At 62.4% G+C, this 57,671-nt stretch carries 43 protein-coding genes (1 of these 43 running past the window's edge); 22 read left to right on the forward strand and 21 right to left on the reverse strand.

Annotation, left to right across the window (positions count from 1 at the left end; translation table 11 throughout):
• Positions 1–81: 81 nt before the first annotated feature.
• Positions 82–1,032 carry a DUF1853 family protein gene (locus tag JMN22_RS24080; RefSeq protein WP_202335011.1) on the reverse strand — a complete coding sequence of 317 codons (951 nt, stop codon included), beginning with the start codon at positions 1,030–1,032 and terminating at the stop codon, positions 82–84.
• 105 nt (positions 1,033–1,137) lie between these two features.
• On the opposite strand from JMN22_RS24080, the gene JMN22_RS24085 reads away from it, so the two are divergent.
• From JMN22_RS24085 to JMN22_RS24120, 8 genes are all read left to right on the forward strand, one after another.
• On the forward strand, positions 1,138–2,028 hold the full coding sequence (locus tag JMN22_RS24085) for an NAD(+) kinase (protein WP_030142621.1): 891 nt from the start codon (positions 1,138–1,140) through the stop codon (positions 2,026–2,028).
• Positions 2,025–2,999, forward strand: coding sequence for a metallophosphoesterase (locus tag JMN22_RS24090; protein ID WP_187293369.1), 975 nt, complete (start codon positions 2,025–2,027; stop codon positions 2,997–2,999). The genes JMN22_RS24085 and JMN22_RS24090 overlap by 4 nt, the downstream gene beginning before the upstream one ends.
• Positions 2,996–3,868: a rhomboid family intramembrane serine protease gene (locus JMN22_RS24095; RefSeq protein ID WP_202335012.1), complete on the forward strand. Its 873-nt coding sequence runs from the start codon at positions 2,996–2,998 to the stop codon at positions 3,866–3,868. The genes JMN22_RS24090 and JMN22_RS24095 overlap by 4 nt, the downstream gene beginning before the upstream one ends.
• Positions 3,869–3,914: 46 nt before the next feature.
• Complete coding sequence (locus tag JMN22_RS24100) at positions 3,915–4,175, forward strand: YeaC family protein (RefSeq protein ID WP_030142618.1); 261 nt, start codon at positions 3,915–3,917, stop codon at positions 4,173–4,175.
• Positions 4,172–5,002: a DUF2797 domain-containing protein gene (locus JMN22_RS24105; protein ID WP_202335013.1), complete on the forward strand. Its 831-nt coding sequence runs from the start codon at positions 4,172–4,174 to the stop codon at positions 5,000–5,002. Before JMN22_RS24100 ends, JMN22_RS24105 begins: the two co-directional genes overlap by 4 nt.
• A 13-nt stretch (positions 5,003–5,015) precedes the next feature.
• On the forward strand, positions 5,016–7,673 hold the full coding sequence (pepN, locus tag JMN22_RS24110) for an aminopeptidase N (protein ID WP_202335014.1): 2,658 nt from the start codon (positions 5,016–5,018) through the stop codon (positions 7,671–7,673).
• 361 nt (positions 7,674–8,034) lie between these two features.
• Positions 8,035–9,087 carry a YCF48-related protein gene (locus tag JMN22_RS24115; RefSeq protein ID WP_202335015.1) on the forward strand — a complete coding sequence of 351 codons (1,053 nt, stop codon included), beginning with the start codon at positions 8,035–8,037 and terminating at the stop codon, positions 9,085–9,087.
• 43 nt (positions 9,088–9,130) lie between these two features.
• On the forward strand, positions 9,131–11,506 hold the full coding sequence (locus tag JMN22_RS24120; RefSeq protein WP_030142614.1) for an efflux RND transporter permease subunit: 2,376 nt from the start codon (positions 9,131–9,133) through the stop codon (positions 11,504–11,506).
• Positions 11,507–11,657: 151 nt separating this feature from the next.
• Here JMN22_RS24120 and JMN22_RS24125 read toward each other — a convergent pair whose 3' ends face one another.
• The 3 genes from JMN22_RS24125 to JMN22_RS24135 form a co-directional block, all read right to left on the reverse strand.
• Positions 11,658–16,343, reverse strand: coding sequence for a dermonecrotic toxin domain-containing protein (locus JMN22_RS24125; protein WP_202335016.1), 4,686 nt, complete (start codon positions 16,341–16,343; stop codon positions 11,658–11,660).
• A gap of 110 nt (positions 16,344–16,453) precedes the next feature.
• Positions 16,454–17,179 carry a FadR/GntR family transcriptional regulator gene (locus JMN22_RS24130; RefSeq protein ID WP_202335017.1) on the reverse strand — a complete coding sequence of 242 codons (726 nt, stop codon included), beginning with the start codon at positions 17,177–17,179 and terminating at the stop codon, positions 16,454–16,456.
• 205 nt (positions 17,180–17,384) lie between these two features.
• Positions 17,385–19,121, reverse strand: coding sequence for an IlvD/Edd family dehydratase (locus JMN22_RS24135; RefSeq protein ID WP_181290491.1), 1,737 nt, complete (start codon positions 19,119–19,121; stop codon positions 17,385–17,387).
• Positions 19,122–19,314: 193 nt separating this feature from the next.
• Here JMN22_RS24135 and JMN22_RS24140 point away from each other — a divergent pair, with 193 nt between their 5' ends.
• The 9 genes from JMN22_RS24140 (at position 19,315) to JMN22_RS24175 (ending at position 26,309) form a co-directional block, all read left to right on the forward strand.
• Entirely contained in the window at positions 19,315–20,637 is a 1,323-nt protein-coding gene (locus JMN22_RS24140; protein ID WP_030142610.1) for an MFS transporter, read from the forward strand.
• A 206-nt stretch (positions 20,638–20,843) separates the two neighbouring features.
• A complete protein-coding gene (gene araD1 / locus JMN22_RS24145; protein ID WP_030142609.1) occupies positions 20,844–21,836 on the forward strand; it encodes an AraD1 family protein in 993 nt (330 codons plus the stop codon).
• Between the two features lie 13 nt (positions 21,837–21,849).
• Entirely contained in the window at positions 21,850–23,430 is a 1,581-nt protein-coding gene (locus JMN22_RS24150) for an aldehyde dehydrogenase (NADP(+)) (RefSeq protein ID WP_198798277.1), read from the forward strand.
• Positions 23,431–23,644: 214 nt separating this feature from the next.
• Complete coding sequence (locus tag JMN22_RS24155) at positions 23,645–23,941, forward strand: DUF5629 family protein (protein ID WP_198798278.1); 297 nt, start codon at positions 23,645–23,647, stop codon at positions 23,939–23,941.
• Complete coding sequence (locus JMN22_RS24160; protein WP_198798279.1) at positions 23,928–25,103, forward strand: lactonase family protein; 1,176 nt, start codon at positions 23,928–23,930, stop codon at positions 25,101–25,103. Before JMN22_RS24155 ends, JMN22_RS24160 begins: the two co-directional genes overlap by 14 nt.
• A 156-nt stretch (positions 25,104–25,259) precedes the next feature.
• The gene (locus JMN22_RS24165; protein ID WP_030142605.1) at positions 25,260–25,439 is read left to right on the forward strand and encodes a hypothetical protein; all 180 of its coding nucleotides are present in this window, start codon (positions 25,260–25,262) and stop codon (positions 25,437–25,439) included.
• Between the two features lie 172 nt (positions 25,440–25,611).
• Positions 25,612–25,737 carry a hypothetical protein gene (locus JMN22_RS26690; RefSeq protein ID WP_256207078.1) on the forward strand — a complete coding sequence of 42 codons (126 nt, stop codon included), beginning with the start codon at positions 25,612–25,614 and terminating at the stop codon, positions 25,735–25,737.
• 114 nt (positions 25,738–25,851) lie between these two features.
• Positions 25,852–26,055 carry a hypothetical protein gene (locus tag JMN22_RS24170; RefSeq protein WP_030142604.1) on the forward strand — a complete coding sequence of 68 codons (204 nt, stop codon included), beginning with the start codon at positions 25,852–25,854 and terminating at the stop codon, positions 26,053–26,055.
• Positions 26,052–26,309, forward strand: coding sequence for a hypothetical protein (locus JMN22_RS24175; protein ID WP_181290498.1), 258 nt, complete (start codon positions 26,052–26,054; stop codon positions 26,307–26,309). The genes JMN22_RS24170 and JMN22_RS24175 overlap by 4 nt, the downstream gene beginning before the upstream one ends.
• A gap of 202 nt (positions 26,310–26,511) precedes the next feature.
• Here the strand turns inward: JMN22_RS24175 and JMN22_RS24180 are convergent, their stop codons facing one another.
• From JMN22_RS24180 to JMN22_RS24245, 14 genes are all read right to left on the reverse strand, one after another.
• The gene (locus JMN22_RS24180; protein WP_030142602.1) at positions 26,512–27,114 is read right to left on the reverse strand and encodes a glutathione S-transferase; all 603 of its coding nucleotides are present in this window, start codon (positions 27,112–27,114) and stop codon (positions 26,512–26,514) included.
• Positions 27,111–30,752 (reverse strand): AAA family ATPase, encoded by a 3,642-nt coding sequence (locus tag JMN22_RS24185; protein WP_198798280.1) that lies wholly within the window; start codon positions 30,750–30,752, stop codon positions 27,111–27,113. Before JMN22_RS24185 ends, JMN22_RS24180 begins: the two co-directional genes overlap by 4 nt.
• Positions 30,749–31,993, reverse strand: a complete 1,245-nt coding sequence (locus JMN22_RS24190; protein ID WP_198798281.1) for an exonuclease SbcCD subunit D C-terminal domain-containing protein — start codon at positions 31,991–31,993, stop codon at positions 30,749–30,751. Before JMN22_RS24190 ends, JMN22_RS24185 begins: the two co-directional genes overlap by 4 nt.
• Before the next feature lie 266 nt (positions 31,994–32,259).
• Positions 32,260–33,897, reverse strand: coding sequence for a BatD family protein (locus tag JMN22_RS24195; RefSeq protein WP_198798282.1), 1,638 nt, complete (start codon positions 33,895–33,897; stop codon positions 32,260–32,262).
• Positions 33,894–35,627, reverse strand: a complete 1,734-nt coding sequence (locus JMN22_RS24200) for a vWA domain-containing protein (protein ID WP_198798283.1) — start codon at positions 35,625–35,627, stop codon at positions 33,894–33,896. Before JMN22_RS24200 ends, JMN22_RS24195 begins: the two co-directional genes overlap by 4 nt.
• Positions 35,624–36,703, reverse strand: a complete 1,080-nt coding sequence (locus JMN22_RS24205; RefSeq protein ID WP_198798284.1) for a vWA domain-containing protein — start codon at positions 36,701–36,703, stop codon at positions 35,624–35,626. The genes JMN22_RS24200 and JMN22_RS24205 overlap by 4 nt, the downstream gene beginning before the upstream one ends.
• Positions 36,696–37,190, reverse strand: coding sequence for a DUF4381 domain-containing protein (locus JMN22_RS24210; RefSeq protein ID WP_030142596.1), 495 nt, complete (start codon positions 37,188–37,190; stop codon positions 36,696–36,698). Before JMN22_RS24210 ends, JMN22_RS24205 begins: the two co-directional genes overlap by 8 nt.
• The gene (locus tag JMN22_RS24215) at positions 37,187–38,131 is read right to left on the reverse strand and encodes a DUF58 domain-containing protein (protein WP_030142595.1); all 945 of its coding nucleotides are present in this window, start codon (positions 38,129–38,131) and stop codon (positions 37,187–37,189) included. The genes JMN22_RS24210 and JMN22_RS24215 overlap by 4 nt, the downstream gene beginning before the upstream one ends.
• 9 nt (positions 38,132–38,140) lie before the next feature.
• Complete coding sequence (locus JMN22_RS24220) at positions 38,141–39,100, reverse strand: AAA family ATPase (RefSeq protein WP_030142594.1); 960 nt, start codon at positions 39,098–39,100, stop codon at positions 38,141–38,143.
• A 317-nt stretch (positions 39,101–39,417) separates the two neighbouring features.
• Positions 39,418–40,395, reverse strand: a complete 978-nt coding sequence (locus JMN22_RS24225; RefSeq protein ID WP_030142593.1) for a 2-hydroxyacid dehydrogenase — start codon at positions 40,393–40,395, stop codon at positions 39,418–39,420.
• Between the two features lie 13 nt (positions 40,396–40,408).
• Positions 40,409–41,707, reverse strand: a complete 1,299-nt coding sequence (locus JMN22_RS24230) for an MFS transporter (protein WP_030142592.1) — start codon at positions 41,705–41,707, stop codon at positions 40,409–40,411.
• 86 nt (positions 41,708–41,793) lie between these two features.
• On the reverse strand, positions 41,794–42,774 hold the full coding sequence (locus tag JMN22_RS24235; RefSeq protein ID WP_198798285.1) for a sugar kinase: 981 nt from the start codon (positions 42,772–42,774) through the stop codon (positions 41,794–41,796).
• Positions 42,767–43,549 carry a sugar phosphate isomerase/epimerase family protein gene (locus JMN22_RS24240; RefSeq protein WP_198798286.1) on the reverse strand — a complete coding sequence of 261 codons (783 nt, stop codon included), beginning with the start codon at positions 43,547–43,549 and terminating at the stop codon, positions 42,767–42,769. Before JMN22_RS24240 ends, JMN22_RS24235 begins: the two co-directional genes overlap by 8 nt.
• Before the next feature lie 156 nt (positions 43,550–43,705).
• Complete coding sequence (locus JMN22_RS24245; protein WP_309475717.1) at positions 43,706–44,731, reverse strand: LacI family DNA-binding transcriptional regulator; 1,026 nt, start codon at positions 44,729–44,731, stop codon at positions 43,706–43,708.
• Positions 44,732–44,974: 243 nt separating this feature from the next.
• On the opposite strand from JMN22_RS24245, the gene JMN22_RS24250 reads away from it, so the two are divergent.
• Positions 44,975–47,125 (forward strand): WG repeat-containing protein, encoded by a 2,151-nt coding sequence (locus JMN22_RS24250; RefSeq protein WP_198798287.1) that lies wholly within the window; start codon positions 44,975–44,977, stop codon positions 47,123–47,125.
• A 205-nt stretch (positions 47,126–47,330) separates the two neighbouring features.
• Here JMN22_RS24250 and JMN22_RS24255 read toward each other — a convergent pair whose 3' ends face one another.
• The gene (locus JMN22_RS24255) at positions 47,331–47,684 is read right to left on the reverse strand and encodes a hypothetical protein (protein ID WP_198798288.1); all 354 of its coding nucleotides are present in this window, start codon (positions 47,682–47,684) and stop codon (positions 47,331–47,333) included.
• Between the two features lie 430 nt (positions 47,685–48,114).
• On the opposite strand from JMN22_RS24255, the gene JMN22_RS24260 reads away from it, so the two are divergent.
• Positions 48,115–52,983 (forward strand): NAD-glutamate dehydrogenase, encoded by a 4,869-nt coding sequence (locus JMN22_RS24260; RefSeq protein WP_198798289.1) that lies wholly within the window; start codon positions 48,115–48,117, stop codon positions 52,981–52,983.
• 128 nt (positions 52,984–53,111) lie between these two features.
• Here the strand turns inward: JMN22_RS24260 and JMN22_RS24265 are convergent, their stop codons facing one another.
• Positions 53,112–53,525, reverse strand: a complete 414-nt coding sequence (locus tag JMN22_RS24265; RefSeq protein ID WP_206768700.1) for a hypothetical protein — start codon at positions 53,523–53,525, stop codon at positions 53,112–53,114.
• Positions 53,526–54,029: 504 nt separating this feature from the next.
• Here JMN22_RS24265 and JMN22_RS24270 point away from each other — a divergent pair.
• From JMN22_RS24270 to JMN22_RS24280, 3 genes are read left to right on the forward strand one after another with little or no spacing between them, the layout of a single operon-like run.
• Positions 54,030–54,575 (forward strand): TRAP transporter small permease, encoded by a 546-nt coding sequence (locus tag JMN22_RS24270; protein ID WP_198798290.1) that lies wholly within the window; start codon positions 54,030–54,032, stop codon positions 54,573–54,575.
• The gene (locus JMN22_RS24275; RefSeq protein ID WP_030142584.1) at positions 54,572–55,852 is read left to right on the forward strand and encodes a TRAP transporter large permease subunit; all 1,281 of its coding nucleotides are present in this window, start codon (positions 54,572–54,574) and stop codon (positions 55,850–55,852) included. The genes JMN22_RS24270 and JMN22_RS24275 overlap by 4 nt, the downstream gene beginning before the upstream one ends.
• Before the next feature lie 52 nt (positions 55,853–55,904).
• The gene (locus tag JMN22_RS24280) at positions 55,905–56,924 is read left to right on the forward strand and encodes a TRAP transporter substrate-binding protein (RefSeq protein WP_198798291.1); all 1,020 of its coding nucleotides are present in this window, start codon (positions 55,905–55,907) and stop codon (positions 56,922–56,924) included.
• 147 nt (positions 56,925–57,071) lie between these two features.
• Here the strand turns inward: JMN22_RS24280 and JMN22_RS24285 are convergent, their stop codons facing one another.
• Positions 57,072–57,671 carry the 3' portion of a transporter substrate-binding domain-containing protein gene (locus tag JMN22_RS24285; protein WP_198798292.1) on the reverse strand. It continues 192 nt past the right edge of the window, so only the last 600 of its 792 coding nucleotides appear in the window; the start codon falls outside the window, past its right edge; it ends in the stop codon at positions 57,072–57,074.

The following is a 57,671-nucleotide window of genomic DNA, read 5'->3' on the forward strand; positions in this document are numbered from 1 at the left end:
AAGCCCGCTCCCACAGGGAAATGCATTCCCCTGTGGGAGCGGGCTTGCTCGCGAAGGCGGCCGTCCATGCGCCGCAAAAAATTAGCCATTACCCGGCACATCCGGCCAAAGGTCCGCCACCAGGAATGCCCGCTCGGCTTCTTCCCATTCGCCCTCGGCATTCTCGGTCAGACGCACCATCAATTGCGCCGGTGCCATCGGGTCGAGGGCGGTTCGCCAGGCGTCCAGTTGCGCCTCGGTCCACACCTGCTCCGCAGGGTAACGGGCCGGCGCGAGCCAGGCGGCGCGGGGCAGGGGTTGCCAGTGCCCAGGCGGTCGCTGGGCGACGAATCCGGACCAGTCGCGCTGGTGCAGCCAACGGCCGCGCAAATGCCTGGGGTGCGCGCCGCTCGGTGGTTCGGCCTCGCCCGGCCACGGGTAAAGCAGGTATCCACCGAGCCAAAGGTGCGAGCGAAACGATTCGATGCCCAGCGCCGCCAAGGCCTCGCGGCTCTCTGGGCGTGCGGAAATCGGCAATTGGTGCTCATGCAGGTGCGCCAATTTACGGTCCAGGCGATCATGGCAGCCGGGGCCGAGCCATTGCGCAGTGTCGAGCCCGTTGCCTTGCTGCGGGCCCAGGTACAGCTTGATCGCCAGCTCCAGGTGATGAACACCTTCGCCGTCACGCAGCAGCAAATCCAACTCCCCCAGCGTATGACCCTCGCGACGAATCGGCAGGTTCGCCGCGATCCACTCGATGCCCGGTGCGTGCTGCACGGCAAATTGCCACAACCTTTCGTAATACAGGCCCAGGCGCCGTGTCCGGCCCTGGGACAGGCATTGCAGCAGCGGGTAGCTGTCGCGGTCCAGTTGGCGCAGCCAGTGTTCCAGCCGGTGCGGCTGCTGCACCCAGTCGCTGCCCGCCAGGGGATGACGCTGGGGCCAAGGGGTGTCGATGAGCATCGGCGGCGCGATGATCACCCACGCCAAGTCCCGCACTTCGGGATGGCGCAGGCGGCGGGGCAGGTCGAGTAATTCAGGGAACAGGATCATCTTGCGAGCATAGCCGTTGCGCTGGAGGCTTAAAGAATTTTGTCTATAGAGCGCTTTCGCCCATAATCGGGTTTTTCGCCCGTCGCAGACCCTCGCAGGAGCCCCATGGAGCAATTTCGCAATATCGGCATCATCGGTCGCTTGGGCAGTTCACAGGTGCTGGACACCGTTCGCCGTCTCAAGCGCTTCCTCCTGGAGCGGCATCTGCATGTGATCCTCGAAGACACCATCGCCGAAGTGCTGCCCGGTCACGGCCTGCAAACGTCTTCGCGCAAGATGCTCGGCGAAGTCTGTGACATGGTCATCGTCGTCGGTGGCGACGGCAGCCTGCTGGGCGCCGCCCGGGCGCTGGCGCGGCACAATATCCCGGTGCTGGGGATCAACCGCGGCAGCCTGGGGTTCCTCACCGATATCCGCCCTGATGAGCTGGAGGTCAAGGTCGCCGAAGTGCTGGACGGCCACTACCTGGTGGAAAACCGCTTCCTGCTGCAAGCCGAGGTCCGTCGTCACGCCGAGGCCATCGGCCAGGGCGATGCCCTCAACGACGTAGTGCTGCACCCTGGCAAGTCCACGCGGATGATCGAATTCGAGTTGTACATCGACGGCCAGTTCGTCTGCAGCCAGAAGGCCGACGGCCTTATCGTCGCCACACCGACCGGTTCCACCGCATACGCGCTGTCGGCCGGCGGCCCGATCATGCATCCCAAGCTCGACGCTATTGTGATTGTGCCCATGTACCCCCATACCTTGTCTGGGCGACCCATCGTGGTCGATGGCAACAGCGAGCTGAAAATCGTCGTGTCCAAGGATATGCAGATCTACCCGCAAGTGTCGTGTGACGGCCAGAACCATTTCACCTGCGCGCCGGGTGACACCATCACCGTCAGCAAGAAAGCCCAGAAGCTGCGCCTGATCCATCCGCTGGATCACAACTACTACGAAGTCTGCCGGACCAAGCTCGGCTGGGGCAGTCGTCTGGGGGGTGGAGGCGACTGATGCTCGATCCCGCGCGCAGTTACGACCTGATCGGCGACGTGCACGGATGCGCCTTGACCCTGGAACACCTGCTGGACCGACTCGGTTACCACAAGCAGGGTGGGGTCTGGCGGCATCCGTCGCGCATGGCCGTGTTCCTGGGAGATATCATCGACCGTGGCCCGCGGATTCGCGAGGCGCTGCACATCGTCCATGACATGGTCGAGGCGGGCCAGGCGCTGTGCATCATGGGCAACCACGAATTCAACGCCCTGGGTTGGAGCACGCCGGCATTGCCGGGCAGTGGCCAGCGCTACGTGCGCGAACACACGCCGCGCCATGCCCGCCTGCTTAACGAGACCCTGACCCAGTTCGAACAGCACCCTGGCGACTGGCAGGATTTCCTCAAGTGGTTCTATGAGCTGCCGTTGTTTGTCGATGCCGGCCGTTTCCGCGTGGTTCACGCCTGCTGGGACGCGGGCCTGATCGAGCCCTTGCGCGGCCTGTTCCCGGATGGCTGCATCGACGAGCATTTCCTCCAGGCGTCGGCCGAGTCGGGCAGTTTCGCCTGTACCGTGTTCGACCGTCTGTTGCGTGGCACCGACATGCGTCTGCCCCACGGCATGACCCTGACGGGCGGCGACGGCCTGACGCGGGCGTTCTTCCGCACCAAGTTCTGGGAAGACAACCCGCAGACCTACGGCGACATCGTCTTCCAACCCGATGCGTTGCCAGAGCCGGTGGCGCGCACGCCATTGACCCCGGACGAGAAAAACAACCTGCTGCGCTACGGCGTCGATGAGCCGATGCTGTTCGTCGGGCATTACTGGCGCAGCGGCAAGCCCGCGCCGATCCGCCCGAACCTGGCGTGCCTGGACTACAGCGCGGTGCTCTACGGCAAATTGGTCGCCTATCGCCTCGACCAGGAAACCCGCCTCGACCCGCACAAGTTCGTCTGGGTCAACGTCGAGCGACCGGAGGTGGTGCGATGAGCGCCGTCGCCGTCCTGCGCTTGCCCCTGGGCGTGGACCTGAGTGGTTTCGTCAAGTTGCTGCAACGCATGCAAGTGCCCCATCGGGTCAGCGAAGAGGCCGGTGAGCAGGTGCTGTGGGTCCCGGATGAAATCAGCGAGGACGTGCGTTCGTTGTACGAGCGTTTTCCCGCTGGCGACCCCGACCAACAGCTGGAACTTCCGGACCTGGGTGGCACGTCCCGGCGCCCCGGGTTCGTCGCGCAGCTGACCCGCAGCCCGGTGACGGCCCTGGTGCTGTTGCTGAGCCTGATCGTCAGCGCCGTCACGCTGCTGGGGGAGAATCTCGAAACCTTGCGCTGGTTGACCTTCCTGGAGTTTCGCGTGGTTGGCGACTACATCCAGTTCACGCCGTTGGCCGATAGCCTGGCGGCGGGGCAGTGGTGGCGCCTGGTGACGCCGATGCTGATTCACTTCGGCTTCCTGCACATCGCCATGAACGGCATGTGGTATTGGGAGCTGGGGCGGCGGATCGAAGCGCGCCAGGGTGGCATCAACCTGTTGGGGCTGACGCTGCTGTTCAGCCTGGTCTCCAATTTCAGCCAGTATTTTTTCAGCGGTGCCACGCTGTTCGGCGGCTTGTCGGGTGTCTTGTACGGCCTGCTGGGGCATTGCTGGATCTACCAACTGCTCGCGCCGAACCCGGCGTATCGCTTGCCCCGTGGGGTGTTAGTGATGATGCTGGTGTGGTTGCTGCTGTGCCTGTCCGGCCTGGTCTCGTTGATCGGTTTTGGTGAGATCGCCAACGCGGCCCACGTCGGCGGGCTGCTCGTCGGCTGCTTCACCGGGCTGTTGGGCGGGCTCTTCGCTCGCCGTAAAATGGCCCTCTGACTGGCGCCTGTGTCTATTTGAGAATGCGCGATTGCGCGGAGAACCCATGTCTTCCTTCAATGAAATGATCCAGAACATCACCCCCGACATCTACCGCAGCCTGAAGCTGGCCGTGGAAATCGGTAAATGGGCCGATGGCAATAAGCTCACCGCCGAGCAGCGCGAGCTATCCCTGCAGGCGATGATCGCCTGGGAAATCCAGAACTTGCCCGAAGAAGAGCGCACCGGTTACATGGGGCCCCAGGAATGCCAGTCGAAAGCCACCGAAGTGCCGAATATCCTGTTCAAGTCGGACGCCATCCATTGATCGAGATCGGCCGCGGTGCAATCAGCAAGATGTCGGCACGCCTGGACGGGCCGACCGTTCAATACGCCTTTCGCCTGGGCGATGTCGAGGTGCCGGTCAATCCGTTGATCGGCAGCACGATTCGCCTGGAATACCTCGGTGCGATCCATTGCACCCATTGCGGGCGCCGGACCAAGACCAGCTTCAGCCAGGGTTATTGCTACCCGTGCATGACCAAGCTGGCCCAGTGTGACCTGTGCATCATGAGCCCCGAACGTTGCCATTTCGACGCCGGTACTTGTCGAGATCCGGCCTGGGGCGAGCAGTTCTGCATGACCGACCACGTGGTCTACCTGGCCAATTCGTCGGGCGTGAAGGTCGGCATCACCCGCGCCACGCAACTGCCGACCCGCTGGCTCGACCAGGGCGCGAGCCAGGCCCTGCCGATCCTGCGGGTTGCGACCCGCCAGCAGTCGGGCTTCGTCGAAGACCTGTTTCGCTGCCAGGTGGCCGACAAGACCAACTGGCGAGCCTTGCTCAAGGGCGACGCGGCGGCGGTGGACCTGCCCGCCATCCGCAATTCACTTTTTGAAAGCTGCGCCCAGGGCTTGCAGGGGCTTCAGGAACGATTCGGCTTGCAGGCGATCCAGACCATAGCGGACGTCGAACCGATCGAGATCCGTTATCCGGTGCAGCAATATCCGGCCAAGATCGTCAGCTTCAACCTGGACAAGAACCCGATCGCCGAAGGCACGCTGCTGGGAGTCAAGGGCCAGTACCTGATTTTCGACACTGGCGTGATCAATATTCGTAAATACACGGCTTACCAGCTCGCCGTGCATCAGTAGAAGGATTCGACCCATGCGCACCGAACAACCGAAGATGATCTACCTGAAGGACTATCAGGCCCCCGAGTACCTGATCGACGAGACGCACCTGACCTTCGAGTTGTTCGAGGACCACAGCCTGGTCCATGCGCAACTGGTGATGCGCCGCAACCCCGAGCGCGGTGCCGGTTTGCCGCCGCTGGTGCTCGACGGCCAACACCTGGAGTTGCTGTCGATCAAGCTCGACGACGCCGACCTGGGGCAGGGTGACTATCAACTGGATGACAGCCACCTGAGCTTGCAGCCCAAGACCCAGGCTTTCACCGTCGACACCACCGTGCGCATTCATCCGGAAACCAACACCGCCCTGGAAGGCCTGTACAAGTCCGGCAGCATGTTCTGCACCCAGTGCGAGGCCGAAGGTTTTCGCAAGATCACCTATTACCTCGACCGTCCGGACGTGATGAGCAAGTTCACCACCACCTTGGTGGCCGAGCAGCACAGCTATCCGGTGCTCCTGTCCAACGGCAACCCGATTGCCAGCGGCCCCGGCGAAGACGGTCGGCACTGGGCGACCTGGGAAGACCCGTTCAAGAAACCCGCCTACCTGTTTGCGCTAGTGGCCGGTGACCTGTGGTGCGTCGAAGACACCTTCACCACCATGACCGAACGCACCGTGGCGCTGCGCATCTACGTCGAGCCGGAAAATATCGACAAGTGCCAGCACGCCATGACCAGCCTGAAGAAGTCGATGCGCTGGGACGAAGAGGTGTACGGGCGCGAGTACGACCTGGACATCTTCATGATCGTCGCGGTCAACGACTTCAACATGGGCGCCATGGAGAACAAGGGCCTCAATATCTTCAACTCCAGCGCCGTGCTGGCCCGCGCCGAGACCGCCACCGACGCCGCGCACCAGCGGGTCGAGGCGATCGTTGCCCACGAATACTTCCATAACTGGTCCGGCAACCGCGTGACCTGCCGCGACTGGTTCCAGTTGTCGCTCAAGGAAGGTTTCACGGTGTTCCGCGACGCCGGTTTCTCGGCGGACATGAACTCGGCCACCGTCAAGCGCATCCAGGATGTGGCGTACCTGCGCACCCACCAGTTTGCCGAAGACGCCGGCCCGATGGCCCACCCGGTGCGCCCGGACAGCTTCATCGAGATCTCCAACTTCTACACCCTGACCGTGTACGAAAAGGGCTCGGAAGTGGTCGGCATGATCCACACCCTGTTGGGCGCCGATGGCTTCCGCAAGGGCAGCGACCTGTACTTCGAGCGCCACGACGGCCAGGCCGTGACCTGCGACGATTTCATCAGGGCCATGGAAGACGCCAACGGGGTCGACCTGAGCCAATTCAAGCGCTGGTACAGCCAGGCCGGTACGCCACGGCTGGCGGTCAGCGAGACTTACGACGCCGCAGCCAAGACCTACAGCCTGACCTTCCGCCAGAGCTGCCCGCCAACGCCGGACAAGGCGGAAAAACTGCCGTTCGTGATTCCGGTCGAGTTGGGCTTGCTGGCCAGCAATGGCGCCGAGATGCCCCTGCGCCTGAGCGGCGAAGCGGCGGCCAGCGGCACAACCCGCGTGATCTCGGTGACCGAAGCCGAGCAGACCTTCACCTTCGTCGATGTCGCTGAAAAGCCTCTGCCTTCCTTGCTGCGTGGTTTCTCGGCGCCGGTGAAGCTGAGCTTCCCGTACGACCGCGACCAACTGATGTTCCTGATGCAGCACGACAGCGACGGCTTCAACCGCTGGGATGCCGGCCAGCAATTGTCGGTGCAGGTGTTGCAGGAACTGATCGGCCAGCATCAGCAGGGCGAGAGCCTGGTGCTCGACCCGCGACTGGTCAGCGCGTTGCGCACGGTGTTGTCGGACGATTCCCTGGATCAGGCGATGGTCGCCGAAATGCTCTCGCTGCCAAGCGAAGCCTACCTCACCGAAATCAGCGAAGTGGCGGATGTCGAGGCGATCCACACCGCCCGCGAATTCGCTCGCCAGCAACTGGCCGACAGCCTGTTCGAAGCCTTGTGGTTGCGCTACGAAGCCAATCGCGACCTGTCCCGGCGCACGCCATACGTGGCCGAGGCCGAGCATTTCGCCCGTCGCGCGTTGCAGAACATCGCGCTGTCGTACCTGATGCTGACCGACAAGCCGGAAGTGCTGAGCGCGACGCTTGAGCAGTTCGACACCGCCGACAACATGACCGAGCGCCTCACGGCGCTGGCGGTGCTGGTCAACTCGCCGTTCGAGACCGAGAAGGCCAAGGCGCTGGAAGTGTTTGCGGAAAACTTCAAGGGCAGCCCGCTGGTCATGGACCAGTGGTTCAGCGTCCAGGCGGGCAGCCCGTTACCGGGTGGGCTGGCGCGGGTCAAGGCCTTGATGGAACACCCAGCGTTCAATATCAAGAACCCGAACAAGGTGCGGGCGCTGATCGGCGCGTTTGCCGGGCAGAACCTGATCAACTTCCACGCCGCCGACGGCTCGGGCTACCGCTTCCTGGCGGACCTGGTCATCCAGCTCAATGGCTTCAACCCACAGATCGCCTCGCGGCAACTGGCGCCGCTGACCCGCTGGCGCAAATACGACAGCGCCCGCCAGGCGCTGATGAAGGCCGAGCTGGAACGCATCCTGGCGTCCGGCGCGCTTTCCGCCGATGTGTTCGAGGTGGTGAGCAAGAGCCTGGCTTGACCGGGATTCGCATTGCCTTTTGTGGCGAGGGAGCTTGCTCCCGCTGGCCTGCGAAGCAGGCCCGATCCTGATTTCACTTTCGCTGCAAATAGCGGGTGGACCAAGGTCAGGGAGTCCTTCGGCCTCCAGCGGGAGCAAGCTCCCTCGCCACATCCATCACCCTCGCGAATGTCTTCTGATTCACCCTTGGCCGATATCCTACCCGGTTAACAAAAGATAACGTGGCGTCGATTGTCAGACCTTTCGAAAGCCCGATAGGATAGGTTCCGCTTGCCAAGTGGCTCTAGATTGCAGGTTTCAGGGCTATGCTCCGAGACAGGCAACGTACCAGGCCATAACAATAATAATGGGGGTAAGGTCTATGAATGAGCCTGTCATGGCTGCGGGCCGCTGCCGGCCGCCGATGCTGCGCCGTGTCGCGTTGCTGGCCTCGGCGCTGTCGCTGCTGGGCTCTGTCGTGTTGTCGGCACCGGTGCTCGCGGTGGCGGCGTCGACGTCCGATGTCATCTATTCCGTCGAATCGGCCAAGGCCAGCAAGACCCTGATGCTCGATGTGGTGCAGGCCGGCCAGCGCCTGGTGGCGGTCGGTGACCGGGGGCATATCGTCTATTCCGATGACCAGGGAAAGTCCTGGACCCAGGCCAAGGTGCCAACCCGTCAATTGCTCACCGCCGTGTTTTTCGTCGATGACAAGCACGGCTGGGCCGTGGGGCACGACGCACAGATCCTTGCCAGCGAAGACGGCGGCAGCACCTGGACCAAACAATTCGAAGACCTGCCCCGTGAAGCGCCGTTGCTGGATATCTGGTTCCAGGACGCCAGCCGTGGATTCGCGGTGGGTGCCTATGGCGCGCTGTACGAGACCACCGACGGCGGCAAGCACTGGGAAGACGCCAGCGACCGCCTCGACAATGAAGACCAATACCACCTCAATGCCATCGCCGCCGTGAAGGATTCCGGGCTGTTCGTCGTCGGCGAGGCCGGCAGCATGTTCCGCTCCGCCGACTGGGGGCAGACCTGGGAAAAACTCCAGGGGCCGTATGAAGGCTCGCTGTTTGGCGTCATTGGCACCGCCCAACCTTCGACGCTGTTGGCCTATGGCCTGCGCGGCAATCTTTACCGTTCCGTCGATTTCGGCACGACGTGGGAGCAGGTCGAGCTCAAGGCGGCTCGTGGCGCGCTGGAGTTCGGCTTGTCGGGCGCGACGCTGTTGGCGGACGGCTCGATCGTGATCGTCGGCAATGGTGGCAGCGTGATCCGCAGCACCGACGACGGCGTGACGTTCAGTGTGTTCAACCGCCCCGACCGTATTTCCGTAGCAGCCGTCACGGCGGCGGGCAACGGCAACCTGATCCTGGCGGGACAGGGCGGCGTTCGCGCCACCACGTCCACTGGCGCCGAACTGAGCAAATGAGCCGGGCCTGTCAGACGGGCACAATAACAATAAGGCGGACCCCATGAGCAGTCATCACCAAGACAAGGCGACATTCCTCGAACGCCTGATTTTCAACAACCGCCCGGCAGTGATCGTCATTTGCCTGCTGGTCAGCATTTTCCTGTTCTGGCAGGCCACGCTGATCCGGCCGTCCACCAGCTTCGAAAAAATGATCCCCCTCGAGCACCCTTTCATCGAGAAAATGCTCGAACACCGCAACGACCTGGCGAACCTGGGCAACACGGTGCGCATCTCCGTGGAAGCCACTGACGGCGACATCTTCTCCAAGGATTACATGGAGACCCTGCGCCAGATCCACGATGAAGTCTTCTATATTCCGGGTGTCGACCGTTCCGGGCTCAAGTCGCTGTGGAGCCCGAGCGTGCGCTGGACCGAGGTGACGGAGGAGGGCTTTGCCGGCGGCGAGGTGATTCCCCAGAGCTACGACGGCTCGGCCGACAGCCTCGACCTGTTGCGCAACAACGTGCTCAAGTCCGGCCAGGTCGGGCGCCTGGTGGCCAACGATTTCAAATCGAGCATCGTCGACATTCCGCTGCTGGAGTCCTACCCGGACCCGCAAGACCAAGGCAAGTTGCTCGCCCTGGACTACCGCAAGTTCTCCCATGAGCTGGAAGACAAGATCCGCAACAAGTTCGAAGCCCAGAATCCCAATGTGCAGATCCACATCGTCGGTTTCGCGAAGAAAGTCGGCGACCTGATCGATGGCCTGGTCATGGTGGTGATGTTCTTCGGCGTGGCCTTCGTGATTACGCTGATCCTGCTGTACTGGTTCACGAACTGCATGCGCAGCACCGTCGCCGTGTTGAGCACCACCCTGGTGGCGGTGGTCTGGCAATTGGGGCTGATGCACGCGGCGGGGTTTGGCCTGGACCCTTACTCGATGCTGGTACCGTTCCTGATCTTTGCCATCGGCATCTCCCATGGCGTGCAGAAAATCAACGGCATCGCCTTGCAATCCAGCGAGGCGGACAACGCCCTGACCGCAGCGCGACGCACCTTCCGCCAGTTGTTCCTGCCGGGCATGATCGCGATCCTCGCCGATGCCGTCGGTTTCATCACCCTCTTGATCATCGACATCGGCGTGATTCGCGAACTCGCCATCGGCGCCTCCATCGGCGTGGCGGTCATCGTGTTCACCAACCTGATCCTGCTGCCGGTGGCGATTTCCTACGTCGGCATCAGCAAGCGGGCCGTGGAGCGCAGCAAGAAAGACGCGACCCGCGAGCATCCGTTCTGGCGCACGCTGTCGAACTTCGCCAGCGCCAAGGTCGCACCGGTATCGATTGCCCTGGCCGTGCTCGCGTTTGGCGGCGGCCTCTGGTACAGCCAGAACCTGAAGATCGGCGACCTCGACCAGGGGGCGCCGGAGCTGCGCCCGGACTCGCGCTACAACCAGGACAACAATTTCATCATCAGCAATTACTCCACCAGCTCCGACGTACTGGTGGTGATGGTCAAGACGAAGGCCGAAGGCTGCTCGCGCTATGAGGCCATGGCGCCGATCGATGAACTGATGTGGAAGATGCAGAACACCGAAGGCGTGCAGTCGGCGATTTCCCTGGTGACCGTGTCCAAGCAAATGATCAAGGGCATGAACGAGGGCAACCTGAAATGGGAAACCCTGTCGCGCAACCCTGACGTGCTCAACAGTTCCATCGCCCGGGCCGATGGCCTGTACAACAACAGCTGTTCCCTGGCGCCGGTGCTGGTGTTCCTCAACGATCACAAGGCCGAAACCCTGGACCGCGCAGTGAAGGCGGTGCAGGACTTTGCCAAGGACAACAACCGCGATGGCCTGGAGTTCATCCTGGCTGCCGGCAATGCGGGCATCGAGGCTGCCACCAACGAAGTGATCAAGGAATCGGAATTGACCATTCTGGTCCTGGTTTATATCTGCGTGGCGACCATGTGCATGATCACTTTCCGTTCCTGGGCTGCGACGCTGTGCATCGTGCTGCCGCTCGTGTTGACGTCGGTGCTGGGCAACGCGCTGATGGCGTTCATGGGCATTGGGGTGAAGGTCGCGACCCTGCCGGTGGTTGCGCTGGGGGTGGGGATTGGCGTGGACTATGGCATTTACATCTACAGTCGCCTGGAAAGCTTCCTGCGCGCCGGCTTGCCGTTGCAGGAAGCGTATTACCAGACGTTGAAGTCCACTGGCAAAGCCGTGTTGTTCACCGGCTTGTGCCTGGCCATCGGCGTATGCACCTGGATCTTCTCGGCCATCAAGTTCCAGGCGGATATGGGCTTGATGTTGACGTTCATGTTGCTGTGGAACATGTTCGGCGCGCTGTGGCTGCTGCCGGCTTTGGCGCGGTTCCTGATCAAGCCTGAGAAGCTGGCGGGGCAGAAGGGCAATTCGTTGTTTGCCCATTGATCGAGGATAGAACCGGCATAGCGAGCGCTGGTGGAAAACCCATGTGGGAGCGAGCTTGCTCGCGATAGCGGCGTGACAGTCAATGAAGGTGTTGAATGTCTGTCCGCTATCGCGAGCAAGCTCGCTCCCACAGGTTTTTATGTGCAGGCGATCACGGTGCCAACGGTAGGAACCTGCTTTGCGCCAGCGGTCTGCCAAGCTGCCCACGATGCACGTTCACCACCGCATACGGGCTGTCAGCCTTGGCAAGCAGCGAATGGTAGTGTTCCCGGCGTTGTTCCTTGATCTTGAGATGCGCGACGCTGTAATCGGTTTTCGGCGTGTCGGCCTTCTCATAATGAAAGTGGGCGTACCAGAGGGGAAAACCGTTTCGGTCGTTGATGGCGTATTCCTGCAGGAAATCCTGGCGGGTTCCTTTCAACGCCTTGCGTTCGCCAAGTTTGGCGACCTGTATCAGGTTCTTTTCGAAGAGATACCGAAGGTTGCCGTCGGTGGGTGGCAGTAGCAGGCTCAATTCGGTGCGCAGGGCAGCGCCCCTGGCGGTCAGTTTGGAAATGGCATCGGCCAATTGCTGGCCCAGCGTCTCATCCGCCGCTGTGCGAGGTGTTGTCGAGGCCGTGAAGGCCCGGTCAAGCTCATCGGAGAGCGCACGGAAGCGACTGGCTTCGTTGTTCATGATCTCCTCGATTTCTTGAGGATGACGGCAGAGTTTCTTGTAGCCTTCGGCATGTTGCAGGCGTTTTTCCAACTGACCCAGTAGTTTTCGCGCATCGCCCTTGATCGCACCGACAGGTCTGGTCCTGGGGGCGGGGGCCGGGGTTGGCTGGCGGATGTCAACGGGATCCCAGACGTCGTCGTGACGTGAATAGGTGGACAGCACTTGGTTGTCGACTTCGGAACGCAGTTCGACGACTTCTATTCCCAAGGTTGTACCCGCCGGCTTCAGGTCGCCGATCAGAACGCCATTCTTGCGAGTCTTGATCACCTTTTTCTTGAAACGCTCATGGGACGCTTCAGGACGTTTGGGCGGACTTACGTGTGGCGTTGGCTCGGGCTTGATCTCTGCGGCCAGTTTTTGGGACGCGTCCTGATACAGGCCATCGAGCAGTTTCAGCAGCCTGTCGAAGTAGGACTCGTTGAGGTCGTCAAAATAGAGGGCCTTCATGCCGTGCAATGCGTCCAGGGCCTCGCCATAGTGCTCCGTCAAGCTTTCCAGCACCTGGAATTGCTCCGTTGCGGACAGCTGGTATTGCTTGAAGTCGGAGTGGGAGCGAATCTGTTCACCCAAGGGTTTGATGATGCGATAGAGGCTATCGGGCAGGTCAGTCTCGGGATGTTTGATGGCCAGCAATGGAAGAATCGCCAACTGCATGGCTTTGGTGGACGTTGAGCTTCTTTCGTTCAACGGGCGGTCGCGGGTCAAGCGATCGAACGCCTGGGCGCCCACGGAGTCCAGGTTCAGCAACTCCTCCAGATACTTGTCCTTGAGCTCCAGCCAGTGGATTGCAAGATCATTGGCTTCGCATGTTGCTCGAAGAAACGCCAGGTAGCCCTTCATGTCCGAAGCCGCAGCTTTTTCGGCCTGCTTTCCCATGAATTGGGGATTGGCGCGATTGAGGGCCCTCCCGTCCATTTCGACCATCAAGAAGGCCTTGCGCGCATTGTTGATGACGTTTTCCATCAGATTGCGGATGTCCGCGGAGGGCAGGTCGATATTCAGCCTTTTACGTTCGGGCACGCTGTCCAGCAGCCCCACGTATTTGTCGATCTGTTCTTTGAGCAGGTCATGGAATATCTTTCGTTTGGACGCGCGTTGTTCCTCGGTGTAGGCGCTTCCTTCTTCCATCCTCGTCATGACGTTCTGGGCGATGTCCTGGGCCCTCTGTTGTTCGGCCTCCTGCCCCATGACGGTCATCAAATCGTTGAGCAGTTCGTCTTTCCTTTGGGCGTTGAGGCGCCTTTGCTCGGTGACGCGCTTGGGCATTCCGCCTCGCAAACGCAGCCGCAAATCCACGGACCAGATGCCTCGATCGTCCGATTGCAGCAACGGTCCCATTTGCGATGGACTTTGTGGGTCGACAATCATCACGCTGCCGTCCGCTTCCGGTGTCACTCGATAGAGGCGTTCTTCGACGAGCGCATGCCATCTGTGATCGATTACATACAGGCCGGTGAGCGGGCCGTAGTTGATCGGTTCGGGCAGCCTGGCGGGGCGCGGGACTTGCTTGCTATATAGGCGGATGCGCTGCTCGGACGTCAGGCGATGGCGGGCGCTGGCGAAGCTGAAATCGAAGTTCGAGCCTGGACCCTCCGCCCCAGGCAGGGCGATGGGGGCTTCGAGGACTTCGGGAGAGGCGGGCGCAGGCCATTGCTCGGCAACAATGCGCTTGGCGGGGGGTTGCATCGCCTGGTTCTTCGTTTCAGCGGACACGAGGGGACGGGAAGGCGCGCGGATGGCGTGGAATTGGCTCACCAGCATGGCCAGATTAACCAGAAAATCGACGGCGGCCTGTTCCCTGGTGGCTGGGTCTTCGCTGTTCAAGGCGGGGATATCCTGGCTCGCACTGGCCATCAGGCTCCACAGCCAGACGCTGGCCATCGCCGGGCCGCGCAGCAGGGGAAACAGCAGTGTATTGAACAGCAGGCTGCCACCCTTCAGGAGCACTGCCCAGCGGCTTTCGCTGTTGGAGACAGAGTTTCGGTCGGCCTGGCTGATGAGGGCCCGGGCATTGCAACCGTAGAGATATTCCATCAGTTTGCCGTTGCGCAGGTATTGCAGCAGTTCATCTTCATTACTGTCGATGGCGAGCGTGGCCGGGGCGGGTCTTTCGGGCACGCTGAATTCGTCGCCCTGGAAGAAATGCACAATATGTGGCTCCGCGAAGCCACCGTTGGCATACACCGGGCGTGCGGTATCGGACATCCAGGTCAACACGCTGCCCTGCAAATCCCCGGCGCTGGCAATGGCCTGCAGCATTGCCTGGCGCGTCGCAAACTCCAGCAACGAGGGGGCGTACAAGGGGCGATACAGCAGATGCGGACCGGTTTGAGCGTCTTGCCCCTCGACAATGAACATATTGGTCACGACGTCGGGCCTGGCCTGAGGCTTGCGCAGGAAGGCCAGGTGACGAATGACCACGGCACGCCCGCCGACCTGCCGACTCTCGGCGTCGGGCTGAAGAACCGCCTCTATCAGGCGCAGCCCTTGGCGGGTCATGCCGTTTTTGTTGTCGAGCATCTGTTGCAGCGCCTCGAGCGGCAACTGTGCCGGGATCTGTTCGGCAAACATCCGCTGGTAGTCCTGCGCTTGAGGTGAGTCGCTCAACAGTTCGTCTTGCAGGTAGCGAGGGTAAGTCGTGCCGATATCGACCTGCTCGACAAGCCCGCCTCGGCGGGTAATGAGGTCGGGCGTCAACCATGCGGGCAGCGTCCGGCCCTGGCGATGGCTGAGCTTGAGATGTCCACTGGGGCGAGCGACGAGATTGTCGATGGCCAATCGAGTCAGGCTCATGGTCCTTTTTTCGCTGATGCCAGCGGTCCCGGGAAACCCGGCTGAGACGGTGAAGATCAGTTCCACATCGTCGGGGTGAAAATGACTTGGGAGAGCCTTGGTCGGACTGCTGTCGTTGATTTTCTCCATTCGCGCAAGCAGTGCGTCGGCTGTGAAAGTCTTGATGTCGCGGAGATGGGTTCGGTCCTGGTCGCGTTTCTTCACGCTGGCCAGCGCCAGGCTGTAGCGCTGGAATTTCGTTCGGTCGGCGAGGGAGGCATTCTTCAGCCATTCGGGCAGCAGCGGTTCAAGTTGTGTCGATGCTTGAGGCGCGAGACGTGGGACATCGCCTAGAGAGTAGGCGGGGTCGCTCAGCTCGTCATAGAGAGCCTTGAGGTTCGGCAGGCCGATCCGGGCGGGCAGCTTTACCGTCTGCAGATCAGTCAGTTGTTGCTCCAATATCATGGCCGCCTGGATATCGAAGGCGTCGCCGCTGATCTCGTGGCGTTGGCAGGTAACGGTGTCGACGGCATAACGCTTGGCAATCTGCGCGCGCCAATGGCTGTCGAAAGCCTGGATCGACTCGAAGGACTGCACGGTGCTGCCGGGCTTGGAAAGCAAAATGAGCAGCCCGTCGCGGGTGTAATGAAGCATCAGGATTCCACTGCTGGGCAGCACGGTGCGGGTGACGCCCTGGGTGATGATGCTCTCCAGATGGTAGACATAGACGGGTGACGCATTTTGCTTGGAGCGTTGGTCACGGTCTGGCCAGCGGACGACCTGATCCAGGGCCCCGCGTTCCGGCTCACTCAGTCCAGCCTGTTGCAACCCGTGGACATGCAGCATGTTCTTGAGGGTGTCGCTGAGCCATTGCCAGCGGCTGATACGGCTGTCGGATTCGCCTTGGGGCGCACGGTCAATGTCGGTATTCCAATAACGGATCAGGGCATCTGCCAGGCCGATGGGTACCGTCCAAGGCAGCTCTGATAAACAGTCTTCGATGACTTTTATGTCCAGGCGCGCATCGTTCGCCTGCAGCCGACGTGGGGCGTCGTCGCTGAGATAGCAATCGTAACTTCCCTGCGAACTGAAATCGATGGGCGTGCCGAGGGCGAGGTAATCAAGCACCCGGGGCATGAAGGGTTGAAAGTGCCAGGTACGTGCGTTCATATCCGGAGACGCGAGTTGGGTCTTGGACAGATCGATGTTCAACGTCGGGTACTTGGTGTTGATGGCTTGTTCGAGCAAGCGTTGCGCGACCTGCTCGAAGGTCGGGCGCGAGGCGAATGGCTGGCTGACGTTTTGCGCAAGGGCGGACGGGCCACCAGTTGGGGAAGGCGAGGTCATAAAAATCCTTTTCCTTGACTATGGTCGTCGGGATGACGACGAATCCAGTGTCGGGATTTCAATCCTCTGCGTGCGGTATATAGGTACTACCCCGTAGGGCATGCGTTGTGTCAGGCGCGGTCGGGGTCGCTGCCCAGCACCACATTCAAAGCGCTGCGGGCATCGTCCAGTTGCACCAGCGTGGCATGGCGCGCGCCGAGGGCGTCGCGGTTCTCGATGGCGGTGAGGATCGCCTTGTGCCGCGGCATCGCCAGCTCATGCAGGTTGGGCCGCTGGTTGGAGTGCTTGAGGGCTTCGGCGATCGCCACGGACAACATATTGCAGAGGTTGGCGAGCAGGTCGTTGTGGGTGGCGTCGGCGATGCGGCTGTGGAAATCCAGGTCCGGTTGCAGCAGGGCTTCGGGGGTCGGGGCCGCCTCCATGCGCTGGTAGGCTTCGTTGATCGCGGCGATGTCTTCATCGGTGGCGAACTGGGCGGCGAGGGCAGCCGCCGCCGGTTCGATGATGCTGCGCACGCTGGTGAGCAGGCCGAAAAATTCGTTCTGCGGGCTGCTCTGCATCAGCCAGTGCAGCACGTCCGGATCGAGCATGTGCCATTCCCGCCGGGCCTTGACCACCGTGCCCACGCGAGGACGCGAATAAACCAGGCCCTTGGCGACCAGCACCCGCGTGGCTTCGCGCAACACCGGGCGACTGACCGCGTACTCTTCGCACAACAAGGCTTCGGCGGGCAGTTTGTCGTCCGGCTTGAAGCGCCCGGAGACGATCTGCATGCCCAGTTCCTGGACGATGCGCGCATGCATGCTTTTGCGGTCTGAGGGTTTGCGGTAATCCATGGGACGCGGCGCGATCCTGTAGGCGAGGGGAGTGCTGCGCATGATAGCAGGCGCGGCGATGGCGGGTCGCTAGTGCGAGTTTTCGGATAGATGCAGATCCCTTGTGGGAGCGAGCTTGCTCGCGATAACGGTGGGTCAGTCAGCAATGATCCGGCTGATCCGACGCCATCGCGAGCAAGCTCGCTCCCACAGGGAGGTGACGGGGTCAATGAGAGTGACGCGGCACCTCGGCGCCACGGCAGCCCACCAGGAAGTCGAAGTCGCAACCCTGGTCCGCTTGCAGCACATGGTCGATGTACAACTGGCGATAGCCGCCCACCAACAATTGCTGCGGTGGCGCGAGGTCGGCCAGGCGCGCGGCGAGTTCGGCGTCCGGGATGTCCAGGTGCAGGCGGCCGCTGGCGCAGTCGAGTTCGATCCAGTCGCCTTCTTTCACGGCGGCCAACGGTCCGCCGGCCGCGGCTTCCGGCGCCACGTGCAGGACCACGGTGCCGTAGGCGGTGCCGCTCATGCGTGCATCGGAAATACGCACCATGTCCGTCACACCCTGGGCCAGCAGCTTGGCCGGCAAGCCCATGTTGCCGACTTCGGCCATGCCTGGATAACCTTTCGGCCCGCAGTTTTTCATCACCAGGATCGAGTCGGCGTCGACATCGAGTTCCGGGTCGTTGATCCGTGCCTTGTACTCGTCGAAATTCTCGAATACCACCGCACGGCCGCGATGCTGCATCAGTTCGGCGGTGGCGGCGGAAGGCTTGAGCACCGCGCCGAGTGGCGCCAGGTTGCCGCGCAATACGCAGATGCCGCCGTCGGCACGGATCGGGTTGTCCAGGGTGCGGATGACTTCGTCCTGGCCGTAGATCGGTGCGTCCTTGGTGTTTTCGCCGAGGCTCTTGCCGTTGACCGTCAGTGCGTTCGGGTGCGGGATCAGGTTCGCTTCGCCGAGACGACGGAGCACGGCGGGCAGGCCACCGGCGTAGTAGAACTCTTCCATCAGGAAGCGCCCGGACGGCTGCAAGTCGACGATGGTCGGCATGCCGCGGCCGATGCGGGTCCAGTCGTCGAGGTCCAGTTGCACGCCGATGCGTCCGGCGATGGCCTTGAGGTGGATCACCGCGTTGGTCGAACCGCCAATGGCGGCGTTGACGCGGATGGCGTTTTCGAAGGCTTCCTTGGTCAAGATCTTCGACAGTTTCAGATCTTCACGGACCATTTCCACGGCACGCATGCCGGACATGTGGGCGAGCACATAACGACGGGCGTCCACTGCCGGAATCGCGGCGTTGTGGGGCAGGGAGGTGCCGAGGGCTTCGGCCATGCACGCCATGGTCGACGCCGTGCCCATGGTGTTGCAGGTGCCGGCCGAGCGGGACATGCCGCCCTCGGCCGCGAGGAAATCGTCGATGGTGATGGTGCCGGCCTTGACCTGTTCGCTCAACTGCCACACCACGGTGCCCGAGCCGATGTCCTGGCCCTTGTGCTTGCCGTTGAGCATCGGCCCGCCGGTGACGACGATGGCGGGCACGTCGCAGCTGGCGGCGCCCATCAGCAAGGCCGGGGTGGTCTTGTCGCAGCCGGTGAGCAACACCACACCGTCAATCGGGTTGCCGCGAATTGCCTCTTCCACGTCCATGCTCGCCAGGTTGCGCGTCAGCATGGCGGTGGGGCGCAGGTTCGATTCGCCGTTGGAGAACACCGGGAATTCCACCGGGAAGCCCCCGGCCTCGATCACGCCGCGCTTGACGTGTTCGGCGATCTGCCGGAAGTGCGCGTTGCACGGCGTCAGCTCCGACCAGGTGTTGCAGATACCGATGATCGGCTTGCCGTGGAACTGATGGTCGGCAATGCCCTGATTTTTCATCCAGCTGCGGTACATGAAGCCGTTCTTGTCGGCAGTGCCAAACCATTGGGCCGAGCGCAGGGAGGGTTTCTTATCAGACATGATCGATTCTCTTATTGTATGACTATATTGTTCGAGCTGAAGCGTAACATAAGCGCAATTTGCGCGGTTTGGAAGTGTTGTTGGGTAAATAGTATTACTATATAGTCCGATTCAACGGAGGGGTTGTCCTGGCGGTCATTCGCGAGAGAAATCCCCCGAGGTTCTATAACAACAACAATCGGAGACCGGTCCCATGAGCCAGGAATTGCGGCTTATACGTCGCATCACCCTCAAACTGATTCCCTTCCTGATCCTGCTGTACCTGATCGCCTACGTGGACCGCTCTGCGGTGGGCTTTGCCAAGCTGCATATGGGCGCCGACATCGGCATCGGCGACGCCGCCTACGGCTTGGGCGCGGGGCTGTTTTTCATTGGTTACTTCCTGCTGGAGATTCCCAGCAACCTGATGCTGGAACGCTTCGGTGCGCGGCGCTGGTTCGCCCGGATCATGATCACCTGGGGCGCCATCACCATCGGCATGGCCTTTGTGCAGGGCCCGCACAGTTTCTATGTGATGCGCTTTTTGCTGGGCGCGGCCGAAGCCGGATTCTTCCCGGGCGTGCTGTACTACATCACCCAATGGTTCCCGGTGCGCCATCGCGGCAAGATCCTCGGCCTGTTCATTCTTTCCCAACCCATCGCGATGATGATCACCGGCCCGGTGTCCGGTGGCTTGCTGGGCATGGACGGCATCCTTGGCCTGCACGGCTGGCAGTGGCTGTTCATCGTCATCGGCCTGCCGGCGGTGCTGTTGACCTGGCCGGTGCTGCGCTACCTGCCGGATGGCCCGCAACAAGTGAAATGGATGGACCAGGCCGAGAAGGACTGGCTGACCGGCGAGCTGCAGAAAGACTTGCAGGAATACGGCCAGACCCGCCACGGCAATCCGCTCCATGCGCTGAAGGATAAACGTGTGTTGCTGCTGGCGCTGTTCTACCTGCCCGTGACCTTGAGCATCTATGGGCTGGGCCTGTGGTTGCCGACGCTGATCAAGCAGTTCGGTGGCAGCGACCTGGTGACCGGTTTTGTCTCTTCGGTGCCGTATATCTTCGGCATCATCGGCCTGCTGATCATTCCGCGCAGCTCCGACCGCTTGAATGACCGCTACGGTCACTTGGCCGTGTTGTACGTGCTCGGTGCCATCGGCCTGTTCCTCAGCGCCTGGCTGTCGGTGCCGGTGTTGCAACTGGCGGCGCTGTGCCTGGTGGCGTTCGCGCTGTTTTCCTGCACGGCGGTGTTCTGGACCTTGCCGGGACGGTTCTTTGCCGGCGCCAGTGCGGCGGCGGGCATTGCGCTGATCAACTCGGTGGGCAACCTCGGCGGCTACATCGGGCCGTTCGTGATCGGTGCGCTGAAGGAATACACCGGCAACCTGGCCTCGGGGCTGTATTTCCTGTCCTGCGTGATGGTGTTCGGCCTGGTGCTGACCGGCGTGGTCTATCGCCTGCTGGAGCGCAAGCATGTGCTGCCGGCGGATCAGTTCGCGGCCAGTGCCCGGGGGGCGACGCGTACCTGAAATTATTGCAATTGTGAAAGAGAGCTTTTGTGGCGAGGGAGCTTGCTCCCGCTCGACTGCGCAGCAGTCGCAAAACACGCGCTGTGTTTTGCCTGAATAAATGCGGTGCCTGGAGTTGGGGGGGCTTCGCCCCCCAGCGGGAGCAAGCTCCCTCGCCACAAAAGCCTGCTACGCCTATTCAAGTTTTGTTTACAGGGAGAAAACCCATGCGTTTAGTTCAGTTCGAATTGAGTCACGGCGAGCGCCGCGTCGGTGTGGTCGACGGCGATCAAGTGCGCGAAGTACAGGGCGCCAACACGGTGCGTGAGCTGGCGCTGGCCGCTATCGAAGCGGGCGTGAAGCTCGAGCAGCAGGTCAACGGCCTGGGCTTGGGGGCGAGCCATGACTATGCGCAATTGCTCGGCGAGCTGCGCATCCTGCCGCCGTTGGACCACCCGGACCCGGCGCACCTGTTGGTCAGCGGCACCGGCCTGACTCACCTCGGCAGCGCCTCGGCCCGGGACAAGATGCACCAGCAGGCCGGCGACGAAGCGACGATGACCGACACCATGCGCATCTTCAAGTGGGGCGTCGAGGGTGGCAAGCCACAGGCCGGGCAGGCCGGCGTGCAACCGGAATGGTTCTACAAGGGTGACGGCAGCATCGTGGTCCGCCCGGGCCATCCGTTCCCGCTGCCACCGTTTGCCGAAGACGCTGGCGAAGAGCCGGAGATCAGCGGCCTGTACGTCATCGGCCACGACGGCAAGCCGTATCGGCTGGGCTTTGCGGTAGGCAACGAATTCTCCGACCACGTCATGGAACGCAAGAATTACCTGTACCTGGCCCATTCGAAACTGCGCAGTTGCAGTTTTGGTCCGGAACTTCGCGTGGGTGAACTGCCTCAACATCTGTCCGGGACCAGTCGTATCCTGCGCAACGGCGAAGTGCTGTGGCAGAACGAATTCCTCAGCGGCGAGGCGAACATGTGCCACAGCCTCGAAAACCTGGAATTCCACCACTTCAAGTACAGTCAGTTCCTGCGTCCGGGGGACGTGCACGTTCACTTCTTCGGCACCGCGACGCTGTCGTTCGCCGACGGCATCCGCACCCAGCCGGGGGATGTATTCGAGATCAGCCAGGCCGAGTTCGGCGCGCCGCTGGTCAATGGCATTGCCCCGGTGGACGCGGTATTCAATCCGGGTACTATCGGCACACTTTGAGAGGAGACTTGCGATGAACCAGATCCTTGGCCACAACTACATCGGCGGGGCGCGCAGCGCGGCCGGCCAGACTCGCCTGCAGAGCGTCGACGCCAGCACCGGCGAGGCCTTGCCCCATGATTTCGTCCAGGCTACGGCACAAGAAGTCGACGCCGCCGCCAAGGCCGCTGCGGCGGCTTATCCGACGTATCGCAGCCTGAGTGCGGCGCGTCGGGCCGAGTTCCTCGACGCCATCGCCGATGAACTGGACGCCCTGGGCGATGAGTTCGTCGCCGTGGTCTGCCGTGAAACCGCCTTGCCAGCCGCCCGGATCCAGGGCGAGCGCGGTCGCACCAGCGGGCAGATGCGCCTGTTCGCCAAGGTCCTGCGTCGTGGCGACTTCTACGGCGCCCGCATCGACCGCGCCTTGCCGGAGCGCACGCCGCTGCCGCGTCCGGACCTGCGTCAATACCGCATCGGTCTCGGCCCGGTGGCGGTGTTCGGTGCGAGCAACTTCCCGCTGGCATTTTCCACTGCCGGCGGTGATACCGCCGCCGCGTTGGCCGCCGGTTGCCCGGTAGTCTTCAAGGCCCACAGCGGCCACATGGCAACCGCCGAGCACGTGGCCGATGCGATCATCCGCGCGGCAGAGAAAACTTCGATGCCTGCGGGTGTGTTCAACATGATCTACGGCGGTGGCGTCGGCGAATGGCTGGTCAAGCATCCGGCGATCCAGGCCGTCGGTTTTACCGGCTCCCTCAAGGGCGGGCGCGCCCTGTGCGATATGGCCGCCGCGCGGCCCCAGCCGATCCCAGTGTTTGCCGAAATGTCGAGCATCAACCCGGTGATCGTTTTGCCACAGGCCTTGAAGAACCGTGCCGAGAGCGTTGCTCGCGACCTGACCGCTTCGGTGGTGCAGGGTTGCGGCCAGTTCTGCACCAACCCTGGCCTGGTGATCGGCATTCGCTCGCCGGAGTTCACCGCTTTCACCCAGCAGGTGGCGACGCTGATCGGCGACCAGGCGCCGCAGACCATGCTCAACGCCGGTACGCTGCAAAGCTACGGCAAGGGTTTGCAGAAACTCCTGGCTCACCCAGGCATCGAGCGTCTGGCCGGTCGCGACCAACAGGGCAATCAGGCCCAGCCGCAATTGTTCAAGGCTGACGCCAGCCTGCTGATCAACGGTGACGAGGCCTTGCAGGAAGAGGTCTTCGGCCCGACCACGGTGTTCGTCGAAGTGGCGGACCAGGCGCAACTGACTGCTGCCCTGAACGGCCTGCACGGCCAACTCACCGCGACGATGATTGGCGATCCGGCGGACTTCGAACAGTTCGGCGAATTGACGCCGCTGCTGGAACAGAAAGTCGGCCGTATCTTGCTCAACGGTTACCCAACCGGCGTCGAGGTGTGTGATTCGATGGTCCATGGCGGCCCTTATCCAGCGACGTCCGATGCCCGTGGCACCTCGGTGGGCACGCTGGCGATCGATCGCTTCCTGCGTCCGGTGTGCTTCCAGAACTACCCGGACAATCTGTTGCCGGAACCGCTGAAGAACGCCAACCCGCTGGGGATCCTGCGGTTGGTGGATGGGGTGCCGGGGCGCGAGGCGCTTTGAGAGTCAGGCAGTTCCATTGAGGTTGATGGACTGCCGTCATCGCGAGCAAGCTCGCTCCCACAGGGGTTTTTTTTTGAATGCAAAAGTTGTGTTCGCGGAAGATCCAATTGTGGGAGCGAGCTTCCAAATCGAAAGTGCCTTCGAACCTTATGGCCCAAGCCCCACTCTGACATTGGGTTATCATGCTGGCTTTCCCAATGACCGACTGATCGCCATGACTGCCCTGACCGACACCCTGCTGCAAGCCCTCGAACACTGCGACATGCTGATCATCGATGGGCTGCACGCATTCGATTTCTCCCTCGACGAGCAGGACCAGTTGCACGTCGAGTGCATGAACGGTCGCACCCTCGAACACTGGCGTTTCACGCCTGCACAGATGCAAGCCGCGACCTTCGACAAAGCCCTGAAGCATTGGATCATCACCAGCGATTCGGGCGATCACCACCTGGAATGCGTGGAAGCGACCAGCGGCCACGACGATGAGGACTCCGATCATGAAGATGCGTAGTTTCTGGCCCTTGTTGATGGCCGGCAGCGTCGGCGCCATGGGCGTCCAGGCCGACACCAGCGATCGTCATCAATTGCTGGTGGGTTCCTACACCGCCGGGCAGAGCCAGGGCATCTACCGATTGCAGTTCGACAGCCGCACCGGCCAGCTCGACGCCAACCCGTTGCAAGTGATCAAGACCGATAACCCTTCCTGGCTGACCTTGTCCAAGGACATGACGCGACTGTTCGTCGTCAACGAAAACGGGCCGGGCCAGAAGGACCCGGTGGGCAAGGTCAGCAGCTATGCCATCGACCCGAAGACCCATGAGCTGAGCCTGATCAACCAGGTGCAGTCCCTGGGCAACGAGCCGACCCATTCCAGCTTGAGCCTGGACGGCCAGCATTTGCTGGTGAGTAATTATTCCGTCCTGGAGAACCCGGGCGGCACTTTGGTGGTGCTGCCGGTGGGCGTGGACGGCAAGCTGGCGCCGGTGGTGCAAGCGGGCGGCCATCAGCCGAGTCGGGTCAATCCCGAGCGGCAGAAGTCCGGCCATGTGCATTCGGCGGTGCCTTCACCCGATGGCAAGTATGTGTTCGCCAACGACTTGGGGGCGGACAAGGTGTTTGTCTACCGCTACGACCCCAAGGCCAACCCCGAAATGCCGCTGACGCCAGCCGAACCGCCGTTCGTGCAGTTGCCGCCGGGTAGCGGGCCGCGTCACCTGTTGTTCAGTGGCGACGGCAAGCACGCCTGGCTGACGATGGAAATGACCGCCCAGGTCGCCGTATTCGATTACCAGGACGGTCGCCTGACCCAGCGCCAATTGGTCAATCTGGCCGACGGAAAACCCCAGCCGGGTAAAGCGGCGGCAGCGTTGCATGCCTCCAGGGATGGCAAGTTTCTCTATGTCAGCAATCGTGGCACCACCAATGAGCTCCTGGTGTTCGCCATTGACCCGACTGCTGGCACGCTGAAGGAGCTGCAACGGCGCTCCGTCGAGGGTGATCACCCCCGGGAGTTCAGCCTCGATCCGAGCGAAAAATTCATCCTGGTCGCCAATCAGAAGAGCAACCAGATCGTGGTCATCGAGCGCGATCCAAAGACCGGCCAGCTGGGCAAGACCGTCCAGAAGTTGCCGATGGATGCGCCGAGCGATTTGAAATTCCTCGTTCGTCAATAACGCGAAAGCCCCGATTCTCGGGGCCTTCGCCGTTGTATCAACGCGGCTGATAGTCGCTAGTATTACAAAGCATTTCAAGGCGAGACGCCTCGGCGCGTAAGTTTGCTTCACGGCCCCACCGGGCAAATCAGCCAACTGAATCCGAGGACTACCGCCATGAACCTGAATCTCTTCTCCGTCATCGCTGCTTCCGCCATCTCCGCCACCGTGGCATTGCCGGCCAGTGCCAGCGTCGAAATCAGCAACAAGCAAAACCGCACCCAGAGCTACACCGAGAAATACCTGCAACAGAGCGCCAACTTCTACGCGGCGCTGGACCACAAGACTCAACACTGAAACACGCTGACCACTGAAGCCTGCGATCTTTTCATCTCCCCATGCAGTTCCAGGAGAGACAAGATCGCAGGCTTCATGCGTTGGGGCGAAAAATTCCCGTTGTGATGTCACATGGCCATGTGTTTAAATTTGACGCTAGTTAAATGACACCTTTGCGCTAAGGATCGACACCATGGCGATGCGTCTGGCAGTGATGTTGCTGTTCCTTTATTCCACCCCGATTGTCTCGGCCGCCCAGCCCGTTCCCGGCGAACTGGAAGTGGCTCGGGAGCGGTTGTTGAGCTTGCTGAGCGACTGAAGGGGACTTTCTATCAATCAATAAAACTGATGGTGACTATGCATACTAGTCGCTACTCATAACGGTTTATTTGATTGATCCTGTGGGCATTCAAACATGCCCACGGAGAATCCCATGGCCAGCGCAATCCTGTCTTCTGCCAAACACGGCGCCTATATAGCCATTGGTTTCTATGTGGCGTTGGTGCTGCTGGTCAGTGTTGGAGCCCAGTATGAGGGCATCGTTGAGACCTCCCTGCAGGCTTCCACCCTTGGTCATCATCCAGTCTCCGCTGTCGCTGTTGAACAGGGCGCAGTGAAAGGAGCCGCCGGGGCATGAGCAGGTGCAAATTCTGGGTGATCGCCTTCCTGGCATTCATCACCAATGGTTTTTCCTTACTCGGAATGGGGCAGGCGTCGGCGGGGTCGTTGGCGCGGACGATCGAGTGCAACCACAACATCGCCCATAACATCCTCACCGCCCGGGCATTGGGCGTGTTGGTAGGGAATCCGCCGGTCAAGCCAAGGGTGGCGGTGTTTGGGCCGTTTCAAATTGATTGCGCCAGAGTGCGCATGTGCAGCGCCGAGGCTTGAACAGGTTGTCGAGCTGTGTGGCGAGGGACCTTGCTCCCGCTCGGCTCTGTAGGAGCTGGCGAAGCCTGCGATCTTTTGATCTTTCGCTTGATATTCAAGTGTCCTTGGAAAGATCGCAGCCTCGCTTCGCTCGGCAGCTCCTACACGCCACCCAGCGGGAGCAAGCTCCCTCGCCACAAAAGCACGCGCGCTGGATCAATATCTATTTGGCCATGATCGCCACGAACAGCTCGGAATCGAGCAAACCCTCCAGCCAGTCCTGTAGCCGAGGGTAGGGCGCCTGGGCAAACCACTGGCGATCGACATGGGCAAACTGGCGCACGAACGGCAGTACTGCGACGTCCGCCAGGCTCAGGTGCGCCGCCACCAGGAACGGTCGCGCTTGCAGCCGTTCTTCCAGCTTGCGCAGAAACGCTTCGCCTTCACTTCGATAGTGTTCCATCGGCTGTTCGGGATGACGTTCCGGGTATTTGTAGCGGTTAAGGTGAGGCTTGAATACCTGGTCGTTTTCCTCGATCAGCTCCGCCGTAAGCCGCTGGCCCTCGGGGTCGTCCGCCAGCCTCCAATCCTGCGGATCACGCTGGTCGAGTGCCCAGCGCATGATCTCAAGACTTTCATCGATGACTCGCCCGTCGACGTGCAACACCGGCACCGTACCCTTGCTCGACAGCGCTAGCATTTCGGCTGGCTTGGCCTTGAGGCTGACTTCGACGATGTCCAGCGCGATAGCGCTGTAGCGCAACGCCATCCGAGCGCGCATGGCGTAGGGGCAGCGGCGGAAGGAATACAGCGTGGCTTGGCTCATTTCACCTCCACCGTGCTCAACCCGTTGCCCTGGCGGCGCACCTGAATCTGCACCGGGATCCGCTCGTGCATTTCCTGCACGTGGGAGATAACCGCGACCTTGCGGCCCTGGGCCTGCAAGCCATCGAGGGCGTCCATCGCCAGTTGCAGCGACTCGGGGTCGAGGCTGCCGAAACCTTCGTCGATGAACAGCGACTCGATTCTCAGCGTGCTGGACGCCATCGACGCCAGGCCCAGCGCCAGGGCGAGGGAAACGAGGAAGGTTTCGCCGCCGGACAACGAATGCACCGAGCGCAGTTCGTCACCCATTTCGGTGTCCATCACCAGCAGCCCGAGCATGCTGCCGCCGCGCTTGAGGCGGTAGCGGCGAACCAATTGCCGCAACTGGGCGTTGGCGTGGTGCACCAGCAAATCGAGGTTGTACGCCTGGGCCAGTTTGCGGAAGCGGTCGCCGGTGGCTGAGCCGATCAGCGCATCCAGGCGTGCCCAGCGCTGGTACTCGGTGTAGGCCTGCTCGATCTGCTGGGCGAGGGCCTGGTTGGCGTTCTGTCGACGCTGGTCCTCGGCTTGCTCGGCGCGCAAGTCCGCACACTGTTGTTCACTGGCGGTAAATTGCTCATGCAGCGTGGCGAGGGCATCAGCCAACTGTTCGGCCGGCAGGTTGCCGTTGTCTTGCGCCTGGTGGTTGTGCAGGCGCAGCTCCCGTTCGGTGAGCAGTACGCGGGCCTGCTCGATGGCTTTTTCGCTGTTGAGCAGGCGTTGTCGCAACTGCGCCACTTGTTGCTCGTCAAGGCTGAGCAGGGCGTCGAGCGCCGCGTCGTCCAGTTCCGAGTGAGAGGCGCGCCATTGGGCGATGCCCGCGGCCAACGTTTGCTGTTCGGCCTCCAGCGCCTGGGCCTGTTCCTGCCGGGCCTTGAGTTCGGCCGCCAGTTGCACGAGGTTGTTACGCAGGTCCTGCAACTGTTGATTGGCGCTGGCCTCGGCCTGACGAGCCTGTTCCAGCGCCACGTCGAGCTGCTGCTGCCATTGTTCGGCGCTGGAGTATTCGCCCAGCAGTTGTGTGAGTTTTTCCTGGCAGGCCTGTTGCTGTTCGGCCAGGGCATTGAACTGCTGCTGTGCCGATTCCAATTGCTGCACGCGGAGCTGCTGGCGATCCTGCTCTTTCTCCAAGGCTTGCTGGCGCTGAAGTTGCTCGGCGAGTTCTTCGCGTTGCTGTTCCGATTGCGCGAGGCGCTGGCTGATCCGTTGGTCAAGTGCCATGAACGTGGCGGCCGGTTCGCTGCGCAGGGCCTGCAAGGTGTCGGCCGGCAACAGCGCGCTGAAGTGCTCGAGCTCCTCGTCCAGGCGCTGGCGATCCCGGGCCAATTCCTGTTGCTGGTTGCTCAGGTGCTGCGACGCTTGTTGGTTGGCTGTCTCTGCATCGCGCAGTTGCTGGGTCAGCCGCGCGGCGTCCTGTTGCAGGGTGAGCAGGGCAGCCTGGCGTTGTTCGTCCTGGCTGATGCGCAGCTGCAGTTGGCTGGTTTGCTGGGCCAGCCAGGCGTCGCGCTTGGGCGAATCCTGGGCGAACATCTGCGCCGACAACGGGTGGGCTTCAAGGCTTGGCGCCAGGCCCTGATGCTGGGTGGCGAGTTGTTCCTGCTGTTGCTTGAATTCCTTGAGCTGGGCGATGACGCCGCTGTACTGCGCCCTGAGATCGATGACTTTTTCGTTGAGCAGCTCCACCGCTTTGCGGGCGTTGGCCTGTTCGCTTTCATCGAAGCGACCGAGGCTTTCCAGCAGTGCTTCGGGCTGATGGTAAGGATGTTCGACGCTGCCGCACACCGGGCAGGGCTGGTTGTCTTGCAGTTGTTCGCGCAGTTGCTCGACGCTTTCGCTGCGGGCCAGGCGCTGGCGCTCCAGCAGTTCGCGGGTCACGGTCAGGGTCTGTTCGGCGATCGTCAGCTCGGCCTTGGCTTCGCCGCCTTCGCGCACCAGTCGGTCGCGTTCCTGCAAGGCGCGCTGCTGACGTTGCTCAAGTTCCGCGCTGCGTTTGTCCAGTTCCTGCTGGCTGGCCCACAACCGAGCCAGTTCCTCGAAAGCGCGCAGTTGCTTGCGGTTGTCCTGCAAGAGGTTGCCGAGCAACTGGATCTGTTCGGCCACCGCCTGCGGTTCGGCGTCGGCCTCCTTGTAGAGCACTTCAAGGTCTTGGCGACGGGTTGCAAGGTCCTCGGCGGCACGCGCCGCGTTTTGCTCCAGCAGCGCCAGTTCGTCCTGGCCCTTGTTCAGCCGATTGCCGATCAGCATCAATTGTTGAAGGCGATCGCGATAGGCCCCCCAGGCATCGCTCAGTGGTGCGAGCGCGGTGCTTTGTTCCAGTTCACCGGCGATCCGTTGCAGGCGTTCGCCCACCTGTCGCTGCTGTTCCAGTAGGGAGTCGAGGGTACGCTGGCCGTCGGTGCAAGCCAGTTGGGCCTGTTGCAGCTGCTCGGCGCGCTGGCCGGCTTCCTGGTTCAGGCGAGCGAGGCTGCTTTGTTCATCGAACGCCTGGCGCAGCAGGGGCGCGTTGTCGGTGCTCTGCTGGCGGGCCGCGACCAGTGCCAGTTGCGCCACGCCCAGGCCTTTTTCCAATTCGCCCTGTTGTTCATGCAACTCGACTTGCTGCTGGGTCAGCTGCTGGATCTTGATCGCCAGTGGCTCGAACTGCCGGGCCAGTTCCGCCTGCCGGATGAACTGATGCCGCTGCGGCGCCAGTTGTTCCAGGCGGACCAGCTTCAGGCGTTCATCGGCCTGCGCTTCCCAATCGGCTTGGGCTTGTTGCAGTTGCTCGGCGGCGCTGGCCTGTTCGTCCTGTAACTGGCGCAGGTCCTTCAACCAGGTTTGTTGCTGCTCCAGTTGCTTGAGCTGCGCCTGTTGGGTCTTGAGTGCTTGCTGGGCCTGGTTCACGCGCTCGTCCAGGTCGGCGCGGGCCTCGGGAGCCAGGGGCGTGACGCCGCTGGCCTGGTCCTGCAGTTGCTTGTGGGTTTCCTTGGCCTGCTTGGCCTTGTCGAAGGCGCGGCGGCCGAGGCGGGTATACAGGGCGGTGTCGGTGAGTTTTTCCAGCAGTTCGCTGCGGTCGTTGTCATCGGCCTTGAGAAACGCACTGAACTCGCTCTGTGCCAGCAGCACGGCGCGGGTGAACTGTTCGAAATTCAGGCCGAGGGCGGCTTCAAGTTGAGCCTTGTATTCGCCTTTCTGGCTGGCCAATAGCTGGTCGTTGTCCAGATCCCGCAGGCTCTGGCGGCTGGCCTGCAGCTTGCCGGCGGCTTTTTCCCGGGCGCGATTGGCCTCCCAGCGGGCCCGGTAGCGGCGACCGTCGATGCCGCGAAAATCCACTTCGGCATAACCGTCGCCGGTGCCACGGCGTAACAGCGTGCGCGGATCGCCCGTGGCGATTTCACCGTCGGCGTCCGGCACCTTGGCGTCCCGCCCGGTGTTGTTCAGGCGCGGCACCGCGCCGAACAACGCCAGGCACAAGGCATCCAGCAGCGTGCTCTTGCCCGCGCCCGTGGGGCCGGTGATAGCGAACAGGCCGGCGCTGGCCAGCGGCTCGGCGGTGAAATCGATTTCAAATGGCCCAGCCAGGGACGCAAGGTTCTTGAGGCGGATGGCGAGGATCTTCATGGCTGTTCGATCTCCATCTGAACATCCTGCAAGAGCACGGCGAAATCCTTCAGTGTCTGTTCGTCCACTTCACTGCCGTAGGTGTCCTGCCAGGCGCGGCTGAACAAATCCTGCGGGCTGAGCTGATCCAGTTCGATCAATGCGGCGCCTTCCTCGGCGCCTGCGGTGGCGCCGCTGCCGGCGTACTCGGCGGCGATTCGCACCAGCCGCACGGCTTTGCCTTGCAGGGCCGTTTCCACTTGCTGACGCAGGTCGGGTTGCGGCTCGTCGAGGCGCACCCGCACCTCCAGCCAGGGTTGGCGCTGGACATCGGCCAGCAGGTCAATATCGGGCAGGTCCTTGAGTTGCACCAGGACATCGGCCAGGGGCGCCGGGCCCAGGCGTTGCAGGTTGACGGCGCGGGGGATCAGCCGTGGCTCGACGTTCAGCAGTTTCTCGCCGTCCAGGGTGATGTCGAGGATCTGGTGCTGATAGCCGATTTCCGAGAACGACAGCGGGATGGGCGAGCCGCTGTAGCGAATGCGCGTTTCCCTATTGACCTTCTGTGGCTTGTGCAAGTGACCGAGGGCGACATACGTGATGCTCGGGCCGAACAGGCTGGCGGGCAGGGCTTCGGCATTGCCGATGATCAGGCTGCGCTCGGAGTCCTCCGACACCGAGCCACCCGCCATGTGCGCATGGCTGATGGCGATCAGTGCCTGGCCTTTCTTGCGCTTGGCATTGGCGGCGGCAATCAGCCATTCATGGACCTGGCCGATGCCCCGCAAGTAATCGTCCCCCAGTTGTGCGCCCGTGACCTCGGCCGGTCGCAGGAACGGCAGGGCCAGGCACCAGGCCCGGACCTTGCCCTTGGCGTCGGGCAACGGCAGCAACAGGCGCTCGACGTCCAGTTGTCCATCGTCCAGCCACAGGACGCGGCCCAGGGCATGGGTGCGCAAGCGGCGCATCAACGGCGCGGGCAGTTCGATCCGAGAGCCGGAATCATGATTGCCGGCGATCATGACGATGGTCAGGTTGGCGTTTTGTTCGTGGGCACTGACGATGAAGTCGTACAGTCGCTCCTGGGCTTTGACGGGCGGGTTGACCGTGTCGAAGATATCGCCGGCAATCAGCAGCACGTCGGGTTTTTCGCTGGCCAGCTGACGCAGCAGCCAGTCAAGGAAACAGGCGTGCTCGAAGTCGCGATCCTGACCGTGGAGGTTTTGCCCCAGGTGCCAGTCGGAGGTGTGAAACAGACGCAAGGCAGACTCCAGAAACAGACGGTGGCCGCGGGAAGAGAGGCGGCGCAAAAATGCAGAGTTTACTGGGAAACGCAGGGGAGGGGCTGCTCAACTTTGTCGGGACCTGCACAGCACCTGTGGCGAGGGAGCTTGCTCCCGCTGGGCTGCGCAGCAGCCCCAATAGCAGCGACTCAATCTATCTGGCGCTCCGAGTTGCCTGGCTTGGGAGTGCTGCGCACTCCAGCGGGGATAAATCCCCTCGCCACAAGAAGCCGCTGCTACACCGGCTATTTGGGATAAAGCGGCGGCAAGCTCGAATCACTGGCGCCGTCCAGCGTTCCCTCAAGCGGTGGAATGGTGCGGATGGCCCGCCACAAATCCTCGCCTTGCCAGTGCTGGCCGGTCTCGCTGTAGAGGGCGCCGTTCAAGCCGTCGAGGGCGTCGGACAACGGCACGAAACGCGCGGCCATGTCGGCGAGGGTCTCCGGCTGCTGCCGGGCCCAGGCGTCCAGTGCCTGGCGAGTGGCGTGCGGGTCGTTGGCCAGGCAGGCCCGCTTGAGGTCGTCCAGCAACGTGCGCGGGCTAGGCCCGGCCTGGGTCGAGCGCAGCACCGCCGGTTGCCAGCGGGCCCGCCACCACAGGCCGAAACCGAGCAGTGTGGTACAGGCGAGGATGAGCGTGCTCAATTGCCAGTACCACAGCGCCTCGCTGTCAACGGTCGTGACGATCTGGGTCGTGCCCGCCGGGGTGTCGACCATCAGGCTCGGGTTGTTCGCCACTTGCAGGGTCCGCGCGGGCAGGCTGGTGCGGTCCAGGTGATCTTCCAGGGTGTTCCACCAGACCACTTCCACCGGCGGCAGCTCGATGGTGCCGCTGCGGTTGGGCACCAGGGCTTCGCGGTCTTCACGGCTGCCCACCAGGCCACGTTCGCTGCTGCGGCTGCTGAGCACCGGTTGGTCGGGGTAACGCCGCAGGCCGTTGATTTCAGTCGCTGGCAGCGGCGGCAACTGGGCGCTGGTCAAGCCTTCGGCTTCCAGGGTCAGGCTGCGGGTCAACGAGTCGCCGACCTGGCTATGGGTCGGTTCCGGGCTCCAGCTTTCGCTCAAGGAAAGGCTGCGGGCCGGAAGCCAGGGGAGGTCGGCCGGGTAGCTGGCGGGCTTTGGCTTGACGGTCAACATCAGTTGCGTGGAACTCACGCGCATCAGTTGGCCGGGCTTGGCCCCCGGCGATGCGGTGCCCTGGGCCACCGGCTCGACCAGGGTGGCGCTGAAGGTCTGGGCCGGGATCGCCAGTTCGCCGCTGCGCTGTGGGTAGATGCCATAACGCAGCTCGATCACGCCGTGGCGCACGTCGTTGATGACTTTTTCATAGGTGCGGGATTCGCCCAGTTGCTCGGTGCGAGCATCCGGGATATGGAGCGGTGTCAGGCTGCTGTCGTCGTACAGCGACACCGAATGGTAGATGCGCAAGGTCAGGATCGCCTGGGCCTGTACGTACACTTCGGCCTGGTCGAGGCTGGCCTCGATGAACACCGGTTCGAGGGTGCCGGAGGCGTTGCGGGTTTCGCTTTCGATGACCTGCAACGTGATCGGCTGGCTGGTCACTTCGCCCAATTGCAGGGCGGGAATGACCACGGTGCCGCTCTGGCGCGGCAGCAGCGTCACGATCCATCGCGTGGTGGCGCGATTCTCGCCGTCGAGGGTGGTCAATTGGTTGACCTGGCGGGTGCCCCGGACATCGAACAGCGCCTGCAGCGGGCTCAGGTCGGGTTTGCCGAACAGCGTGGCATCGTTGGATTCCAGCGTCAGCTCGACGGTCTCCCCGGAGTTCAACCGGCTGCGATCCACGCTGGCAGTCAACTGCGCGGCCTGGGCCCCGGCGGTCCAGAGCAGCAAGGCGAGGAGGTAGGCGGTAAAGCGGGTCATGGGTGTTTTCCCTGGGCCTGATGGCTTTGCTGTTCATACCAGAATTTTCGTCGAAGCAGTTCGCCCGGGTTGTCCGGGATCTGGCGCAGCCACTGTTCCAGCGCCTGGCGTTGTTCTTCTTCGTTGCGTTGACCTGCGGCCGGGCGAAGCGGCGGGGTGGTGGTCTGCTCGTCGGGCAATTCGCTGCCCGGCACATCCTGGGCACCGGGCGGAGGATCCTCGGTCGGCTGGGCGTCGTTCGGGGGGGCGGTCGCTTCGGAGGAGGGATGGCCCTGCTCGGACGATTGGCTCGGCCTGTCGGTCTCCTGTGGTTCCTCGCTGGGGGGCGGTTCCGGGGTTTCGGCAGGTTTGGGTGGGGCCGCTGGCGGAGCTTGTTCTTGCAGCAAGCTTTCCACCAGCGCCTTGTTGGTCTGCGCCGGGCGCAGGTCCGGTTGCAGTTCCAGGGCCTGCTCATAGGCGTCGACCGCGGCGTCCAGCTCGCCGCTGCGGGCCAGGGCGTTACCGCGATTGTAATGGGCGCGGGCGTCATTGCCTTCGGCAAAGCGCTGGGCGGCTTCGCTGTACCGGCCGGCTTCGTACAGGGCGACCCCCTGCCATTGGCTGTCCTCGAAATGCGCGGCGGCCTCGGCCGGGCGCTTTTGCTTGAGCAGGTGTTGGCCCTGTTGGTCCGGGCGCAACCATAAATCCTCGAACTCGAAGGCATGGCCGGTCTGGGGCAATGCCAACAGCAATGGCAGGCAGAAAAGCCAACCGCGCCGCCCGGCGCACGCTGCCAGCAGCAACAACGGCAACAGCAGCCAATAACCCTGGTCGGCCCAGGTGTCCAGGCGTAGTTTCTGGCCATCGCTGCGCAGGTGTCGCGGTCCCTCCAGCAGGCCCAGGCCGCGCAGGTCCCGGTCGTCCAGGCGTGCCGGACGGTAGCGGCCGTCCAGCTCACTGACGAAGGACTTGAGGCCCGGGCTGTCCAGGCGCGGAACCAGGATCGCGCCCTTTTCATCCTTCAGGTAACTGCCGTCATCCTGGGCCACTGGTGCGCCTTCCCGGGTACCGATGCCGAGCATCAGCAGGCGTGTGGCGGAGCCGTCCAGAACCTGGCGAATGCCTTGCCGTTCCTCCTCGTTCAGGGAGGAACCGATCAGCAGGATCCGCCCGTGGCCAAGCCCGGCCTGGTCCAGCAGCGTCATGGCCTTGTTGACGGCCAGGTCGGCGCGGTGGCCGGCTTGGGGCATGATCGACGGTTTCAGGGCTTCGAGCAGGTTGGCGCTGGTGGCGAGGTCGTCCGACAGCGGGACCAGGGTGTGCGCACTGCCTGAGTAGACGACGATCGCGGTCTGCGCGTCGCTGCGGCTATGCAGCACGTCCAGCAGTTTGCGCCGCGCCTGTTCCAGGCGCGTGGGCGGGACGTCGGTGGCGAGCATCTCCGGGGTCAGCTCGAGGATGACCACCAGCGGATCGGCAGGTTTCTGGCTGGTCTGTTCGACGCGCGTCCAACTGGGGCCCAGCAACGCCAGCACCATCAGCAGCCAGCCCAGCCCGAGGGCAATCCAGGGCAGCTTGCTTTCACGGCCGCTGCCGCCGCTGAGCAGCACTGCGTGAAACGCCGGAGGCAGGATCATCTGCCAGCGGCCCACGCGTTTCTGACGGTGCCACAATTGCCAAAGCAGCCAGCCCAGCAAGGGCAGCAGCAGGATGAAACCGGGGCGCAGCCAATGCGGCCAGAGCGCGATCATCGGCGCCTCCGCAACCGCAGGCGCTTGAGCCGCTGCCGCCATTCGGACGGTTGCGACGGCTGGAACAAGGGCTGGGTGAACAGGCGCTGCAACGGGTTATCCGGCCAGCGTTCCCGGGCCACCAGCAACAGGCTCAGCAGCAGCGCGATCGCCAGCGGCCAATGATAGAGCGCCTGGGCCGGACGGGCCTGGGTCGGTTGTTGGGTCACCGGCTCGAGTCGGTCGAGGGTGGTCTTGATCGTCAGCAACTGCTCACCGTCCTGGGCACGGAAATACTGGCCGCCGGTGACCTGGGCGATTTCCCTGAGGGTCGCTTCGTCGAGATCCAGGCTCGGGTTGACTCCCAAAAAGCCCGCCGTGCCGCTTTGCTCCGGATCGGCGCCTACGCCGATCGTGTAGATTTTCACGCTTTCATCGGCGGCCAGCCGGGCGGCAGTCAGGGGATCGATTTCACCGCCGTTGTTGGCGCCATCCGTGACCAGGATCAGCACGCGGCTCTGGGCCGGACGCTGGCGCAGGCGTTTGAGCGCCAGGCCGATGGCATCGCCGATGGCGGTGTTCTTGCCGGCGATGCCGACGCGCGCCTCATCGAGCCAGCGCCGCACGGTATGACGGTCGAAGGTCAACGGTGCCTGCAGATACGCCTGGCTGCCAAACAGGATCAGGCCGACCCGGTCGCCTTCGCGGCTTTCCAGAAAGTCCCCGAGCATGCGCTGGACCAGCCCCAGGCGGCTGATGTCTTCTTCCTTCCACTGCATGTCAGGAAAATCCATGGACCCGGAAACGTCCACGGCGACCAGCAAGTCGCGGCCGCTTGCGGCAATCGGCAACGGCTCGCCCAGCCACTGCGGACGGGCGGCAGCGATCAACAGCAGCAGCCAGAGCAGGATGAAGGGTGCCTGTTGGCGCCAGGTGGGCAGGTTGGCCCGGGCGCGACGCCCCACGAGTCCTTCGAGGTCTTCCAGGAAACTGACCTTGAGTGCCGGCTCGCCGCTGTCCGCCGCCGGCAATACCAGGCGCATCAGCCAGGGCAACGGCAACAGGACAAAGATCCACGGCCAGGCGAATTCAAACATGTTTGCGAATCCAGATCTCGACGGCTTGGGTCAGGCCGGCGATGGCTTTGTCATCGAGCTTGCATTCGGGCTTGTAGGCGCCTTCAACCAGGATCATCCAGCGAGTCAGGCCGGCGGCCGGGCAGCGGTTGTCCAGGAACGCCAGCCACTTGCGCCCGTTGAGGGTGTGGCTCTGGCTGTAAGGATAATGGTTACGGCACAAACGCTTGAGCAGCCCGTTGAGTTGCTGCAGCCAGGCGCCGGCCGGCGCGCCGTCGTAGGGCTTGGGCAGCAGGGCGAGCTCGGCCAACGCCGCCAGGCGGACCGGGTCCAGCGGCTGTTCGGCGCGGGCGGTGTTGCGCTTGACCGGAATGAACCGGCGCAACTGCCAGGCACCCACGCCCAGCAGAGGCAGCAATACCAGCAATAGCCACCAGCCCGGCGCGGGCGGCCAGAATCCGATGGGCGGCGGGGCCATGAGCGGTTGCAACTGGTCGAGGCTGCTCATCGGGTTTTCCCCGGCCGCTTGGGGTTCAGGTATTCGCGCAGCTGTTCGACCATGTCGCCCTGGGTGCTCAAGGGCAGCATCAGGATCCGCAGCTTCTGGGCCAGCATCTCCCAGCGCTCCAGCCGTGCCTCGGCCTGGGCGCGGTAGGTCTGGCGCAACTCGACGTTCAAGGTGTCGAGCTCCAGCTGTTCGCCGCGCTGGGCAAAACGCAGCAATCCGGCGGCGGGCAGGGCGTGGTCCAATGGGTCGGACAATGGCAACAGCAACAGGTCGCAATGGCGCGACAGCAAACTCAGTTGTTGTTCCGCGCTGTCGGACAAGGCGCGCTCATCGCAAATCACGATCGCCAGGCTACCAGGGCGCAGCACCTCCCGGGCGCGTCGCAAGGCCACGCCAAACGAGTCGCGGTCCGACTCGCCGTCGGTGTGCAGCGATTGATTGACGCGCACCAGGCGGTTGAGCAACTGCAGCAGGCTTTGTTTGCTGCGTCGTGGCTTGACTTCGTAGTGAGTGTTATTGCCGAACACCAAACCGCCAACCCGGTCGTTGTGCCCCAGCGCGGCCCAGCCGATCAGGCTCGCGGCCTGGGCGGCGAGCACCGACTTGAAGATCAGCCCGGAACCGAAGAACAGGCGATGGCTCTGCTCGATCATGATAAAGATCGGCCGCTCGCGCTCTTCGTGGAACAGCTTTGTGTGTGGCTCCTGGGTCCGTGCGGTGACGCGCCAGTCGATGGTGCGCACATCGTCGCCGGCCTGGTAGATCCGCACCTGGTCGAAATCCACCCCGCGTCCGCGCAGCTTGGAATGGTGCAGGCCGATCAACGGGCTGCGCTGGCCGGGCGTGGAAAACAACTGCACTTCGCGCACGCGATGGCGCATCTCGATCAGCTCCGAAAGGCTGACGCGGATGCCCGGGACGGGCGCGAGTGGGTTATTCATGATGGATACTCAAGCGACTGCGACGACGTCGAGAATCCGCTGCACGACCCGGTCCTGGTCAATGCCGGCGGCTTCGGCTTCGAACGACAGGATGATGCGATGGCGCAGTACGTCGAACAGCACGGCCTGGATGTCTTCCGGGCTGACGAAGTCGCGCCCGGCCAGCCAGGCGTGGGCGCGGGCGCAGCGATCCAGGGCAATCGAGCCCCGCGGGCTGGCGCCATAGGCAATCCACTCGGCCATCTCCGGATCGAACTTGGCCGGGTTGCGAGTGGCCATGATCAGTTGCACCAGGTACTCCTCCACGGCGTCGGCCATGTACAACCCGAGGATTTCCTTGCGCGCGGCAAAAATCGCCTGCTGGCTGACACGACGCTCGGGCTTGGTTTCACCATTCAGCGCTTCACCCCGGGCCTGCTGCAGGATACGGCGCTCCACCGCGGCGTCCGGGAAGCCAATCTTCACGTGCATCAGGAACCGGTCGAGTTGGGCTTCGGGCAATGGATACGTGCCTTCCTGCTCGATCGGGTTCTGCGTGGCCATCACCAGGAACAGCGGCGACAGTTCATAAGTGCTGCGCCCGACGCTGACCTGCCGCTCGGCCATGGCTTCGAGCAAGGCCGACTGGACCTTGGCCGGTGCCCGGTTGATTTCGTCCGCCAGCACCAGGTTGTGGAAAATCGGCCCCTGCTGGAACACGAAACTGCCGGTTTCCGGACGATAGATCTCGGTGCCGGTGATGTCGGCAGGCAATAGGTCGGGTGTGAACTGAATGCGATGGAACTGCGCTTCGATCCCTTCGGCCAGCTCCTTGATCGCCTTGGTCTTGGCCAGGCCCGGCGCACCTTCCACCAACATATGCCCGTCGGCGAGCAGGGCGATGAGCAGGCGCTCGATGAGTTTTTCCTGGCCGAGAATCTGCGTAGAAAGAAAGGTTCGCAGCGCCAGCAGCGCTTCACGATGTTCCATCGATGACTGTTCCTGGAAAGGGTGGCCCCGGCGTTCGGATAACGCCGGGGCTGGGGGCGTTACTTTAATGCATGGCAGGGGGTGGCGACTAACGGGATTTTGATGGGGGTGCGGATTTGTGATCGGCTTGGATCTGTGGAAGCGGGCTTGCTCGCGAAGGCGGTGTGTCCATCGACGAAAATGTTGCCTGACACTACGCCTTCGCGAGCAAGCCCGTTCCCACAGGAGATGAGTGGCGGAACCAGGATCCAGGCACGCCGCAGTCCCACTGTGGGAGCGAGCCTGCTCGCGATGGCAATCGGGCGGGGCCGAGTGACTCAGCCTTTCCAAACCCCCGGATTGACCAGGTTCGCTGGCCTTTCACCCGCCAACGCCGCCAGCAGGTTCTCCACCGCACAACGCGCCATTGCCTCCCGGGTCTCGTGGGTAGCCGAGCCCATGTGCGGCGTCGCCACTACGTTATCCATCTGCAACAGTGGCGAATCCGGGTCCAGAGGCTCGTGCTCGAAAACGTCCAGCCCGGCGCCACGGATCTGCCCGTGGCGCAAGGCGTCGATCATTGCCGTTTCGTCCACGACCTTGCCCCGGGAGATATTGATGAAGATGCTTTCAGGGCGCATCTGGGCGAACGCGCGTGCATCGATCAGGCCTTCGGTCTCGGCGGTCAAGGGCAAGGTCAGGCATATGAAATCCGCTTGTTGCAACAGCGTGTCGAGGTCGCAATAGCGCGCCCCGAAACGCTGCTCCACTGGAGGCTTGGGCGAATGACTGTGATAGAGCACCGGCATGCCGAAGCCGAAGTGTCCGCGTTGGGCCAAGGCTTCGCCGATGCGGCCCATGCCGACGATGCCCAGGGTCTTGCCATGGACGTCGCTACCGAAATGCCGCGGGCCGATGCTTTGTTGCCACCCGCCTGCACGAACCAGGTTGGCCAGTTCCACCACGCGTCGCGCCGTTGCCAGGATCAAGGCGAACCCGGTGTCGGCGGTGGTTTCGGTCAGCACATCCGGCGTATTGGTGAGCAGGATCCGGCGTTCGGTCAGGTAATCGATATCGTAATTGTCGACGCCGACCGAAACGCTGGCGATGGCCTCGAGATTCGGCGCCAGATCAAGCAACGACGCATCCAGCTTCAGGCTTGCGCCCAATAAGGCGTGGGCGCTGGGCAGGGCGTCGCGCAGTTGCGCCAGGCCCGGGGCGTCGAGGCGTTCGATGAGGGTGACTTGGGCCTGGGCCTGCAGGCGATCCATCAGTTGCGCTGAGAGTTTCTTGTACAACACCACGTGCTTTTTCATGGGATTTCTCGATTCAGGAACGGGCAGGCGCCGGGTGCGGCGTCACGGTTTTGGACACGACCCGGTCGCTGGCGCCGGGCTTGAGGGCGAGGGTCAGTACCACCGACAGCAGCAAGGCGCCGCTCATCAACAAGAAGGACATGCCGGTGGAGCCAGTGGAGCCGTTGAGGTAGCCCACCAGGTACGAGCCGCCGAACGAACCCAGTGCGCCCATGCTGTTGATCAGGGCCATGGCGCCACCGGCGACGTTGGCCGGGAGGATCTCCGGAACGATGGCGAAAAACGGACCGTAGGGTGCATACATGCAGGCTCCGGCGATCACTAGCAAGGCATAGGACCACCAGAAATGCTCAGCCCCGAGCAGGTAGGAGGCGTAGAACGCGATGGATGCGACCAGCAGCGGTGGCCAGACAAAGCGCTTGCGTTTCTGCACCTTGTCCGACGCCCAGGACACGATCAGCATGGCCACCACCGCCGCCAGATAAGGCAGCGATGACAGCCACCCGGCTTCGACCATGCTCATCTTCAAGCCGGCCTTGAGGATCGACGGCAACCAGAGCACAAACCCATAGACGCCGATGCTCCAGCAGAAGAATTGCAGGGCAAGGATGATCACTTTGGGTGAGCGAAAGGCCTCGGCGTAGTTCTTCACCGCCTTGATGCCCACCTGCTCGGCGGCCAGGGCGCTTTCCAAGTCTTGTTTTTCCTGTTCGCTGAGCCACTTGGCCTGGGCCGGGCGATCATCGGCCAGGCGCCACCAGACGAAGGCCCAGAGCACCGCCGGCAGGCCTTCAATGATGAACATCCAACGCCAGTCGAATTGCTGCACCAGATAGCCCGAGACCACCGACATCCACAGCATGGTCACCGGGTTGCCGAGGATCAGGAAGGTGTTGGCGCGCGAGCGTTCGGCCCGGGTGAACCAATGGCACAAATAGACCAGCATCGCCGGCATCACGGCGGCTTCCACCACGCCGAGCATGAAGCGGATCACGATCAGCCAATACGCGTTGGAGACCACGCCGGTGAGGGTCGCCAGCGAGCCCCAGAGGATCAGGCTGACGAAGATCAGCTTCTTCACGCTGTGCTTCTGCGCGTAGATCGCCCCGGGTACCTGGAAGAAAAAGTAGCCGAGGAAAAACAGCGCGCCGAGCAGCGATGACAGCCCTGGGGTAATCATCAGGTCCTCGGCCATGCCCGACGCGGCGGCAAAGCCATAGTTGGCCCGGTCGAGGTAGGCCAGGCTGTAGGTGATGAACACGATGGGCATGATGTACCACCAGCGGCGGGTGGCGAGGTTGAGCGTTTGCATGTCGTTGACTCCTGAGCTTGTTGTTTTTGTTCAGCAGGTGCGTTTTGCGGTGGCTTCATTCGCGAGCAGGCTCGCTCCCACAGGGTTTAGCGTTGGCCCGTGTGGGAGCGAGCCTGCTCGCGAATAGCGGTTTCAAATTCAGTCGACAGTTCATCGCGCGTCGGCAGTCCTTCCATGTCCCCACGGCTCTGCACCGCGCGGCTGCCGATCCAGTTCGCGCGGCGGACCGCCTCGGTGATGTCGCGGCCTTCGAGCAGTGCGCTGATCAGGCCGACGGCGAAGCCATCTCCGGCGCCCACGGTGTCCACTACCCGGGCCACCGGCACGCCGGCAATGAATCCCTGGTCGAGCGCGGTGCGGTAATAAGCACCGTCCGGGCCGAGCTTGATCACCACGGCTTCGGCGCCCAGGTCCAGGTAGAACGCGGCGATGTCGGCAGGGTCGTCAAAACCGGTCAGCAACCGACCTTCGCCGAGGCCCGGCAAGACCCAGTGGGCGAGGGCGGCGTGGCGATTGATCTCGCGGATCATCGTCGCTTCGTTCGACCACAGGCTCGGGCGCAGGTTGGGGTCGAACGACAGGCTGCGGCCGGCCTCGCGCATGCGGGTCATCAATTCGAAGGACATCGCCCGTGCAGTCACCGACAGCGCTGGCACGATGCCGGTGGCATGCAAGTGACGGGCGGCGAGCAAGGACGGTGCGATAGAATCGACGGACAAGTGACTGGCGGCTGAACCACGCCGGAAATATTCGACCTGCGGATCGCTGCCATCGTCGGTGCGGGACTTGAGCTGGAAGCCGGTGGGGTGCGCCGGATCGACGGCCACGTGGCGACAATCCAGGCCTTCCTTTTCCAGCGTCTGCACCACGAAGCGTCCCAGGGAGTCGGCGCCGACCCGGCTGAGCCAGGCCACTTGGAAACCCAGTCGCGACAAGCCGATGGCCACGTTACTGTCGGCCCCGGCGATGCGTTTGTGAAACTGGTTGACGGCGGCCAGGTCGCCGGTTTCGTCGGCCACCAGCATCGCCATGGTTTCACCGAACGACAATACATCGAAGTCAGGCATGGGCAGCCTCCCGGCGCGATTGCCCGAGGCGGGACAGGATGGCGACATGTTCGGCAGTCAGTTGCAGCAGGTCGTCGCCCTGCAGCGGGTATTCGGCGGCACGCATCACGCCGACCGGCATGTGCTTGAGCAGTTGTTCCCACAGGTGCAGGTCGGCCTGGCCGGGCGGAACGGCAACGAGCTTGCCATCGGGACGCCGGGCCACCGCCTTGCAATGCACGTACGCGACATGCCGCCCGAGTTGCCGGGCCGCCACCGTGGCTGATTGGTCCTGCCATTGCCAGTTGCCGATGTCGAAGGTCATGGCGATGGGCAGCGCGTGTGCTTCGACCGCGGCGAAGAAGCGTTGCAGCGGTTCGATTCGTCCGCCCTGCAGGGTCTGGTCGTTTTCCACGAGCAGTTGCACCGGGCTTGTCGCAAGGATGTCCGCCAAGGCCGACAGGTCGTGGGAGTCGGTGAAATGACCGAGGGAAACCTTCAGCCATGCCGAACCGAACGCCTCGCCACGTTGCAGGGCGGTCGCCAGGACGGGATTGGGCCTGGGCTGGCCGGGGAGCCAGAGTTCCAGAGGCGAGGAGTAGATGCTTTGCAATCCATGGGCGCGAGCGCCAGCGGCCAATTCGGCGGGTTGTTCGAAGGTCAGCAACTCTTCGCGCCATTCGATGCGCGAGGCGCCAGCGGCGGCCAGCAGGTCGATGAAACTGCCTTGGCCGCGTTGGCGCACCAGGTTGGCGCCGTAGCTGGAGAGGCTGATGGAAACGGCTGGTTTGTTCATTGTTGTTGTACCTCTGAAACCGGTTTCAGTTTTGGTCAAAAAAAAATTAGGCGGTGTGCTGGAGGGCCTCATCGCGAGCAAGCTCGCTCCCACAAGGGACTTTCAGTGTTGCGCGGACCTGTGGGAGCGAGCTTGCTCGCGATGGGGCCGTCACCATCACCGAACATTCCCAAGCGTCGACCCACGCTCAATCAACCGCGCGGCGAAATCGAGGGTCTGAACCGGCCCGTTGTCACCCCGCAAACGCTTGAGCAGGCATTCGAAAGCGCTGGCGCCGATTTCCGCGGTGGGCTGGGCCAGGGCGGTGATGCCGCTGCCCACCAGTGGGTACCAGTCCAGGTCGTCGAGGGCGATCAGGCCGATGTCGTCGAACAAGTGGCAACCGAGTTCGCGCAATACCTGGGTGGCCGTCAGGGCGGCGATGCCGTTGGCGCAGAACAGCGCCTTGGGGCCACGGTCCGGCTTGGCGAGAAACGTCTTGATGCGCGGTAGCAGCTGATCGCAGGTTTCCACCACAGCGCCCGCCAGGGCAGGGCGCCGTTCGATGCTGGCCTTGAAACTCTCGACCCGCTCGATCCGCGAACTGGTGCCATCGAACGGTTCGGTCACCAGCAGCAAATCGCGATAGCCACGCTGTTCGAGGTGATCGAGGGCCATCTCGACGGCGGCCGGGTTGTCCAGCCCGACCAGATCGGTTTCGAGCCGATCGACCTTGCGATCCACCAGCACCATCGGCATCTCGCTGCGCAATTCGAACAGTTCGTCGCGGTGATGGCCCAGGGTGTTCACGATCAGCCCTTCGATGTTGTAGGCGCGCAGGAGGGCCAGGTGCTGGCGTTCCTGTTCGTCGTCGCGGTCGGTGTTGCACACCACCAGGCTGTAGCCGTGACGACGGCAGGCGGTTTCCACGCCATGCATCACGGCAATCGAATAGGGGTTGCGGATATCGGCCACCAGCATGCCGATCAGGCGCGTGCGCCCGCGCTTGAGGCCACGGGCCATCTGGTTTGGCCGATAGCCCAGCTCGCTGATCGCCTGCTCGATGCGCCGGGCGATGGCTTCGGAGAGCAGGGCGCGGTCCTCGCCGATGAAACGCGAGACGCTGGCCTTGGAGACCCCGGCGCGTTCGGCGACATCGAGCATGGTCACGCGGCTGCGCTGGGCGGCGGAGAAAGAATTCACGGATTGAGACCTGTTTTTTGGATTTATTGAGGTTCTGAAACCGGTTTCAGGAAACACCAGAATTCGTTCGGTCGTCAAGGGCGATGTATCAGAGGTACGACCGACGGTGCTTCGCTTCACTTGGGCAGCGGCGACGATCCAGTCAGGCCTTCAGCAGAACCGCGCCAGCCAGGCGATTTGCAGCGCGCCAGGCCGTGTGGTTAGCTGCCTGCCTTTCCCAGCCCTTAGACTACCGAAGCCACCATGAACATTACCCAGCCTCGTTTGAGATTGCTGTCGATACTGAGTGTGGCCCTGCTGGTGGTGGGCTGTGCCGCCTACTACGTGTTTAGCCACAGCGGTGCGCCGGCCGATGAAGGTTTCGGTGCCGGAGAGCTGAACGAAGGTGGCATCGAGGACATTGGCGCCCTGGCACCGCCAGAGGTGGAGAAGCGTCTTAATTACTTGATCCAGGACACCGGCGAAACCCTCCGGTCTTTGGCGCGTGTCAGTGAAGCGCAACTGAGCCTGGCTGTCGAAACGACCGAGACGGGTGATGGGCAGCCGTTGCAATACGAGTCGCTGTTTGTCCCGTTCACCAGCGCGCAACTGAAGGCTGCGTTGGCCTCGGTCCAGGGCCTGCGTTTTACCCAGAGGTTGTATGCCGATGGCTCGGAAGTGAGGCTCGATACCGAGAGTCTCGATTCGCTCTGGAAACGCGCCGCCACGCCGGATGAGCCAACTGCCGAGCAGTACCTGCCGCAGCGCCTGCGTTTTCGCGATGGCAGCGAACAAACCTTCGCCGATCTCAAGGCATCGCCCAAGGTTGAGGCCGACGACACGTTTGCCTCCGATGATGCTTTCGAACTTTCGGTGAACAAACCGCTGGCGAGTGTAGGCCTGACGGTCGTTTACCGCAGCTATCCGGCGTTCAGGAAAGTGGTGCTGGACAAGGATCATCCGAACGTGACCCTGGACGACGGCCAGTCCTTTCGGCTTACGGCCCTGGGTAATGACAGCGCGTCGGTGCGCCTGAGTACGCCGAAAATGTCGACCCTTGTGGTGCAAGGGCTGGACGACGCGGGCAGGGCGCTCTACAGCAACGGTCACAATTCCTGGGCGTTTCCGTCCGATGGCGATATCGCGGCGTTGCACGACTATTACAACGCGCTGCTGCAGACCAAAGGCGACCTCAAGCAACTCAAGACCAGCCAGGCGGTGCAACAGCAATTGGAACGCCTGGGCGAGGCGCTGGCCGCGCAGGCGGGGCCATTGAAAAACACCGAACTCGACTATCAATTCGAGGCCACGCCGCAGCGCATCGTCATCCATGTACTCGATCCGATGGAAGACAACACCATTGCGTTCACCCAGGTCGACAACGTCCTGGCAGGACAAACGCGTTACATCGCCCTGGACCGGAGCGCCGAGCGCTACGGCTTCATTGATCAGGCCGGGCAGTGGCTGATCAAGCCCCGTTGGGTGCAAGTGCAAGACAGCCTGATGGCTGATGCCTACACCTTGTTCTCCGAGGAGAAATCCAGCGACCCAGAGTCCGGTGGACGGGCGTTGCGCAGCCAGTTCGCCTATTTCCCCGCCGGTAGCAACAAGCTCGTGGACCTGCCGTTTGAATACATCACCGAAGCCTTGAGCAACGGCCTGTTGTTGGTCGAGCGTGAAACCAATGGCCCTTATGGGCTTTACGATGCCAGGAATCATCGCTTCGTATTGCCGATGAAATTCGTCAACCCTACCGTGACCGACAACGTGTTCATCGCCCGTCTCGGCACACGAACCGATCTCATGGAAGGCCTGTACGGCGCCTACAGCCTCGACGGCAAAATCATCCTGCCGACGCAGTTTTCCGGCATCGAGCACAGCGACGGGCTGCTATATGCCAGCTCCGCCGACCGGAGTCGCCAGGACGTTTTCGATCTGGCGGGTAAACGGATCAATCCGCAAGGCTACAACGTGATCGGTCGGTTTGTGGGCCAGCAACCGTTGCTGGTGCAGGACACCAAAAGCAGCAAATTCGCCTTTATCGATCGCCAGGGCGAGCGACTAGCCATCAAGTTGCCGTATGACGAGGTGGAGCCGTTTTCCAACGGCATGGCGGTGGTCGGACGTGATGGCAGCTACGGTGCCATCGACTTGGCGGGCCGGTTGCAAGTGCCACTGGATTACCAGCAGATCAACGCGTTCCAGACCCGTTACGCAGCGGCCATCCGTGCGGGTGGGGGGACCTCGTTGGTCTTGATCAGTCAGGACAGCAAGGTGATCAAGGAACTGGGGTCGTACACCAGTATGAAAGTACCGGAGAACAGCAATGACGCCCGTTATTACGTGAGGGATCCGAATAATAGTGACGAATACCTGGTCTATGACGCCGATGGCAATTTCGTGCAGAACGACTGATAACGGGTGATGCGTGGCCTCACCAAAGTTGTGTTAGCTACATGCAATCTTGGGCAATGCCCTAACCCTGTGGCGAGGGGATTTATCCCCGCTGGCTGCGGAGCAGCCCAAGACCAGCCACCTCGGTGTGCCAGGCTGATGGTGTTCAGCCTTTTTGGGGCTGCTGCGCAGCCCAGCGGGGATAAATCCCCTCGCCACAAAGGATTCAGAGCTGGCTGATGTAGGTGCCCGTGCCCTTGAGGATGTTCTGCAAGGTCAGCTCTACTTCGGCCATGTCCGTCACGTCGGGGTTGTAAGTGATTTCCAGCACATCGTCACCGTTGAGCGCATCGGCATCCGCCGCGGCGATTTCTATTTTCAGCAGGGTCGGGCTAAGCGTGACCTTGACGCCGTCCAGCGTCGAGGGCTCGCCATCCAGCGTGATCTCCAGCTCGTCTTCGTCCGGGTAGCGGCTCATCAGGAACATGTCGCCCTGAGCGCTATGGCAGCAGAGCATGGCCATGTTGTCTTCTTCGTCGTCGCACGGGTTGGCGATCAGCAGGTCGGTGGTCATTTTCATGGATGGCTCCTGGCTCCGATGAGCCTTGCACGGGCAAAAACGCGATTCTGCCAGCCCCGACGATTTTCTGCTGGATTACCACCGCAGGGTGCCGTTTGGCCCTGGGACTGCTAGGGTTGTTCGATGCATGGCGACCAGGGAGCTAGCCGATGACCGAATATGTCGCAGCGCTGCAAGCAGGCAGGTTGTCGCACTCGTTAAGCTGCGCAACGGATGTGCACCTGCAAAGGGCATCGCGGAGTGTTTTTTGCAGGTGGTCATTACTTTGAAATTACCTGCAAAAAGGATGTGACCTGCGGGTCCCGTCCAGCTTCACCCACCTGTCATCCTGTTTCCTCTGCCCGAGAATCAGGAACGGGATGGCCGACGGCCCCGAAAGGGGTTGCACGCGACGCTACCATCAATAACAAGCCCAAGCGGAGTACCACAGATGGCGTTCTTCACCGCAGCCAGCAAAGCCGACTTCCAGCATCAACTGCAAGCGGCACTGGCGCAGCACATCAGTGAACAGGCACTGCCACAAGTGGCGCTGTTCGCTGAACAATTCTTCGGCATCATTTCCCTCGATGAACTCACCCAGCGCCGGTTGTCCGACCTCGCCGGCTGCACCCTGTCTGCCTGGCGCCTGCTTGAGCGCTTTGACCACGCGCAACCGCAGGTGCGTGTCTACAACCCCGATTACGAGCGCCACGGCTGGCAGTCGACCCACACCGCCGTCGAAGTGCTGCACCACGACCTGCCGTTCCTGGTGGATTCGGTCCGCACCGAGCTGAACCGTCGCGGCTACAGCATCCATACCCTGCAAACCACCGTCCTGAGCGTGCGTCGCGGCAGCAAGGGCGAGTTGCTGGAAATCCTGCCGAAGGGCACCCAGGGCGACGACGTGCAGCAAGAGTCGTTGATGTACCTGGAAATCGACCGCTGCGCCAACGCCGCCGAACTCAACGTCCTGAGCAAGGAACTTGAGCAAGTGCTGGGCGAAGTGCGCGTCGCCGTCGCCGACTTCGAGCCGATGAAAGCCAAGGTCCAGGAAATCCTCGCGAGCCTGGACAACAGCGCCTACGCCACCGACGCTGACGAAAAAGCCGAAATCAAGAGCTTCCTGGAATGGCTGGTGGGCAACCACTTCACGTTCCTGGGCTACGAAGAGTTCGTGGTTCGCGATGAAGCCGATGGCGGCCACATCGAATACGACCCCGAATCGTTCCTCGGCCTGACCAAACTGCTGCGCGCCGGCCTGACCGCCGAAGACCTGCGCATCGAAGACTACGCCGTCAATTATCTGCGCGAACCGACCGTGTTGTCGTTCGCCAAGGCCGCGCACCCGAGCCGCGTGCACCGTCCGGCCTACCCGGACTACGTGTCGATCCGCGAGATCGACGCCGACGGCAAGGTCATCAAGGAATGCCGCTTCATGGGCCTGTACACCTCCTCGGTGTATGGCGAGAGCGTGCGGGTCATCCCGTACATCCGTCGCAAGGTCGCGGAAATCGAGCGTCGTTCGGGCTTCCAGGCCAAGGCGCACCTGGGCAAGGAGCTGGCCCAGGTGGTCGAAGTCCTGCCTCGCGACGACTTGTTCCAGACCCCGGTGGACGAGCTGTTCAGCACCGTCATGTCGATCGTGCAGATCCAGGAACGCAACAAGATCCGCGTGTTCCTGCGCAAGGACCCGTACGGCCGTTTCTGCTACTGCCTGGCCTACGTGCCGCGCGATATCTATTCCACCGAAGTGCGCCAGAAGATCCAGCAGGTGCTGATGGAGCGCCTGAAGGCGTCGGATTGCGAGTTCTGGACATTCTTCTCCGAGTCCGTACTGGCCCGCGTACAACTGATCCTGCGGGTGGATCCGAAGAACCGCATCGACATCGACCCGCTGCTGCTGGAAAAAGAAGTCGTGCAGGCCTGCCGCAGTTGGAAGGACGACTACGCCAGCCTGGTCGTCGAGAGCTTCGGCGAAGCCCAGGGCACCAACGTGCTGTCGGATTTCCCGAAAGGCTTCCCGGCCGGCTACCGCGAGCGCTTCGCCGCGCACTCGGCCGTGGTGGACATGCAACACCTGCTGAGCCTGAGTGAAACCAACCCGCTGGTGATGAGCTTCTACCAACCGTTGGGCCAGGTCTCCGGCCAGCGTGAGCTGCACTGCAAGCTGTATCACGCCGACACGCCGCTGGCGCTGTCCGACGTGCTGCCGATCCTGGAAAACCTCGGCCTGCGCGTGCTGGGCGAGTTCCCGTATCGCCTGCGTCACACCAATGGCCGCGAGTTCTGGATTCACGACTTCGCCTTCACCGCCGCCGAAGGCCTGGACCTCGACATCCAGCAACTCAACGACACCTTGCAGGACGCGTTCGTCCACATCGTGCGTGGCGATGCCGAGAACGATGCGTTCAACCGCCTGGTGCTGACCGCCGGCCTGCCGTGGCGCGACGTGGCTCTGTTGCGTGCCTACGCCCGTTACCTGAAGCAGATCCGCCTGGGCTTCGACCTCGGCTACATCGCCAGCACCCTGAACAACCACACCGACATCGCTCGCGAACTGACCCGGTTGTTCAAGACCCGCTTCTACCTGGCGCGCAAGTTGACCGGCGATGACCTGGAAGACAAGCAACTGCGCCTGGAGCAAGCGATCCTCTCGGCCCTCGACGAAGTGCAGGTACTCAACGAAGACCGCATCCTGCGTCGCTACCTTGACCTGATCAAGGCGACCCTGCGGACCAACTTCTACCAGACCGACGCCAACGGCCAGAACAAGGCGTACTTCAGCTTCAAGTTCAACCCGCACCTGATCCCGGAACTGCCGAAGCCGGTGCCCAAGTTCGAGATCTTCGTCTACTCGCCACGCGTCGAAGGCGTGCACCTGCGCTTCGGCAACGTTGCCCGTGGCGGCCTGCGCTGGTCCGACCGTGAAGAAGACTACCGCACCGAAGTGCTCGGCCTGGTAAAAGCCCAGCAAGTGAAGAACTCGGTGATCGTGCCGGTGGGTGCCAAGGGCGGTTTCCTGCCGCGTCGCCTGCCATTGGGCGGCAGCCGGGACGAGATCGCGGCCGAGGGCATCGCCTGCTATCGCATCTTCATCTCGGGCCTGTTGGACATCACCGACAACCTGAAGGACGGCGCGCTGGTGCCGCCGGCCAACGTCGTTCGTCATGATGACGATGACCCGTACCTGGTGGTGGCGGCGGACAAGGGCACCGCGACTTTCTCCGACATCGCCAACGGCATCGCCATCGACTACGGCTTCTGGCTGGGCGATGCGTTTGCCTCCGGCGGTTCGGCCGGTTACGACCACAAGAAAATGGGCATCACCGCCAAGGGCGCGTGGGTTGGCGTGCAGCGTCACTTCCGTGAGCGCGGCATCAATGTCCAGGAAGACAGCATCACCGTGGTGGGCGTCGGCGACATGGCCGGCGACGTGTTCGGCAACGGCTTGTTGATGTCCGACAAGCTGCAACTGGTCGCGGCCTTCAACCACCTGCACATCTTCATCGACCCGAACCCGGAACCGGCCAGCAGCTTCGCCGAGCGCAAGCGTCTGTTCGACCTGCCGCGTTCGGCCTGGACCGACTACGACACCAGCATCATGTCCGAAGGCGGCGGTATCTTCTCGCGCAGCGCGAAAAGCATCGCCATCTCGCCACAGATGAAAGAACGCTTCGACATCAAGGCCGACAAACTGACCCCGACCGAACTGCTCAACGCCTTGCTCAAGGCGCCGGTGGACCTGTTGTGGAACGGCGGTATCGGTACCTACGTCAAGGCCAGCACCGAAAGCCATGCCGATGTCGGCGACAAGGCCAACGATGCGCTGCGCGTGAACGGCAACGAACTGCGCTGCAAGGTCGTGGGCGAGGGCGGTAACCTGGGCATGACCCAACTGGGTCGCGTCGAGTTCGGCCTCAACGGCGGCGGCTCCAACACCGACTTCATCGACAACGCCGGTGGCGTGGACTGCTCCGACCACGAAGTGAACATCAAGATCCTGCTCAACGAAGTGGTGCAGGCCGGCGACATGACCGACAAGCAGCGCAACCAGTTGCTGGCGAGCATGACCGACGAAGTCGGTGGCCTGGTGTTGGGCAACAACTACAAGCAGACCCAGGCCCTGTCCCTGGCGGCCCGTCGCGCGTTTGTGCGGATCGCCGAATACAAGCGCCTGATGAACGATCTGGAAGCCCGTGGCAAGCTGGACCGTGCCATCGAGTTCCTGCCGACCGAAGAGCAACTGGCCGAACGTGTCGCGGCGGGCCATGGCCTGACCCGTGCCGAACTGTCGGTGTTGATCTCCTACAGCAAGATCGACCTCAAGGAAGCGCTGCTCAACTCCCTGGTGCCGGACGACGATTACCTGACCCGCGACATGGAGACGGCTTTCCCGCCAACCCTGGTAAGCAAGTTCTCCGAGGCCATGCGTCGTCATCGCCTGAAACGCGAGATCGTCAGCACCCAGATCGCCAACGACCTGGTCAACCACATGGGCATCACCTTCGTCCAGCGGTTGAAAGAGTCGACCGGCATGAGCCCGGCGAACGTGGCCGGTGCTTATGTGATCGTTCGGGACATCTTCCATCTCCCGCACTGGTTCCGTCAGATTGAAGCCCTGGACCACCAGGTTTCCGCCGACGTGCAACTGGAGCTGATGGACGAGCTGATGCGCCTGGGCCGTCGCGCCACGCGCTGGTTCCTGCGCAGCCGCCGCAACGAGCAGAACGCTGCCCGTGACGTCGCTCACTTCGGTCCGCACCTGGCCGCGTTGGGCCTCAAGCTCGACGAACTGCTGGAAGGCCCGACCCGCGAAGGCTGGCAGACCCGCTACCAGGCCTACGTGGCGGCCGGTGTGCCGGAATTGCTCGCGCGCATGGTTGCCGGCACTACGCACCTGTACACCTTGTTGCCGATCATCGAGGCGTCCGACGTTACCGGCCAGAACGCCGCCGACGTGGCCAAGGCCTACTTCGCAGTGGGTAGCGCCCTGGACATTACCTGGTACCTGCAACAGATCAGTGCCTTGCCGGTTGAAAACAACTGGCAGGCCCTGGCCCGTGAAGCGTTCCGCGATGACATTGACTGGCAGCAACGGGCGATCACCATCTCGGTCCTGCAGGAAGGCGACGGTAGCCAGGACGTGGAAACCCGTCTGGCGCTGTGGCTTGAGCAGCATCACGAAATGGTCGAGCGCTGGCGCGCCATGTTGGTGGACATCCGTGCTGCCAGCGGCACCGACTACGCCATGTACGCGGTTGCCAACCGCGAACTGCTGGACCTGGCGTTGAGTGGTCAGGCGGTCGTGACGGCCAACTGATCCACCGTTGAATGAAAAAACCCCGCATTGAGAGATGCGGGGTTTTTTTATGGGTGATGTTTCAGCCCATGAAGGCCAGAAAGCTCTTGTGGCGAGGGGATAAATCCCCTCGCCACAGAAAACCGCTATCACACAGGGCTGCGTTCACGCAGCTCCTGCAACCGGTCAGCCCCACCTTCAACTATGCGATTCTGGATCAGCCGATCAGAGCCACCCTCGGCTACGCGATTCTGGATCAGTCGATCAGAGCCACCTTCAGCCACGCGATTCTGGATCAGTCGATCGGAGCCACCTTCGGCCACGCGATTCTGGATCAGTCGATCGGAGCCACCTTCGGCCACGCGATTCTGGATCAGTCGATCAGAGCCACCCTCGGCTACGCGACTCTCGATCAGCCGATCAGAGCCACCTTCAGCCAGTTGATGTGCAGCCTGTTCGTAAGACGACGGTGCGCTTTCGGCCGCGGCGATGTTCGACAGGGCGGCGCCGCCGACCAAGGTCAGGGCGATAGCCAGGGACGAGAGTTTCGGGAAATTGATCATGGTGGTTCTCCTTGCGCTTGATTGAGTGGACCGTGGCAGCGCAGGTGCTGCTGTCCGGTGAGTGCAGTTAAACGCGCAGGTGTATCGAGGATGTGTGCCCGAAAGGCATGAAATCAGCGAATTCGTATCAATCGGTTGCTTCTATACAGAGCGATACAAAACGCCTTGAAAAATTTCCCACCCGACCGGGACACGGCAGGGCTCCCAGCAGCGGTGACCGATAATCGCACGCTAGTTCCGCCTGGATCGGCCATCCGGTCTTGCAAGGTTATTGACCGAATTAACTGGGTAGTACATTTTAGCGGTCACCCAGCCTTGCCATGCCCAGGCGAGGCCATAATAAAAACAGAGGATCCCCTCATGCGTGCCCGTCAACCGAACTTGCCCTCATTGCATACCTCCCGTTCCGGAGCCTCCCGGGATATTCCAGCGTCGATCCGATAGCGCTCGCCCTGTCGCGCCGGCTGCAGGCCGGTGTCTGGTTCAACCTGTGAGGTGTTCAAGATGACAAAAGTCGTCGATCTGTATTTCAAGCTGCTCAAGTTGCTGATCGTGCTGTGCATGGTCGTGATGATCGTGCTGGTGTTCGGCAACGTCGTGTTGCGCTATGCCTTCAACTCCGGCATCAGCGTGTCGGAGGAGCTGTCGCGCTGGTTCTTCGTCTGGATGATTTTTCTCGGTGCCCTGGTGGCGCTCAAGGACCGCGCGCACCTGGGCATGAACAGCCTGGTCAAGCGCTTGCCGCCGGCAGGCAAGCGAGTTTGCCTGGTCATCGGGCACTTGCTGATGCTCTACATCTGCGGGTTGATCGTCATCGGCAGTTGGCAGCAGGCGGTCATCAACCTCAACGTGGTCGCGCCGGCTTCAGGCCTTTCGATGGCGCTGTTCTACGCCGCCGGGCTGGTGTTCGGTGTCAGCGCGACGGTCATCCTGGTGTACGAACTGTACTTGGCGTTGTTCGGCAAACTGCGGGATGAAGAGTCGTTGTCGGTCGAGGAAAGCGAAGCCGCGAGCATCACCCCTGACAATCTGAAGAGTACCCGCCCATGACACTGGCTATTTTCCTCGGGTCGCTGCTGGGCAGCATGGCGCTGGGCATCCCGATTGCCTTTGCCTTGCTGGTGGTCAGCGTCGCGTTGATGTTTTACCTGGACCTGTTCGACGCCCAGATCATCGCGCAAAACCTGCTCAATGGCGCTGACAGCTTTCCCCTGATGGCGGTGCCGTTCTTCATGCTGGCCGGCGAAGTGATGAATGTCGGCGGACTGTCCAAGCGCATCGTCAACATTGCCATGGCGTTGGTGGGGCATAAGCGCGGCGGGCTGGGTTACGTCGCGATCATCGCCTCCTGCCTGCTGGCGTCGCTTTCCGGTTCGGCCGTGGCCGATGCGGCAGCGCTGGCGGCGCTGCTGGTGCCGATGATGGTCCTGGCGGGGCACAACCGTGGGCGCTCGGCCGGGTTGATCGCCGCCGGCAGCACCATTGCACCTGTGATTCCGCCAAGCATCGGTTTCATCGTGTTCGGCGTGGCGTCCGGCGTGTCGATTTCCAAGCTGTTCCTGGCCGGTATCGTGCCTGGGTTGATGCTCGGCGTCGGGCTTGCCGCCGCCTGGTGGTTCATCTCCCGCCGTGAAAACGTCGAGACGCCACCCAAGCGTTCCCGTGCCGAAGTGCTGCGTACGCTGCTCGACGGCAGTTGGGCGATGGGCTTGCCACTGATCATCATCCTGGGCCTCAAGTTCGGCATTTTCACGCCCACGGAGGCGGCAGTGGTCGCGGCGGTCTATTCGCTGTTCGTGTCGCTGGTGATCTACCGGGAAATGAAGGTCAGCCAGCTCTACGAAGTGATCCTGTCTTCGGCCAAGACCACGTCGGTGGTGATGCTGTTGGTGGCGGCGGCCATGGTTTCATCGTGGCTGGTCACGATCGCCGACCTGCCGGGCCAGTTGGCGGACCTGCTTGCGCCGTTCATGGACAACCAGACGCTCCTGTTGCTGGTGATGATGGCGCTGATCATCCTGGTCGGTACGGTGATGGACATGACCCCGACCATCCTCATCCTGACCCCGGTATTGATGCCCGCGGTGATCCAGGCGGGGATCGACCCGGTGTACTTCGGCGTGCTGTTCCTGATCAACACTGCGATCGGCTTGATCACGCCGCCCGTGGGCACGGTGCTCAACGTGGTCTGCAGCGTGGCGAAGCTGGACTTCGAGGAAATCGTCCGCGGGGTCTGGCCGTTCATGATTGCGCAGTTTGTGGTGCTGTTGCTGTTGGTCCTGTTTCCGCAACTGGTCATGGGGCCGTTGAAATTCTTCACCGGATGACACCGGTGCTCGCTGGCTCGACCTTTAAAAACAATAATGATCGGAGAGTGACATGGGAAAACTGATGAAAACCTTGCTGGCCGGGGCCTGTGCGACGGGCTTGCTGTTGACCGGTGTAGCCAGCCACGCGGACGAGATCCGTGAGCGGACCTTGCGATTCGCCTTCCAGAACGTCAAGGAACACCCTCAGGGCCAGGGCGCGCAGAAGTTCGCCGACCTGCTCGGCGAAAAGAGCGGCGGCAAGATCAAGGTCCGCCTGTTCCCCGGTGGAACCCTGGGCGGCGACGTGCAAACGGTGTCGGCATTGCAGGGCGGGACCTTGGACATCACCGTGCTCAACTCCGGCATCCTGGCCGCCCAGGCACCGGATTACGCCATGCTCGATTTCCCTTTCCTGTTCAACAACGTCGAGGAGGCCCATGCGGTCATCGATGGGCCGGTCGGGCAGAAACTGGCGGCGCAACTGGACAGCAAGGGGTTGGTTGGGCTGGGTTACTGGGACCTGGGGTTTCGTAACCTGACCAACAGCAAGCACCCGGTGACCAAGCTCGAAGACCTGCAGGGCTTGAAGTTGCGTGTCATCCAGTCGCCGATCTACCTGGAGACGTTCACGGCCCTGGGTGCGAACCCGGTGCCGATGGCGTTTCCCGAGGTCTACACGGGTCTTGAGCAGCACACCATCGACGGCCAGGAAAACCCTTACACGGTGATTGAAGGCAACAAGTTCTACGAGGTGCAGAAGTATCTTTCCGTCACCGGCCACATCTTCAACCCGCAGTCGCTGATCATCAGCCAGAAAACCTGGAACCGCCTCAACGATGACGAAAAGGCGATGATTCGTGCCGCCGCAGCCGAAGCGCAGACCTACCAGCGTGAAGTCACCGCAGCGAGCATGGACAAGGCCAAGGCCACGTTGGCCGGTGCGATGACCGTCAACGAAATCACCCCGGCCGAGAAAGACCGCTTCCGCGAGCGCGTGCAGCCGGTGATCGACAAGTTTGCCAAATCGTTGGATGGCGACCTGGTGAAGATGATGTATGACGAAATCGCCAAGGTGCGGGCGGAGCAGTGAGACGAATGGGTCATCCCTGAACAGACCCAATCCTGTGGGAGCGAGCTTGCTCGCGATGGCGTCAGGTCAGTCACATCAGTTTTGACTGATATACCGCTATCGCGAGCAAGCTCGCTCCCACAGGGTTTTTGGTGTTTCAGCAAACGGTTATTGGGCAGCCGGCACCGCCAGCCACTGCCCAATCACCTTCTGGTAGCTGCCATTGGCCTTGCTCAGGTGCAGCCACTGGTCGACGTACATTTTCCAGGTGTTGTCGTCACGGGGCAGCAGGTAGGCTTTCTCGCCATATTGCAGGTAGTGCGTCGGGTTGACGGCGCACAGGCCGGGCTTGAGTTTCTGCTGGTAGAGCGCTTCCGAGGCGTCGGTGATCATGACGTCGGCGCGTTTCTCCAACAGCTCCTGGAAGATCGTCACGTTGTCATGGAAGGCCAACTGGCCCTTGGGCAGGAACGCCCGCACGAAGGCTTCGTTGGTGCCGCCGGCCGGCTCGACGAGGCGTACCGAAGGCTGGTTCAGCTGCTCGATGGTCTGGTAGCGCGACTGATCTTCGCAACGCACCAGCGGGATCTTGCCGTCGACGTCCAGGGTGTTGCTGAAATAGGCCTTCTTCTGGCGTTCCAGGGTGACCGAAATCCCGCCCATGCCGACGTCGCATTTGCCGGCCAGCATGTCTGGCATCAGGGTTTTCCAGGTGGTCTGGATCCACTGCACCTTGACGCCCAGGCTGGTGGCGAGTGAGCGGGCCAT

The organism is Pseudomonas sp. HB05 (assembly GCF_016756915.1).
GTDB lineage: Bacteria > Pseudomonadota > Gammaproteobacteria > Pseudomonadales > Pseudomonadaceae > Aquipseudomonas > Aquipseudomonas alvandae.

Coding starts and splice junctions, on each gene's coding strand:
- JMN22_RS24085 (WP_030142621.1), top strand. CDS start 1,138: ATGGAGCAATTTCGCAATATCGGCATCATCGGTCGCTTGGGCAGTTCA.
- JMN22_RS24250 (WP_198798287.1), top strand. CDS start 44,975: ATGAACATTACCCAGCCTCGTTTGAGATTGCTGTCGATACTGAGTGTG.
- JMN22_RS24280 (WP_198798291.1), top strand. CDS start 55,905: ATGGGAAAACTGATGAAAACCTTGCTGGCCGGGGCCTGTGCGACGGGC.
- JMN22_RS24170 (WP_030142604.1), top strand. CDS start 25,852: ATGGCCAGCGCAATCCTGTCTTCTGCCAAACACGGCGCCTATATAGCC.
- JMN22_RS24265 (WP_206768700.1), bottom strand. CDS start 53,525: ATGATCAATTTCCCGAAACTCTCGTCCCTGGCTATCGCCCTGACCTTG.
- JMN22_RS24180 (WP_030142602.1), bottom strand. CDS start 27,114: ATGAGCCAAGCCACGCTGTATTCCTTCCGCCGCTGCCCCTACGCCATG.
- JMN22_RS24100 (WP_030142618.1), top strand. CDS start 3,915: ATGTCTTCCTTCAATGAAATGATCCAGAACATCACCCCCGACATCTAC.
- JMN22_RS24225 (WP_030142593.1), bottom strand. CDS start 40,395: ATGAAAAAGCACGTGGTGTTGTACAAGAAACTCTCAGCGCAACTGATG.
- JMN22_RS24220 (WP_030142594.1), bottom strand. CDS start 39,100: ATGGAACATCGTGAAGCGCTGCTGGCGCTGCGAACCTTTCTTTCTACG.
- JMN22_RS24270 (WP_198798290.1), top strand. CDS start 54,030: ATGACAAAAGTCGTCGATCTGTATTTCAAGCTGCTCAAGTTGCTGATC.
- JMN22_RS24130 (WP_202335017.1), bottom strand. CDS start 17,179: ATGGATTACCGCAAACCCTCAGACCGCAAAAGCATGCATGCGCGCATC.
- JMN22_RS24240 (WP_198798286.1), bottom strand. CDS start 43,549: ATGAACAAACCAGCCGTTTCCATCAGCCTCTCCAGCTACGGCGCCAAC.
- JMN22_RS24150 (WP_198798277.1), top strand. CDS start 21,850: ATGAACCAGATCCTTGGCCACAACTACATCGGCGGGGCGCGCAGCGCG.
- JMN22_RS24205 (WP_198798284.1), bottom strand. CDS start 36,703: ATGTTTGAATTCGCCTGGCCGTGGATCTTTGTCCTGTTGCCGTTGCCC.
- JMN22_RS24095 (WP_202335012.1), top strand. CDS start 2,996: ATGAGCGCCGTCGCCGTCCTGCGCTTGCCCCTGGGCGTGGACCTGAGT.
- JMN22_RS24275 (WP_030142584.1), top strand. CDS start 54,572: ATGACACTGGCTATTTTCCTCGGGTCGCTGCTGGGCAGCATGGCGCTG.
- JMN22_RS24260 (WP_198798289.1), top strand. CDS start 48,115: ATGGCGTTCTTCACCGCAGCCAGCAAAGCCGACTTCCAGCATCAACTG.
- JMN22_RS24155 (WP_198798278.1), top strand. CDS start 23,645: ATGACTGCCCTGACCGACACCCTGCTGCAAGCCCTCGAACACTGCGAC.
- JMN22_RS24120 (WP_030142614.1), top strand. CDS start 9,131: ATGAGCAGTCATCACCAAGACAAGGCGACATTCCTCGAACGCCTGATT.
- JMN22_RS24115 (WP_202335015.1), top strand. CDS start 8,035: ATGAATGAGCCTGTCATGGCTGCGGGCCGCTGCCGGCCGCCGATGCTG.
- JMN22_RS24135 (WP_181290491.1), bottom strand. CDS start 19,121: ATGTCTGATAAGAAACCCTCCCTGCGCTCGGCCCAATGGTTTGGCACT.
- pepN (WP_202335014.1), top strand. CDS start 5,016: ATGCGCACCGAACAACCGAAGATGATCTACCTGAAGGACTATCAGGCC.
- JMN22_RS24080 (WP_202335011.1), bottom strand. CDS start 1,032: ATGATCCTGTTCCCTGAATTACTCGACCTGCCCCGCCGCCTGCGCCAT.
- JMN22_RS24255 (WP_198798288.1), bottom strand. CDS start 47,684: ATGAAAATGACCACCGACCTGCTGATCGCCAACCCGTGCGACGACGAA.
- JMN22_RS24215 (WP_030142595.1), bottom strand. CDS start 38,131: ATGAATAACCCACTCGCGCCCGTCCCGGGCATCCGCGTCAGCCTTTCG.
- JMN22_RS24210 (WP_030142596.1), bottom strand. CDS start 37,190: ATGAGCAGCCTCGACCAGTTGCAACCGCTCATGGCCCCGCCGCCCATC.
- JMN22_RS24165 (WP_030142605.1), top strand. CDS start 25,260: ATGAACCTGAATCTCTTCTCCGTCATCGCTGCTTCCGCCATCTCCGCC.
- JMN22_RS24140 (WP_030142610.1), top strand. CDS start 19,315: ATGAGCCAGGAATTGCGGCTTATACGTCGCATCACCCTCAAACTGATT.
- JMN22_RS24200 (WP_198798283.1), bottom strand. CDS start 35,627: ATGATCGCGCTCTGGCCGCATTGGCTGCGCCCCGGTTTCATCCTGCTG.
- JMN22_RS24195 (WP_198798282.1), bottom strand. CDS start 33,897: ATGACCCGCTTTACCGCCTACCTCCTCGCCTTGCTGCTCTGGACCGCC.
- JMN22_RS24235 (WP_198798285.1), bottom strand. CDS start 42,774: ATGCCTGACTTCGATGTATTGTCGTTCGGTGAAACCATGGCGATGCTG.
- JMN22_RS24175 (WP_181290498.1), top strand. CDS start 26,052: ATGAGCAGGTGCAAATTCTGGGTGATCGCCTTCCTGGCATTCATCACC.
- JMN22_RS24230 (WP_030142592.1), bottom strand. CDS start 41,707: ATGCAAACGCTCAACCTCGCCACCCGCCGCTGGTGGTACATCATGCCC.
- JMN22_RS24160 (WP_198798279.1), top strand. CDS start 23,928: ATGAAGATGCGTAGTTTCTGGCCCTTGTTGATGGCCGGCAGCGTCGGC.
- JMN22_RS26690 (WP_256207078.1), top strand. CDS start 25,612: ATGGCGATGCGTCTGGCAGTGATGTTGCTGTTCCTTTATTCCACCCCG.
- JMN22_RS24185 (WP_198798280.1), bottom strand. CDS start 30,752: ATGAAGATCCTCGCCATCCGCCTCAAGAACCTTGCGTCCCTGGCTGGG.
- JMN22_RS24125 (WP_202335016.1), bottom strand. CDS start 16,343: ATGACCTCGCCTTCCCCAACTGGTGGCCCGTCCGCCCTTGCGCAAAAC.
- araD1 (WP_030142609.1), top strand. CDS start 20,844: ATGCGTTTAGTTCAGTTCGAATTGAGTCACGGCGAGCGCCGCGTCGGT.